The organism is Microcoleus sp. CAWBG58, assembly GCF_020883045.1.
Classification (GTDB): domain Bacteria; phylum Cyanobacteriota; class Cyanobacteriia; order Cyanobacteriales; family Microcoleaceae; genus Microcoleus.
This window is the reverse complement of sequence record NZ_JAHRFA010000026.1, coordinates 16,315-73,985: the sequence shown is the minus strand read 5'-3', so window position 1 is coordinate 73,985 and position 57,671 is coordinate 16,315. Positions and strand designations below refer to the sequence as shown.

At 45.8% G+C, this 57,671-nt stretch carries 57 protein-coding genes, 1 tRNA gene and 2 pseudogenes; 32 read left to right on the top strand and 28 right to left on the bottom strand.

Annotation, left to right across the window (positions count from 1 at the left end; genetic code table 11):
• Window positions 1–36 precede the first annotated feature (36 nt).
• The 5 genes from QZ918_RS14035 to QZ918_RS14015 form a co-directional block, all read right to left on the bottom strand.
• Window positions 37–2,238: a hypothetical protein gene (locus QZ918_RS14035; RefSeq protein ID WP_293336010.1), complete on the bottom strand. Its 2,202-nt coding sequence runs from the start codon at window positions 2,236–2,238 to the stop codon at window positions 37–39.
• Window positions 2,239–2,926: 688 nt separating this feature from the next.
• A complete protein-coding gene (locus QZ918_RS14030; protein WP_293336009.1) occupies window positions 2,927–3,391 on the bottom strand; it encodes a Fur family transcriptional regulator in 465 nt (154 codons plus the stop codon).
• Window positions 3,392–3,714: 323 nt separating this feature from the next.
• Window positions 3,715–4,806 carry an RNA-guided endonuclease InsQ/TnpB family protein gene (locus tag QZ918_RS14025; RefSeq protein WP_293336008.1) on the bottom strand — a complete coding sequence of 364 codons (1,092 nt, stop codon included), beginning with the start codon at window positions 4,804–4,806 and terminating at the stop codon, window positions 3,715–3,717.
• Window positions 4,807–4,872: 66 nt separating this feature from the next.
• Window positions 4,873–5,844: an Hpt domain-containing protein gene (locus QZ918_RS14020; protein ID WP_293336007.1), complete on the bottom strand. Its 972-nt coding sequence runs from the start codon at window positions 5,842–5,844 to the stop codon at window positions 4,873–4,875.
• A 182-nt stretch (window positions 5,845–6,026) separates the two neighbouring features.
• Complete coding sequence (locus tag QZ918_RS14015) at window positions 6,027–6,281, bottom strand: hypothetical protein (RefSeq protein ID WP_293157697.1); 255 nt, start codon at window positions 6,279–6,281, stop codon at window positions 6,027–6,029.
• A 194-nt stretch (window positions 6,282–6,475) separates the two neighbouring features.
• On the opposite strand from QZ918_RS14015, the gene QZ918_RS14010 reads away from it, so the two are divergent.
• Window positions 6,476–7,159, top strand: coding sequence for a DUF1345 domain-containing protein (locus QZ918_RS14010; RefSeq protein WP_293336006.1), 684 nt, complete (start codon window positions 6,476–6,478; stop codon window positions 7,157–7,159).
• Window positions 7,160–7,322: 163 nt separating this feature from the next.
• Complete coding sequence (locus QZ918_RS14005) at window positions 7,323–9,668, top strand: hypothetical protein (RefSeq protein ID WP_293336005.1); 2,346 nt, start codon at window positions 7,323–7,325, stop codon at window positions 9,666–9,668.
• 68 nt (window positions 9,669–9,736) lie between these two features.
• Here the strand turns inward: QZ918_RS14005 and QZ918_RS14000 are convergent, their stop codons facing one another.
• Window positions 9,737–9,970, bottom strand: coding sequence for a DUF433 domain-containing protein (locus tag QZ918_RS14000; RefSeq protein ID WP_006632006.1), 234 nt, complete (start codon window positions 9,968–9,970; stop codon window positions 9,737–9,739).
• A gap of 140 nt (window positions 9,971–10,110) precedes the next feature.
• Here QZ918_RS14000 and QZ918_RS13995 point away from each other — a divergent pair.
• The 6 genes and pseudogenes from QZ918_RS13995 to iscB all read left to right on the top strand — a co-directional run.
• Window positions 10,111–10,377, top strand: a pseudogene (locus QZ918_RS13995) (sulfiredoxin); the annotation flags it as partial.
• A gap of 111 nt (window positions 10,378–10,488) precedes the next feature.
• Window positions 10,489–11,037 (top strand): DNA starvation/stationary phase protection protein Dps, encoded by a 549-nt coding sequence (dps, locus tag QZ918_RS13990; RefSeq protein ID WP_293148357.1) that lies wholly within the window; start codon window positions 10,489–10,491, stop codon window positions 11,035–11,037.
• 43 nt (window positions 11,038–11,080) lie between these two features.
• Window positions 11,081–11,212, top strand: a complete 132-nt coding sequence (locus QZ918_RS13985; RefSeq protein ID WP_293148355.1) for a hypothetical protein — start codon at window positions 11,081–11,083, stop codon at window positions 11,210–11,212.
• Window positions 11,202–11,858, top strand: a complete 657-nt coding sequence (locus tag QZ918_RS13980; RefSeq protein ID WP_293336004.1) for a helix-turn-helix domain-containing protein — start codon at window positions 11,202–11,204, stop codon at window positions 11,856–11,858. The genes QZ918_RS13985 and QZ918_RS13980 overlap by 11 nt, the downstream gene beginning before the upstream one ends.
• A 231-nt stretch (window positions 11,859–12,089) precedes the next feature.
• Window positions 12,090–12,416: an STAS domain-containing protein gene (locus QZ918_RS13975; protein ID WP_293148351.1), complete on the top strand. Its 327-nt coding sequence runs from the start codon at window positions 12,090–12,092 to the stop codon at window positions 12,414–12,416.
• Between the two features lie 247 nt (window positions 12,417–12,663).
• A pseudogene (iscB, locus tag QZ918_RS13970) lies at window positions 12,664–13,953 on the top strand (RNA-guided endonuclease IscB).
• A 134-nt stretch (window positions 13,954–14,087) separates the two neighbouring features.
• Here iscB and QZ918_RS13965 read toward each other — a convergent pair.
• Window positions 14,088–15,224, bottom strand: coding sequence for a PP2C family protein-serine/threonine phosphatase (locus tag QZ918_RS13965; protein ID WP_293148344.1), 1,137 nt, complete (start codon window positions 15,222–15,224; stop codon window positions 14,088–14,090).
• Between the two features lie 291 nt (window positions 15,225–15,515).
• Between QZ918_RS13965 and QZ918_RS13960 the strand changes: the two genes are divergently transcribed.
• A complete protein-coding gene (locus QZ918_RS13960) occupies window positions 15,516–15,647 on the top strand; it encodes a hypothetical protein (RefSeq protein WP_293336003.1) in 132 nt (43 codons plus the stop codon).
• A 111-nt stretch (window positions 15,648–15,758) separates the two neighbouring features.
• On the top strand, window positions 15,759–16,268 hold the full coding sequence (locus QZ918_RS13955) for an ATP-binding protein (RefSeq protein ID WP_293148340.1): 510 nt from the start codon (window positions 15,759–15,761) through the stop codon (window positions 16,266–16,268).
• 15 nt (window positions 16,269–16,283) lie between these two features.
• Here QZ918_RS13955 and QZ918_RS13950 read toward each other — a convergent pair whose 3' ends face one another.
• Both QZ918_RS13950 and QZ918_RS13945 read right to left on the bottom strand, forming a co-directional pair.
• Window positions 16,284–17,057 (bottom strand): DUF1350 family protein, encoded by a 774-nt coding sequence (locus tag QZ918_RS13950; RefSeq protein ID WP_293336002.1) that lies wholly within the window; start codon window positions 17,055–17,057, stop codon window positions 16,284–16,286.
• A gap of 361 nt (window positions 17,058–17,418) precedes the next feature.
• Window positions 17,419–18,450, bottom strand: coding sequence for a glycosyltransferase (locus QZ918_RS13945; protein WP_293336000.1), 1,032 nt, complete (start codon window positions 18,448–18,450; stop codon window positions 17,419–17,421).
• 1,898 nt (window positions 18,451–20,348) lie between these two features.
• Here QZ918_RS13945 and ggt point away from each other — a divergent pair.
• The 4 genes from ggt (at window position 20,349) to QZ918_RS13925 (ending at window position 26,399) form a co-directional block, all read left to right on the top strand.
• Window positions 20,349–22,076 (top strand): gamma-glutamyltransferase, encoded by a 1,728-nt coding sequence (gene ggt / locus QZ918_RS13940; RefSeq protein WP_293335998.1) that lies wholly within the window; start codon window positions 20,349–20,351, stop codon window positions 22,074–22,076.
• 413 nt (window positions 22,077–22,489) lie between these two features.
• The gene (locus tag QZ918_RS13935) at window positions 22,490–23,419 is read left to right on the top strand and encodes a choice-of-anchor L family PEP-CTERM protein (RefSeq protein WP_293335996.1); all 930 of its coding nucleotides are present in this window, start codon (window positions 22,490–22,492) and stop codon (window positions 23,417–23,419) included.
• Between the two features lie 851 nt (window positions 23,420–24,270).
• Window positions 24,271–24,714, top strand: a complete 444-nt coding sequence (gene panD / locus QZ918_RS13930; protein ID WP_293335994.1) for an aspartate 1-decarboxylase — start codon at window positions 24,271–24,273, stop codon at window positions 24,712–24,714.
• Between the two features lie 677 nt (window positions 24,715–25,391).
• Entirely contained in the window at window positions 25,392–26,399 is a 1,008-nt protein-coding gene (locus QZ918_RS13925) for a hypothetical protein (protein ID WP_293335992.1), read from the top strand.
• 307 nt (window positions 26,400–26,706) lie between these two features.
• Here the strand turns inward: QZ918_RS13925 and QZ918_RS13920 are convergent, their stop codons facing one another.
• On the bottom strand, window positions 26,707–27,789 hold the full coding sequence (locus QZ918_RS13920; protein ID WP_293335990.1) for a pentapeptide repeat-containing protein: 1,083 nt from the start codon (window positions 27,787–27,789) through the stop codon (window positions 26,707–26,709).
• A gap of 108 nt (window positions 27,790–27,897) precedes the next feature.
• Window positions 27,898–28,746 carry an alpha/beta fold hydrolase gene (locus tag QZ918_RS13915; protein WP_293335988.1) on the bottom strand — a complete coding sequence of 283 codons (849 nt, stop codon included), beginning with the start codon at window positions 28,744–28,746 and terminating at the stop codon, window positions 27,898–27,900.
• 159 nt (window positions 28,747–28,905) lie between these two features.
• Here QZ918_RS13915 and QZ918_RS13910 point away from each other — a divergent pair, with 159 nt between their 5' ends.
• A complete protein-coding gene (locus QZ918_RS13910; protein ID WP_293335986.1) occupies window positions 28,906–29,373 on the top strand; it encodes a retroviral-like aspartic protease family protein in 468 nt (155 codons plus the stop codon).
• 170 nt (window positions 29,374–29,543) lie between these two features.
• On the opposite strand, the gene QZ918_RS13905 is transcribed toward QZ918_RS13910, so the two are convergent.
• Window positions 29,544–30,266, bottom strand: a complete 723-nt coding sequence (locus tag QZ918_RS13905; RefSeq protein ID WP_293335984.1) for a DUF3120 domain-containing protein — start codon at window positions 30,264–30,266, stop codon at window positions 29,544–29,546.
• Entirely contained in the window at window positions 30,259–30,843 is a 585-nt protein-coding gene (locus QZ918_RS13900; RefSeq protein ID WP_293335982.1) for a hypothetical protein, read from the bottom strand. The genes QZ918_RS13905 and QZ918_RS13900 overlap by 8 nt, the downstream gene beginning before the upstream one ends.
• 464 nt (window positions 30,844–31,307) lie before the next feature.
• Between QZ918_RS13900 and QZ918_RS13895 the strand changes: the two genes are divergently transcribed.
• Window positions 31,308–32,552 (top strand): ferrochelatase, encoded by a 1,245-nt coding sequence (locus QZ918_RS13895; RefSeq protein WP_293335980.1) that lies wholly within the window; start codon window positions 31,308–31,310, stop codon window positions 32,550–32,552.
• Window positions 32,553–32,730: 178 nt separating this feature from the next.
• Here QZ918_RS13895 and QZ918_RS13890 read toward each other — a convergent pair whose 3' ends face one another.
• Window positions 32,731–33,099, bottom strand: a complete 369-nt coding sequence (locus tag QZ918_RS13890) for a hypothetical protein (protein WP_293335978.1) — start codon at window positions 33,097–33,099, stop codon at window positions 32,731–32,733.
• A 4-nt stretch (window positions 33,100–33,103) separates the two neighbouring features.
• Entirely contained in the window at window positions 33,104–33,592 is a 489-nt protein-coding gene (locus QZ918_RS13885; RefSeq protein WP_293335976.1) for a hypothetical protein, read from the bottom strand.
• A 377-nt stretch (window positions 33,593–33,969) separates the two neighbouring features.
• Between QZ918_RS13885 and QZ918_RS13880 the strand changes: the two genes are divergently transcribed.
• Complete coding sequence (locus QZ918_RS13880; RefSeq protein ID WP_293335974.1) at window positions 33,970–34,401, top strand: hypothetical protein; 432 nt, start codon at window positions 33,970–33,972, stop codon at window positions 34,399–34,401.
• Window positions 34,402–34,416: 15 nt separating this feature from the next.
• Here QZ918_RS13880 and QZ918_RS13875 read toward each other — a convergent pair whose 3' ends face one another.
• Complete coding sequence (locus QZ918_RS13875) at window positions 34,417–35,772, bottom strand: helix-turn-helix domain-containing protein (protein ID WP_293335972.1); 1,356 nt, start codon at window positions 35,770–35,772, stop codon at window positions 34,417–34,419.
• A 216-nt stretch (window positions 35,773–35,988) separates the two neighbouring features.
• Here QZ918_RS13875 and QZ918_RS13870 point away from each other — a divergent pair, with 216 nt between their 5' ends.
• The 3 genes from QZ918_RS13870 to QZ918_RS13860 are packed head-to-tail and all read left to right on the top strand — an operon-like array spanning window position 35,989 to window position 37,485.
• Entirely contained in the window at window positions 35,989–36,438 is a 450-nt protein-coding gene (locus tag QZ918_RS13870) for a hypothetical protein (protein WP_293335970.1), read from the top strand.
• A gap of 45 nt (window positions 36,439–36,483) precedes the next feature.
• Entirely contained in the window at window positions 36,484–37,035 is a 552-nt protein-coding gene (locus QZ918_RS13865; RefSeq protein WP_293335968.1) for a hypothetical protein, read from the top strand.
• A 51-nt stretch (window positions 37,036–37,086) separates the two neighbouring features.
• On the top strand, window positions 37,087–37,485 hold the full coding sequence (locus QZ918_RS13860) for a DUF433 domain-containing protein (protein ID WP_293335966.1): 399 nt from the start codon (window positions 37,087–37,089) through the stop codon (window positions 37,483–37,485).
• Between the two features lie 147 nt (window positions 37,486–37,632).
• On the opposite strand, the gene QZ918_RS13855 is transcribed toward QZ918_RS13860, so the two are convergent.
• Window positions 37,633–38,856, bottom strand: coding sequence for an aminotransferase class V-fold PLP-dependent enzyme (locus QZ918_RS13855; RefSeq protein ID WP_293335964.1), 1,224 nt, complete (start codon window positions 38,854–38,856; stop codon window positions 37,633–37,635).
• Window positions 38,857–39,165: 309 nt separating this feature from the next.
• Here QZ918_RS13855 and QZ918_RS13850 point away from each other — a divergent pair, with 309 nt between their 5' ends.
• From QZ918_RS13850 to QZ918_RS13835, 4 genes are all read left to right on the top strand, one after another.
• Window positions 39,166–40,971, top strand: coding sequence for a TM0106 family RecB-like putative nuclease (locus QZ918_RS13850; RefSeq protein ID WP_293335962.1), 1,806 nt, complete (start codon window positions 39,166–39,168; stop codon window positions 40,969–40,971).
• Between the two features lie 223 nt (window positions 40,972–41,194).
• On the top strand, window positions 41,195–42,322 hold the full coding sequence (locus tag QZ918_RS13845; RefSeq protein ID WP_293335960.1) for an esterase-like activity of phytase family protein: 1,128 nt from the start codon (window positions 41,195–41,197) through the stop codon (window positions 42,320–42,322).
• A 57-nt stretch (window positions 42,323–42,379) separates the two neighbouring features.
• A tRNA-Asp gene (locus QZ918_RS13840) sits at window positions 42,380–42,453 on the top strand.
• 83 nt (window positions 42,454–42,536) lie between these two features.
• Window positions 42,537–43,655, top strand: coding sequence for a site-specific integrase (locus tag QZ918_RS13835; protein ID WP_293335958.1), 1,119 nt, complete (start codon window positions 42,537–42,539; stop codon window positions 43,653–43,655).
• Here QZ918_RS13835 and QZ918_RS13830 read toward each other — a convergent pair.
• The 8 genes from QZ918_RS13830 to QZ918_RS13795 all read right to left on the bottom strand — a co-directional run bounded on the left by QZ918_RS13830 (window position 43,652) and on the right by QZ918_RS13795 (window position 47,935).
• Entirely contained in the window at window positions 43,652–44,092 is a 441-nt protein-coding gene (locus tag QZ918_RS13830; RefSeq protein ID WP_293335956.1) for a tlde1 domain-containing protein, read from the bottom strand. The genes QZ918_RS13835 and QZ918_RS13830 overlap by 4 nt on opposite strands.
• Window positions 44,093–44,284: 192 nt before the next feature.
• The gene (locus QZ918_RS13825; RefSeq protein ID WP_293335954.1) at window positions 44,285–44,587 is read right to left on the bottom strand and encodes a hypothetical protein; all 303 of its coding nucleotides are present in this window, start codon (window positions 44,585–44,587) and stop codon (window positions 44,285–44,287) included.
• Between the two features lie 6 nt (window positions 44,588–44,593).
• Window positions 44,594–44,962, bottom strand: a complete 369-nt coding sequence (locus QZ918_RS13820) for a hypothetical protein (protein WP_293335952.1) — start codon at window positions 44,960–44,962, stop codon at window positions 44,594–44,596.
• A gap of 4 nt (window positions 44,963–44,966) precedes the next feature.
• Window positions 44,967–45,296 (bottom strand): hypothetical protein, encoded by a 330-nt coding sequence (locus tag QZ918_RS13815; protein ID WP_293335950.1) that lies wholly within the window; start codon window positions 45,294–45,296, stop codon window positions 44,967–44,969.
• A complete protein-coding gene (locus tag QZ918_RS13810; protein WP_293335948.1) occupies window positions 45,296–45,712 on the bottom strand; it encodes a hypothetical protein in 417 nt (138 codons plus the stop codon). The genes QZ918_RS13815 and QZ918_RS13810 overlap by 1 nt, the downstream gene beginning before the upstream one ends.
• A complete protein-coding gene (locus tag QZ918_RS13805; protein WP_293335946.1) occupies window positions 45,702–45,959 on the bottom strand; it encodes a hypothetical protein in 258 nt (85 codons plus the stop codon). Before QZ918_RS13805 ends, QZ918_RS13810 begins: the two co-directional genes overlap by 11 nt.
• A gap of 1,235 nt (window positions 45,960–47,194) precedes the next feature.
• Entirely contained in the window at window positions 47,195–47,530 is a 336-nt protein-coding gene (locus QZ918_RS13800; protein WP_293335944.1) for a hypothetical protein, read from the bottom strand.
• 63 nt (window positions 47,531–47,593) lie between these two features.
• On the bottom strand, window positions 47,594–47,935 hold the full coding sequence (locus QZ918_RS13795) for a hypothetical protein (RefSeq protein WP_293335942.1): 342 nt from the start codon (window positions 47,933–47,935) through the stop codon (window positions 47,594–47,596).
• A gap of 626 nt (window positions 47,936–48,561) precedes the next feature.
• Between QZ918_RS13795 and QZ918_RS13790 the strand changes: the two genes are divergently transcribed.
• The 6 genes from QZ918_RS13790 to QZ918_RS13765 are packed head-to-tail and all read left to right on the top strand — an operon-like array spanning window position 48,562 to window position 51,639.
• Entirely contained in the window at window positions 48,562–48,903 is a 342-nt protein-coding gene (locus QZ918_RS13790) for a hypothetical protein (RefSeq protein ID WP_293335941.1), read from the top strand.
• Between the two features lie 17 nt (window positions 48,904–48,920).
• Complete coding sequence (locus tag QZ918_RS13785; protein WP_293335939.1) at window positions 48,921–49,622, top strand: hypothetical protein; 702 nt, start codon at window positions 48,921–48,923, stop codon at window positions 49,620–49,622.
• 40 nt (window positions 49,623–49,662) lie between these two features.
• Complete coding sequence (locus QZ918_RS13780) at window positions 49,663–50,004, top strand: hypothetical protein (RefSeq protein ID WP_293335937.1); 342 nt, start codon at window positions 49,663–49,665, stop codon at window positions 50,002–50,004.
• Window positions 50,004–50,354, top strand: coding sequence for a hypothetical protein (locus QZ918_RS13775; RefSeq protein ID WP_293335935.1), 351 nt, complete (start codon window positions 50,004–50,006; stop codon window positions 50,352–50,354). The genes QZ918_RS13780 and QZ918_RS13775 overlap by 1 nt, the downstream gene beginning before the upstream one ends.
• 25 nt (window positions 50,355–50,379) lie before the next feature.
• Window positions 50,380–51,072, top strand: coding sequence for a hypothetical protein (locus QZ918_RS13770; protein ID WP_293335933.1), 693 nt, complete (start codon window positions 50,380–50,382; stop codon window positions 51,070–51,072).
• A gap of 12 nt (window positions 51,073–51,084) precedes the next feature.
• The gene (locus QZ918_RS13765) at window positions 51,085–51,639 is read left to right on the top strand and encodes a hypothetical protein (protein WP_293335931.1); all 555 of its coding nucleotides are present in this window, start codon (window positions 51,085–51,087) and stop codon (window positions 51,637–51,639) included.
• Window positions 51,640–52,190: 551 nt separating this feature from the next.
• On the opposite strand, the gene QZ918_RS13760 is transcribed toward QZ918_RS13765, so the two are convergent.
• Window positions 52,191–52,379: a hypothetical protein gene (locus QZ918_RS13760; RefSeq protein WP_293335929.1), complete on the bottom strand. Its 189-nt coding sequence runs from the start codon at window positions 52,377–52,379 to the stop codon at window positions 52,191–52,193.
• Between the two features lie 47 nt (window positions 52,380–52,426).
• Between QZ918_RS13760 and QZ918_RS13755 the strand changes: the two genes are divergently transcribed.
• Complete coding sequence (locus QZ918_RS13755; protein ID WP_293335927.1) at window positions 52,427–53,077, top strand: hypothetical protein; 651 nt, start codon at window positions 52,427–52,429, stop codon at window positions 53,075–53,077.
• Window positions 53,078–55,465, top strand: a complete 2,388-nt coding sequence (locus QZ918_RS13750; protein ID WP_293335925.1) for a phage tail family protein — start codon at window positions 53,078–53,080, stop codon at window positions 55,463–55,465.
• 50 nt (window positions 55,466–55,515) lie between these two features.
• Here the strand turns inward: QZ918_RS13750 and QZ918_RS13745 are convergent, their stop codons facing one another.
• The gene (locus QZ918_RS13745; protein WP_293335923.1) at window positions 55,516–57,162 is read right to left on the bottom strand and encodes a bifunctional DNA primase/polymerase; all 1,647 of its coding nucleotides are present in this window, start codon (window positions 57,160–57,162) and stop codon (window positions 55,516–55,518) included.
• Between the two features lie 4 nt (window positions 57,163–57,166).
• Window positions 57,167–57,671, bottom strand: a 505-nt coding sequence (locus QZ918_RS13740) for a hypothetical protein (protein ID WP_293335921.1), incomplete at its 5' end; no start/stop codon positions are given.

Below are 57,671 nucleotides of genomic sequence, written 5' to 3'. Positions count from 1 at the left end.
ATACGAGATATTAGACGCGCCTCCCCTAAAACCGAATTACTCGGGGATCAAATTAGCATCAGGAGGTCCAGTCGGCTGAGGAATCGAAGGCGGCGGTTCCGGAGCCGGAGCCGGAGCAGGTTCCGGAGCCGGGGCTTGTTGTCTGGCGGGCGGATAGTAAGGTTCCGGCTCCCTCGCGGGCGGGTAGTAAGGTTCCGGCTCCCTCGCGGGCGGATAGTAAGGTTCCGGAGCCGGAGCCGGAGCCTCTTGTCTGGCAGGCGGATAGTAAGGTTCCGGAGCCGGAGCCGGAGCTTCTTCTCTGGCGGGCGGATAGTAAGGCTCCGGAGCCGGGGCGTACTCTTCCTGTCGCGGAGCCGGGGCGTACTCTTCCTGTCGCGGAGCCGGGGCGTACTCTTCCTGTCGCGGAGCCGGGGCGTACTCGCGAGCGGGCTCCGGCGGCGGCGCAGTGTTGGCTCTGAGTTCGGCACTCCAGCGCCCGATCGCACCTGCGGCCTCAGAGTGCAGCGCCCTACCGTAACCGACTTGGGAAGCCATATTAATCGCCGCCGACAGACTACCTTGAGATGCTAATTCCGCAGCTCGATCGAGAATCGGACGATCTTGAGCAACTTGCAGTTCGCTCACCCACTGATAGACATTATCCTGAGCTTTAGCGTAAAGAGTTCTACCGCTCTTAATTTCCGAAGCTTTGTCAATAGCCGCGCTCAGTTTTCCTTGCTTGGCCAGGGCGATCGCCTCATCTAAAAAAGGCTGATCTTGAATAACTTCTATGCGTTTCGTCCACTGAGCCAGGAGAGTTTGCGCCTCTACTCTGCGGGGACGGTTTTGAGAGATCAGAAGTACCTGAGCAATGCCGCCCTTAAGTCCTTCAACCGTTCCCGGTGCTGCCAACTGCTTCGCCAGATTCACAAAAGCTTGGTCTTCGATCCGCTGAATTTCGCGCCGCCAAGTAGCCACCAAAGTTTGAGCGTGAACCCGCCGAGGCTGACGCGGCCCGATGGTTTGCGCCTGCTCGATCGCCATCTGAAGCGCCCCGATTTGACCGAAACTGGCGATCGAGCTTGCCACTTGCAGCCGCAGCAAATCTTGAAACTGCACCTGTAAACTTTCAACTTGCACTTGAGCCTGCTTGTACAGCGGTCGGCCCGGAGCAATTTGGCTGGCAGCTCCCTGCCCTTCCAGCAAAGTAAAAATATGTTGTGCCAGTGGCGTCGATACCGACTGGTTCCACATCACCGCCTGAGCCCTACCCAACTGCATCAAATCTTGAGCTTCCGCAAACAGCGGGGAATCTTGGGGCACCACAGAAGCAGCCTCGATCGCCCCTGGGAGGTCTTTCCCCTTCAACCGCTTAGTCGCCATTGCCAGCAAAGTCCGGCTCCAGCCCTCAATTTCCTTTTCTGCTTTACCGCGGGCAAAAAGCTGCGGGTCTATTTTGCGAGCCAGGACGATCGCCTCAGCGAACTTTTGGGGAGTTCCCTCCTGCGCCAAATTTCTAGCCTCTTGCAAGCGCTGCCAGCCGTTTCTTTCCAGAGAAATTTGCTGGATCAGCTCGTTGTAGCGCTTCTGACTCCAGAAAATATTTTCCAGCTTAAACAGAGCTTGAGCGTAATCCCATGCCTTCCTCAAATCCTCACTTTTCAAAGCTGCTAGCGCTGTATCGTAGAGTTTTTGCCCCTCCTGCCAATTTTTTTCCCAAGCAGTCACAGCATCCTGTACCTCTGGGTAAGACGGACTGGTTTTCGGAATTTTCGCCACAATTCCCAGAGCGCCCTTCAAATCGCCCAGCTCAATTTTTGCCCTGGCAAATGCGAGCATGGCTTTCGACCATTCCCCGATCAAATGTTGGCCCTGCGAGTATAGCGGGTGTTCTTTCGGCCAAGCCTGCACCAGTCCTATTGCCGCTTCTAGCTGTTCTAGCTTGCCCGATTTAGCAGCTTGCTGAGCGCAGTAAAGTCGCTCTCCGTCCGCCGCCAATGGCGACAGTTGCTGGCAATTCGGTGGCGGAGGCATCGTCAGCAGCCACAGAAATGCAGCGGCACCCGTTACTCCAAATCCCACCAGGAGACTCAGCCAGATCAGTTGCCACTGCCAAAAAGTTCTTTTCCCCTCCCTCGGCGACGCCGTGAGGGAGGAACTCGCATCGCCTGTCGCCTCTGCACTCAACTGTGCCGTCGGTTTGGGGGATGGGTTGTATTTGGGTGGTGTGTGGAATTGGTCAGATTGTCGTCTCGCCATTACTTCAGCCTGTCCTGTAATGCGCTCTCTGCGTGACACTCCCACATCAAATCATCGATTGCGATGTGGGTTTCAGACTCCTGTTAAGGAGATCTAGAATTTCCTTCAAGGTACTTGCAATTTTTCCCTTTACGGCGTTTTGTAGTGAGGTTCGTGTCTAGCCCCACTGCTTGCTTCCAAGTATTTTAGGCTCAAGAAGCACGTAAATCATACCAGGTATCCAACAATTATTCACTGCTTCCGGTGCTGTTTAGCTGAAAAAACACTAGAAAGCCCTGTCAGTCTAGCGATTTTCGATTTTCTTTTCTTCGATTGTCGATTTGACTCCACAGATAAATTTGGCAGGGTTCTGAAAATGTTGCTACACAAAATTTCGATCGATTCGGGCCAACTAAAAAACCAAGTGGCTACCCAACCCGGATTTTGTCTCAACTTGTACCTGTGGCGGGTAGAACTATTTTTTTTGCTGAGTGCTAAATTTGATTTCTCGCCCAACGTGCCAATCGAGTTTCACTCTTAAGGTACGTTGTTGGGCTTTAGCCCTCTTTACACATATCTATAAAGAGGGCTAAAGCCCAACAACGTACCTCGGCCCGATCGACCCACTATCAATACTTGAATCATTTTATACCTTAAACAGCCACAGCAAAAATATCCCTTTTGCTTCTACCAGTGGCTGCCTCATCATTTACGAAGCTTTTGGCGTATCGCTAGGAGTTGATGCTGGCGTAGCTGACTCTGCCGATCTATATCCGTAGAAATCTATCCGGTAGTCTACAATTTTGACACCTGTTTGCTGTTGGATTTGTTCGATCAAGTCGATCGGCAATTCCACATGAACGTCGAGAATCTGAGCCGTATCCAGACAATTGACATGAGAGTGAGAGTCGCTGACATTCCCGTACAAGCGTCCTTCCGAGCGTTCGATGCACTCAATAATCCCTTCTCTCGACAAAGCTTCCAGATTTTGATAAACAGAAGTATGACCGATCCCCTTTGCTTGTTGGTTCAGGCGATCGTAAATTTCGCGAGCCGAGAGGTGTTCTTTTGCATCCCACAAAAGCTCTAGAATAAATCGACGCTGGCGGCTCAAGCGCATTCCCATCGCCTGACAGCGGTTTAAAGCATCTTCTAATGAACGAATTGGTTTCACAGCTACCGCCTTCTAAAGCCTGCTCGATTTTTATTTTGGTACAATACATTGCACGCCGGTCTATATATAGCTTAATTCTAACGCAGGGTTTCCCAAGACTAGAAGCTAGAGGGCAAAAATCTCCAAGATAGCGAATTCTCGATCGTTGCCGGATTAGCCCGCTGCCAGCACGCATCAAAAAATTCTCCTTCTCAAAAATATTGCCTTAACTGCTTCGTAAAACTTACCCAAACTTAACTAAAGCCATCTTTAGCTACAATGAAAGAGTTCACTTCCTGCGCTATTGGGTGGTCGGCCATCCCAAGGTAAGCAAGCTATCCCCCTCAAGCCGAGGGTTCCCAATTCAAAATATTTAAACTAGCATTCAAATCGCGATCGAGCGACAGGCCGCAAGCAGGACAATCGTAAGTCAGAACGCTGAGTGGCATATCTTTTTTATGCCCGCAATTGGCACAAATCTTAGAACTGGAAAACCATCGATCTACCAGCACTAATTGGGAGCCATACATTTGGCATTTATACTCTAACTGTCGCCTGAATTCGTAAAAACCCAAGTCGGATATCGCTCCGGCTAGCTTGTGATTTGCCAGCATTCCGCTGACATTTAAGTCTTCAATCTTAATTCGCCAGAAAGTCTGGGCTAAGTAAGTTGTCAACTTGTGAAGGAAGTCTTTACGAATGCAGGCAATTTTTGCGTGAATTTGGCGGATTTTGTCGTAGATTTTGCGTTGGTTGTTAGAACCTTTCACCTGCCTTGATGCTTGGCGCTGTAACCGTACCAGCTTGGTTTTCGCTTGTTTTAGCGGTTTTGGCGCATCAAACACTTGATTGTTTGGCAGGGTGGCGAAGGATTTGACACCTATGTCAATTCCTACAGAACTTTCTCTTTGTAGAATCGGTAAACGTTGGGCATCTACACAGAAAGATACGAACCAGCGATTTCCTTCTTTTGAGAGTGTGAAAGTCTGAGAAACAAAACTGCATGAGAGTGGCTCGTGCAATCGGAATGTTCCCAGTGTGGGAATTTTAATAGTCCTGCCTGCACTTAACAAAACTTTGCCGTTTGACGAATCAACCGTGAATGATTGACCGTCACGGCGACTGGCAAATTTTGGATGACCGGCTTTCCCCAAACGATATCTCCCAAACGCTTCTTTTAAATCAATCAAAGCGTTTTGGTAAACACGAGAAGACAACTGATTCATCCAAGCACATTCAGGTTGTTTCTTGACGTAGTTAGTGAGAACTTTCTTGATTTCGTTGATGACCTTTGAGTCAGAAAACTCACCTGCACCGTACATTTGGACTCGCAGGCCGGGACCCATGTTAAATACCACGCGCCTCCATCCTTTGTGTTTTGCCATCAAGGTCGCTTCTTGATTATTCAATTTGAGCGTTCGCTTGACGGCAAACATGGAACTGACTCTCAGCAATCAACTTTAGATAAGTTTAGCAAACTATTTGCCACTTAACTCTTGCTCCTAGGAAGAGGATTTAATGGCGTGAACCAGTAACTTGGCAATTTCTGAGAGTTGCTTTTTGTTGAAGGTTTTGAGCAAAAGCTTGACTACCGCCTTCGGTTCGGCGGGAAGTGCTACTTCCTTCGACGCGGCTGCTGGGGCTGCGGTCGCGCTTACCTCTGCTGGTTTTGGGGCTGCTACCAAAAGTAGCAAATTTTTACTCGGAGCGATCGTCTTGACTTTCCCAGTTTGCACCAAATCTCCCGCATCCTTGAGCTCTTTGATAATCAGCGGAGCTAAGACTTTATAAGAGTTTTTGGGATTAACAATCGCCCCTCTAGCAGTTTTAACTAAATTTTGCCAAGGCTCAAATTTAGCTCCCAACTTATAGAGTCGAGCGCACACAGCCGCCAACTCCTGACGGCTAGCAGCAGATTCTTTCTGCTTGAACACCTGCAACATCTCTTTCAGTAAAACCATCACTTGAACAGCAAAATTCGCCGGCGCGGCGCCCGCTGTTGGAGCCGCAACGGGTGCACGAGTTCCAGCAGTAACAACCGCCACAACTTTGCCCGCCGCCAAGTTGTTGAGATGAGTTTCCAGTTGAGCAAAAACTGGCATCACCTGCTGGACGAGTTTTTCTCCCTCTTCATTCCTCAAGCCAAAAGGCCCTTCCAGTCGCGCCAGCAAGTCTTTAAGCGTATCAACTCCCTTTAAAAATAGAGATTCTGCCGTTTGGTCAACCTGCTTGACTGGCCCATCCTTGAGTACCTTAAAACAATCTTCCAAGCGGTGAGCGGTTGTTTTAATACTATCCAAGCTGAGCATAGCCGCCCCTCCTTTCACAGAGTGGGCGGCTCGAAACATCTCCTGGACCATTTCGGGGTCTTTCATTGTGGACTTCAAATCCACCAAACCATTTTCTAGAGTATCGAGGTGCTCCTTAGCCTCCTCTATAAACAAACGCATTATTCGATCTTGCTGATCTGACACGACAGTCCTCCTAACAATCTCAGCCCCCTCCAGAAAGCACCCTCTTCGCGGGAGGAAACGCGACTCCCGCCCAGAGTCGGAAGCTCCCATGCAAAATATTCTAGCCTGCCTCAGCTTGCAGGCTGACAATACTCTTGTCGGCGCGGTTTTAGCTCTCTTTCCTGGTGGGCTGGAGGTTGAGGCTAGAGTTCTGAGGGAGTGTCTGGAGCGATTTCAATGCCCATTCCTTGTTTGATCCTCTGCTGATCCGTAATCAAGTCGTTCAATTCCTTGACTTCGACGCCGATGTTTTGGCAAGCTTCTTTGAGTTCCCGCTCGAAGGTGTTGAGGTCGCTTCCGTAGCCGCAAAGCTCGGCGGCTGTGGTGATTCCTTGTTGGGCGTTGGCTTTGGCGCAGTCGATCAATTCAAGACCTTTGAGGGGTTGGGAGGATGCCATAATATCAAACCACTATTTATCTTTTGTCCCACTGTACCTAGAAAGTTGAGGTCGATCGATCTATCGAAAGGCATGAAAAATCCTGCCTGTAGTGCGTGTTGCCAATTCATAGCTATTTTTGGCGAATTGCCTGCCAAGATAGCAGTAGTTGGGATTTTCTAACCCTTACAGTGCCTAACTTACAGTAGATATTTGTGAAAAATGTTTCTCAATCTAAAATGCACTGGGTGTGGAGCCTCCGTCACCGCCTGTTTGTATCTGTTCTGTTTGCTATGGCAGTTGCTGTTTTCCTGCCGCCTGACTATATCCCCCTGACTCGGACGCTGTGCATTTGGAACGCGGGCGCTGTCAGTTTCCTGATTTTAACTTGGATGCTGATGCTGCAAGGCACTCCCGAATTGATGCGCCACCACGCTCAGCAGTTGGACGCCGGCCGCTTGACAATCTTAAGTACCATCCTCGCAGCCGCTTGTGCTAGCTTATTGGCGATCGTCTTCCTGCTGCGGGATACCAAAGGCCTGCCCCCAAATTTGCTATTGCTGCACTTGGGGCTTTCTGTGCTGACAATTGTTGGCTCTTGGATGCAGGTACACACTATCTTCACCATGCACTATGCCCGCAACTTTTACAAAAACCGCAGCAAGCAGCACGGCAGCTACTTGCAGGCGGGGGGTTTGGATTTTCCAGGCGACGAGGAACCAGATTACAAAGATTTTTTATATTTCTCCTTTGGGATTGGCATGACTTGCCAAGTTGCAGATGTGCAGATAACTTCTCGTTCGACTAGGTATCTCGTGCTTTTTCACAGCGTGCTATCGTTCTTTTTTAACACCGCGATTCTGGCTATGAGTGTCAATATTATTGCGGGATTGAGTTGACATTATTCTGTCCCAGTGGAAAGTTTCAGCCTAATAATAGTTCGACTGCTTAGGTTATATCGGGGCGGTCTATCCAAGTTATCTGTCCGAGTTGAGTATTTTAATAAAGTCCTGCTATCATTGGGATGGAGAACTAAGTATCATGGTTTAGGTGAGTTTTACAGTGAGTAAGAAGAAACGGAAGAAAGAGAAAACCTCTGCCCAAGCCAATAATAAAAACCAGTCTAAAGGTTTTGCCACTCGTCGCGTCGAAAAAGAATTTACTGGATTCACTTATGACAAGACGTCATCACAGTTTGAGGGAATGGTTGAAGACGCAAGAGTTGAATTAATTAAGAAATTAGGTGAAAACTTCTGTCAACAATTTGAGACCTCTTTTGAAACATTGCAAAAACAAATTTTTCAGGTTGAGCCTTGTTCTTTACTATCGCTTTTTGCATACTACGGTTTAACTACTTCACCCGGCATAAATCGTGAGTGGACTGAAAAAAATCCAATCCTTCAACATCATGTAGAATTTCTACAAGGTCTTCTTCTTCAGCATTCACAAAATTCATTTGATTTCCGACCAGCTCTACCACAAGACTTTGTTGAGTTTCGCCAACTGGTTCAGGATGTCACACGTGGATTTCAAATGAAGCCTTTATTGATAGCCGATCCATCTACAACTATAGAGCATCAGAAGTTTATCACAGTAGAAACGATCAGGACACATACTCAAGCTGTACGTAACTGGGGATATCCACAACAAGTTAAGCGGATTGTTTCGGATTTATTCTCAAGTCTGGATGATACGATTGAGCAAAAAATTGGAGTTCGAGTTGTTTGTTTAGTTGAAATGTGGTTCAAAATAGTCGAGGTTGTTGAAAGCAGAATCAATCAGCATTGGAATTTGGTTATGCCTGCAATCCGAGCCAAAAACATCGAAACAGCTATCAAAGAATATTATCAAGCTTTTCCCGATCTTACTTCATCTCCAGAAGACCTCTCAGCCTATGTTCAAAAGGAAGGTTTAACTCTTGACGGCTTAAGAGGTATTATTTTCAGTCAAAGTGATCTACGACTAAAACATATTTACACATTAACACTCGATACGTTTGTAGATGCTTACCCAAAAGCTGTTGCTCCAGAAGCATTAAAAAATGTGCTCGATGCCTGGTCGCTATCTTTCGGAGATTTATCAGACTGCAATCCAGAACATTTATTTCTTGGCAATCGTGTTTGGCAGAAACCTCTCATCAAGCTTGAGGTTGGAACTTATTTCTGCCCAGTCCTAACACTCTTCTTAAATTATTTCATAGATATTATGGAAGCTATTATTAAACCTCATGCTGAAATTTATAAAAAATATGAAGAGCGTAGGGGAAAATTTTTGGAGCAAGAGATTTATCAGCTTTTCCAGAAAGCTTTTCCATCTGCCAAGCTCTATCAAGGTAGCGAATGGTTCGACCCTACAACCAAGCAGACTTTTGAAAATGACCTTCTGGTTTTACTCGACTCCTATCTGCTAGTTGTGGAGGCTAAATCAGGTAGAGTGACTGAAGCAACAAGGCGTGGAGCATTTAAGAGCCTGAAGACGATAGTCAAAAAATTACTGGTGGAACCATCAATTCAATCCAAGAGATTTTCAGAATACCTAAAAAATAATTCTGGTTTGCATCAGTTTAAGAATCGCAAAGGCGAATTAAATGAAGTTGACTGTTCAAAAGTAGGTGAGGTGGTTCGCTTGAGTATCACTTTAGAATCATTGGGTACTCTTTTTTGTCGAACCACCGATTTGAAACAAGCGGGTTTAATTGCATCTGATCTTGAAATGTCTCCAACTATGTCTCTTGCTAATCTCGAAATTATCTTTGAAATTTTGGAGGGAAGTTGTGAGAAACTACACTACTTAGTGCGGCGAGCAGAATTTGAGAAAAATGCTGATTATAATGGCGATGAGATTGATTTGCTTGCGTTCTATCTTGATACAGGGTTTAACATTGGGAATGCTGAGTTTACTAAACAGGGTCTTTCCTTACTTGGTCTGTCCAACATTTTTGATCCATTTTTTATGAAGCAATTACCTAAAAGTGAAACTCCTAAACCGAAGCGTAAATTAACACGTTGGTGGAGAAGCATTATCCAGCATATTGAATCACGGCAGCCTGAGCGTTGGACTGAAGTGGGTTGTGTACTTCTCAATTTTACTCATGATGATCAAACAAAGTTTGAAGAAGGGTTCAAACGAATAAAAAAAATTGTCAATAAGTTTTGGGAACTACCCGAGCACAATAATACTTGTAGATTAATTAATAAAACAGTTCCAGAGCGCGGAGCAGTCGCTGGCTTCGCCTATAAGCGTATTGATAGAGAAAAAAGAAATCGAACAATGAAAAATGCTGTGGATGAAATTATGAGCATTTCTCCTGTCAGCCGAGTTGTGGTTATTGGGGTAGATGTTGAGCAAAATGATTATCCATACAGTGTAGTTGCCTGTCATCTCAGTGAAGATGAGAATGCTTTTTAGTAAATGGACAATTGACAAGGGAAAATATAGTTTGAAACCTCGAAACTTGAAAAGTGTAGACCCCATCTTCATGCCGTCAGTCTTGGGAAATCGGTACGTCGTGCAGCAAACAGTAAGCAAGCTTGAATATCTGCAAGCTCCAAGTCAGGGAAATCTTCTAAAATCTCAGTAACGCTGACGTTCTCAGCCAGCATTTCTAAGATGTCGGTGACTCGAATTCGCATTCCTCGAATGCAGGGACGACCACCACACTGACCGGGGGTTTGGGTAATGCGAGTTAACAAGCCAGTCGTTGAGTTCATCAGGGGTTGCCTGCAAGTTGCTTGGTTTGTCTCTATTTTACCGAGCAATCATGTCCAAACCTTATTTTTGCCTCAGTGCTGATTTTGCTTGCCAAGTCGAAGTCATTACGAGTATGATTTAACAAGAAGCAAAAAAGAGAGCCGCCATGAGGATCGAAGCCATACCCCTCAACCAGATTCGCCGTCCCCTGCCCCGAGTCAACGACCAAACTAAAGTAGCCGCCCTCATGGAATCCATCCGCGAGGTAGGTTTAAACGAACCCATCGACGTGCTAGAAGTAGATGGCCAGTATTACGGATTTTCTGGCTGCCACCGGTATGAAGCTTGCCAGCGTCTCGGTTTAGAAACTATCCCGTGCAAAATCCGCCGAGCTCCCCGTGCTGTGTTGCAGATGCACCTAGCCTGACCAATTCACGAGAAGCAAATATTCGATCGCCCAAAACTGTCAAAACTGCCAAAACTGTCAAAACAGTCTCAGAAATTCGATCGACAATCACTACCCACAACCTAAAAACCTATGACAACCAACAACCACAAACAACACCTTTACCCGACGCGCATCGATATGTCAGCCGCCACCCGCTCTCAAATAGTCGCGCTGCTCAACGCCACGCTAGCAACTACTCTGGACTTAAAAACTCAAGTCAAGCAAGCTCACTGGAACGTCAAAGGCATGGATTTCTACCAGTTGCACTTACTGTTTGACGAAATGGCGGGAGAACTGGAAGAATACGTCGATACGGTTGCCGAACGAGTCACTGCTTTGGGCGGTTTAGCTGTCGGAACAGCCCGCACAGCAGCCGCAGATTCGATCCTGCCAGAATTTCCTTTCGACATTCTAGATGGTAAGGAATACGTCACTGCTTTAGCCGATCGCTACGCACCCTACGCCCAACATCTACGAGTTGCGATCGATAAAGCATCAGAACTCGGCGACGCCGATACAGCCGACTTGTACACCGAAATCTCCCGGGCAATTGACAAGCGTTTGTGGTTCCTAGAAGCACATTTGCAAGGTTCTGCGACAACTGCAACAGCCGTCGCCCAGAAAGTTGCCGTCAAATAGCCACTTCTGTTGTGGGGTGGGCATCTTGCCCGCCACAGGCTCCATGCCTGTGCCACTTCTGTTGTGGGCAGTTGCTGCTCACCCGCCCCAAAGATGTATTTCCTTAAGGCTCGTGACAGTTTACGATCGAGAATATGTCCATTTATTGATTTGGATGAATTTTCGTGGCAGCTAATATTCCAGATTATGCTCCTCAACTGCAACGGCTGATGCAACAGGCCGGGATTTCGAGCGATCGAGAACTCAGCCAAAAAGCAGGAGTTCCCGAAATTCAGGTCATCCGCCTGCGTCGCGGCTTAGCTTTGAAAACCCGAGCCGACATCCTGCTCAAAATCAGTCAAGCTTTGCAAATTTCCTTAACTGAACTGCTCGCAACCTTGGCGCCAGACTTTGTAGAGTTAGAAAAAGCACCACCCACAGCCCTAGAAAAGGCACCACCCACAGCCTTAGAACAAGAATATCAGCGCCTCCAAGTTGCGATCGCACAGCAGCGAGAATCTTTGATGCAGGAATTCCAGCTTGCTAGCGTGCAAATTTTGGAATCTTGGATGTTGCAATGGCCGACTGCTGCGAGCAAAGCTCAGGAAAATCATAATTTGCGGGCCCAGAAACTGCTGCCGTTGCTGCGTCCCGTCGAGCAGTTATTGCAGCATTGGGGCATAGAGGCGATCGCCCCTGTCGGAGCAGAGATTCCCTACAACCCGCAACAGCACCAGCTCATCGAAGGAACAGCCCAGGCCGGAGAACCCGTCAAAGTCCGCTACACAGGCTATACACAAGGCGATAAACTCCTCTACCGTGCCAAAGTTAGCTTAGTTTGATGCCATTCTGCATTCAGCAGAACAAAAATTTTCCCCATCTCACAATTCGCTCGCGGTGGTACAGCGCTGCGAGTCCCATCAGCGTTCCCATCCGCAAAGAGCGCCATCTCTTGCACTCAACAATATTCTCCCGTTCTCTGATTTTCCCTTTCTCTTATTTGGATCGGAGTCCATCTCGCAGCTATACTTAGCCTAGTCTGGCTAGCAATTCTGACATTCCCATCGCAAAATATGAGTCCTGTAGTTAAAATTATTCAGCCCTCTGGCATTTTAGACGGCACCAAAGCAAGTCAATTCCGCCAAGAGATTAGCGACCTAGTGGAAGCGGGAGCCGATGTGGTATTGATAGACTTCCAAGATGTGACTTTTATGGATAGTTCTGGTTTGGGCGCTTTAGTATTGGCGCTCAAAACAGTCCGGGCCGCTGGGAGTCAATTAGTCGTCTGTTCTATCAACGAGCAAATCCGCATTTTATTTGAACTCACCAGCATGGATCGAGTTTTCGAGATCTTTCCTACCCGGGATGCTTTTAATAGCAAAATTCTCTCCACTAACTAACTCTTGTCAAGAACTCACCGTCAACCCGTTCCGGGTATGACGGGAGCTTATAAGAAGCTCTAACTTGACCAGACTCAGTTCGGAAGAACTACGTTATTGGGTTCATGAAACCTACAGATACGTGCCAGTTTGTAGCTCTTTCGTACAGCTTTAAACAGGTGTAATGAGTTAAGCCAGTGAGCTGTACCTAACAAGACTGAATAACATTGTCGAGGCAAACTTAACCAGTAATGAGAGGCTCAAAGTAATGCGAGTTTTTGTACTAGATCGAAACCTAAAACCTCTCGACCCCTGCCATCAAGCGCGGGCGAGAGAACTGTTAAACAAAGGGAGGGCTCAAGTATTTAAACGTTGCCCTTTCACCATCGTGCTACCAGACAGAACCCTTGAAGAATCAACAACTCACCCGCACCGCATCAAAATAGACCCCGGCAGCAAAACGACTGGTTTTGCTGTCGTTCAAGAGCCAACAGGGCGCGTTACAAATGCTCTTGAAATAACTCACAGAGGGCAGCAGATTAAAGACTCCATCGAGTCTCGCAGGTCTTTAAGAAGGGGTCGCCGCAACCGCAAAACTCGTTACCGCAAACCTCGTTGCTTAAACCGAACCCGCAAACATGGCTGGCTGCCACCGTCTCTTGAAAGTCGAATTGCTAACATTGAAACCTGGGTGAAGCGCATCAGAAAAATCTGCCCAATTACCGCAATTTCCCAAGAGCTAGTTTGATTTGACCTACAACAAATGCAAAACCCCGAAATTAGTGGGATCGAGTACCAACGGGGTGAGCTATTTGGGTTTGAGGTTAAAGAGTATTTGCTCCAAAAGTGGAACAGGAAATGTGCTTACTGTGGCGTTGAGAATGTCCCATTTGAAATTGAGCATATCCTGGCTCGAAGTAAAGGAGGCTCTAACAGAGTCAGTAACCTTTGTCTTAGCTGTCATTCCTGTAACCAAGCCAAGGGCAACAAATCTATCGAAGAGTTCCTGAAGAAAAAACCATTACTTCTCAAGCGGGTTTTAGCTCAAGCTTCATCACCACTTAAAGATGCGGCTGCTGTTAATACTACTCGTTGGGAACTTTATAGAAGGCTTCAATCTACAGACTTGCCTGTAGAAATAGGTTCTGGTGGTCGGACAAAGTTTAATCGTCAAACCAGAGGGATTGAGAAGCAGCACTGGACAGATGCCACTTGTGTAGGGGATTCTACTCCAGAATAGCTATTAGTTCGGGGAATCAAGCCTCTCAAGGTAACTGCAAAAGGACACGGAACTAGACAGAGATGCCGACCCGATAAATACGGTTTTCCTGCACGTCATGCACCAAAAGCTAAATTTTATATGGGGTTTACCACTGGGGACATTGTTAAAGCCGATATTCCCTCTGGTAAATATGCAGGAAAATACACGGGACGAATTGCTATCAGGTTTAGACCAAGTTTTATGTTGCTGTTGCCTGACAGACGATTTGATGTTCATCCCAAGTATTTGACGACCGTTCACTCTTCTGATGGCTATGAGTACAATTTTTCAACATAATGTTGCTTCGCTTTTATTTCCTAGTAGCAATTCCCCACCCGTTAACCCTACGGGTATAACGGGCGACCCCTTGCCAAATTGAGTTGGCTGCTGCCTTCTTGCCATTTGGTTGCAAATGCGATCCAAGATGTCAGCTAGCCAAAGTTGATCTTCAGCAAAGACCAATCATCATCAAAAACTGCTTTAGCGTTCAACTTTTGAATGTAGTTCAAAACGAGTTCTAACTGGTCGGCAGTTGCACCGTTGTAAGATGCTAGCAAGTCGATGAAAGGGTCTAGCCCCCAGATATTGCCGTCAGGTTGGTGAATCTCGTATACCCCGTCGCTAAAGATGTAGAGAGTGCTTAAATCCTCGACATCGCAGCAATTATCGACATAGGGGGCGTCGGGGAACATCCCAACTGGCATTCCGGGGGTTTTTAATTGCTTGATTTTAGCAGTGCTCGCAGGGGACTGGGAAATCAACACGGCCGGGGGATGGCCGGCGCTGGCGTAAGTTAGCTGGCGAGTAATGCGGTTGTAAACGCCGTACCAGATGGTGAAATATTTGTCATTTTGGTAGCTCATCTGGAAGGTGGTATTGAGGGCCCGCAAAACATCGCTCGGTTTGTAGTAGTCAATGTTGGGCAGTGCACGCGATCGCAGCAAATTCAGCACCGCCACAGAAGGCAGTGCCGCCCGCAAACCGTGACCGGCTACGTCGAGCAAGTAAATCGCCAAATAATCGGCATCCAGCCAGTTGTAGTCGAAGCAATCTCCGCCTAACTGCCGGGACGGAATGAATTTTGCCTCGATGCTGACAGGTTCCGTCATCGGATCGGGTAGCAGCGATTGCACGTACTCCGCTGCTTCGGCTAACTCTGCTTCCAGGCTTTGCTTGGCAATTTTCAAATCTCGGCTGAGTTGGTGCAGCCGCAATCCTGCGCGTACTCTCGCCTGCAATTCGTTGAGTTCGATCGGCTTGGAGATAAAATCGTCGGCACCGGCGTCAAGCCCTTTGACTCGATCGGCGATCGAACCCAAAGAAGTCAACAAAAAGAATTGTGTAGTTGACAGTTCCGGATCTGCCTTAACTCGACGGCAAACATCAATGCCCGTCAAACGCGGCATGATCCAATCGCAAATTATCAGCGCCGGACGCAATTTTTGCGCCTGGGCCACGCCGTCTTCGCCATTGCTTGCTACTGTCACTTCGTAACCCTGTTTTTTCAGGGTTCTTCTCAGCAGTTCTTGAACAGCCGTATCATCGTCAATAACCAGAATTTGAAACATGGCACTCGGGTACTACAAGTCTTTCAAAGGTCTGGGGGTCATTTAAAATGTATCCTGTGAGGGCGATTGTCTGAGATTGAGTATAGTCTAATAACATCGCTTTTCAGGTAAATGCTTTTGCCGGCCAGCCATCGAGTTCAATTTACCTTTAAATTTGATGCAAATTTTGGTTGGGTCGAACTTCACCCAGTTTATACTCAGAACATAAATTTTGATGGACTTTTTTGGGCAGCAGGCGCGAATTGACATCGGGGCGCGACTTCTGGTATCGTAAACAGCTAATTACTCGATTTGACATTTATTTTTTTAGCAGTACAAGCCAGTACAGTCGAACTCCCATTCAATTTTGCTTGGTTTTACACGGTCAGCAGCCGATCGAGCAAGTGGAAAATGACGCTGCGGTTGAATAACTGGGATGGGTGATGTTGGCGCTAGCAGTTGCCCGCATTTTGGCAAAAAAAGTTAACAACGTAAAGTACAGGCAGTATAATATTTGCCTCTATTTTAAGGAACGATCATTATTAGTGGCAGAGCGTGATTGAATTAAAAGGTTCCCAAAAGTTGCAAGTCCTAAAGAAAGCGGATCTTCAAGTCAATACTGGCCAGAGTGCTTTAGAGCCAGTTTTGTCCTGGTTTGCAAAATTGTACGAGCAGCGAATTCCTACAAGTGTGTGGATACGCTGTCAGTTGGCTTTGGCTGAGGGCTTTACAAATGCGGTGCGTCACGCCCACGAGGGCAAACGGCCGGATTTGCCGGTGGAGATTAACGTGGTGGTGTCTGCTGAATCTGTAGAGATTCAAATTTGGGATTCGGGCCCTCCCTTTGATTTAGAGCAAAAAATTCAAGATATGTCGAAAACGATCGATCCTGAAGCTTCGGGCGGGCGGGGCCTCAAGTTGATGAAAGACATCGCAGACAGTCTCAGTTATACGAGAACGGCTGAGGGTCGTAACTGTCTGTCGATCGTCAAAAACTATACTCCTATCCCCGAGACGGACGACGAAGATGATATTTTGCAGTTGCCGGACGAACTTTTGGGTTGATCGGCTCATCGGCTTTTAAACGCGCGACAGAGGGTTTAGCCACAGCAGAATTGTCCGTTTTAATTGATTTAATTCTCGATATACTTCTTGTTTGACCCATTGGCCAAGAGCGTCGAAGGGTGTAAAAATTTGACCGACAGGCCAGCTAACATCTTGACCTAAGGGCGTTTGATGGTTGCCTGTCAGTGTCTGGACTGTAATCATGTCGGGAAATCTCTGTTTTAGCAGACCTGTTAAAAGCAGAGTTTGGTCGATGTTGTCGCCGTTAAATTTGACTAAAAGATTGCGCCGGATTTGATAGCTATCTTGCACGAGGCGGTTGGTGTCTTCCGGGGAAGGGGTAAACTCTACGTTAAAAACGGGGGAAATTTGCTCGACGATCGGGATTGCTTCGGATGCTGCATAATTGTTGAAAGAGATCAGAATATTGCCGGCTCTTTCTATGTCAAACACCGAGCCGATCAGCAAGTGCAGTTTGCATCCCATGCTGTGCCCCATGCCGTAGACAGGCAGATAGGAAGATTTGAGCAATTTCTTGGCGCGCAACCTATCGAGGGCATTTTCAAACTTGTTGAGGACATCCCGGGCGATCGCAATATGATCCAAAGTATTGACAAAAGGCGTTGCTACTACTACATATCCTTGATTCCCCAAAGCCTCTAACAGCCACCGATAGGTCAGTTGCGGTGCTGTCGCGACAAATGCGCCGCCGAGAAAATGTACGATCGCGATCGGTTTTGAGTTTGAGGGAATTAATACCCAGTTGCCAGAAATTTCTTGCCAGTCCATAAATTTAGTTTAGGTAAAAAGGTAGAAAATATAATTTTTGTTACTTTTTTGCTTTTACTTTCTGCATGACAAATAGGTTTCCTAGCCATTTTTTAATTCAAAAAACTTGGCTTTTTACTTACATATTATTTATTTTAATTGTTTTGGCAGCAAATAGCACGGCGGGCACAGGCTGCTATTTCCGGCTCGCTCGGGTTGAGGCTGGCGGCTGAATATAACACTATAGGCGATGGTTAACGCTTTGTTGCGATCGCCCGACGCCAGAGCGATCGAGCGTATCTATTTTTCAGAGGCTTTTATCTCCAAGACGGTTCAGATCGAACCGTCTTGGATTAAAACCTGCATACAAATACAAGAGCCTTTAGGAAAAACCGCTGACTTCCGACGATCGCTGGGGATTAAATTCTGCTGCATGACGGGTGCTTTCTGTCGTTTGACGGCTCAACTTCTCGTGAGATTTCATCCATTTCCACTTGTTCAGAGTAGCTTGAGGATTGAGGGCTGTCGTAGCGATGCCATAAATCAGAGTCAGTACAATCTCCCGATTCAACCAACTTTGTCCCACCTTTCTCATGTAGTGCAGTGCCAAAACTTCTCGAAATTTGTTGAGCCTTGGCAAAAGGGGCAAATTGTTAAAGCACAACTGTTCGTACTCGTTGAGCGATAACTCTTTTTCTCCCCGCAAGCGCCGCAGTTGGTTTTCCTTGACACATTCAGAAGCTATGCGCTTTTTCAGCCAGTGCTTGTCTGTGAGAGAGTTTCCTCTAATTCGATAATTTCCCAAAGGTGCTGTCGCGGCTAGCAAGCCGTGCTTTTGAGCAATTTTGGTAAATAACTCTGTATCTTCTCCTACCTCCCAATCTTCTGCAAAGCCACCTTCTTTGAGCAAAATGAAGCGATCGACTACCACAGAAGACGGGAAAACCCAAGGACTTTCGCCTGTCTGCTTAATCGCCTGCATTTCTGCTTTAGTTGTAGGATAGGTAGGAACGTAACTCAACTTGTTGCCATGCTTGTCTAAATACCGCAAAGCGTGAGCAACTGCTTTGACTTCGGGATTGTCTGCGAGCATCTTCAAACAAACTTCTAGCTTGTTGGGTTCCCAGGTATCGTCACTGTCTAGAAACGCTACATACTTGCCGGTTGCCCGCTTGATCATTAAATTTCTTGACTTGGAAACCCCATAATTGTGGGGATTTCTATAGAACTTAATTCTCGAATCTTGCTTGGCTAGCCTAGCACCAACTTTGCTAGTATCGTCCGTCGAGCAGTCATCAACAATTAAAATTTCTAGATGCTTGTGGCTGCCATTAACTACGGAGGCAACGGCCTCGGCCAGGGTTTCGGCTGCATTGAATGCAGGAATGATTACACTGACTTTTGGGCTGTTCATAACTTAAATTAGTTTTGGTTTAGTAGTTGTTCGCTGAAGTATAGTCTTCGCCACATATGACCCCTGAAATTAGAATACGAAGAAAGTAAGGATTTTCCGCTGAAACTGAAAATTGCTGGCTGTCAAACGCACTGACTGGGATCTCGTGCGATGAAAGCTCGATCGCATTTGAGCTGTTAAGTTGTAAAGCATAATGTCCAGATCGCTTTGATGATTCCAGCTTCCACCCCCTGACGTGTATGCCAGCAAGGGCAAAAATAGGATGCTGTTTCCGAGCGTTCGTCTATCTACATAGAATCAACAGTGCTTTACGCAAAAGATTATACAGCTTTATTAAGTTTTATTACAGGAAATTAAGCAAATTAACTTCCTATATCAAACTCCTTGCCTTGGTGGGTAAAAACAGCTTCAAAAAACCTATCTATTTTTACTTAAACATACTCATCTTTGAAGAGATTGACTTGCATTGACATGGTGTAATAGAATGTAATTACGCTCGATCGATGCGGGTTGTTAAGGCTTAAATGGTGTGAAAACCATAAAACACCTGACACAAATCGATCGTTAATTACAACTTAATAGCTGATACCTCAAGGTCGCAAACTTTAACTGGGGAAAAGTGGTCAGGGCTGATGAGCGAGCGCAAGCGGAGTCATTAGCAAGCAGCAATGCGCTTCTTTTTATCTTGAGGAAGTTACCCCGCAGACTTGGACTTGCAGTAATTCTGTTCGGCATGAGTAGATTTAGGTAGGTTTTTAGAAGCGGTAGGGAATAGTGGGAAAATTTGGGTTTTAGTCGTGTTTTCCGCTACTTACTTGCTTGGGCTCTTGATTAATACAGTTGTACTGCGCTTATTTACCTATAGCCAATATAACAGGCTGGAAGCCTGAGTGGGATCAGCCTAGCGGGGGGAAAACCCTCAATATGGGTATCGCAGCCGATTTGACAGCTAATTTTTTTGGCGAATTCCCCTCTGTTCAATCCTTTGAGGGCTTTTGTCAGGGCGATCGCATTTTAGAGGGCCTATGCAAAGAACCAATTTTTATTATTAACAAATCGACTGGTACATAATCTCTGCACCAGTCGATTTGTCAATAAACAGGCGGGAATTACCTACTGTAGAAGTCGAATCTCTAGCTGAGTCCAGTTAACTGTTCACCTACTGCGAGAAAGTGGCAGAGTTCGGTAGGCTATATGTAGCAGGCCAATAGCTATAGCCTTTATCAAAAGGATGAGGTATAACTGACAGCTTATATAACTGCTTAAACGTATAGGGTTCTCTTGGCAACAACGTCCGCGAATCTTTATGAGAACCGCTATAATTAGTGAAATTCGACGTTGCTTAATCAGGGCATGAAAAAAATAAGTTTAAAATCCAAAAGCTTTGTGGATAATGGTTTCTATGACAAAACTATTTAGCTTTTCATACCGTAAATCAGCAATAAAAAAAAACCAGCCTATTATGTAGATAGGACATTGAGCCTTGAAAATAGCCATATTTTCGATCGGAATGTTTATTAAAAAAATAATTAATGTAGCTCTGCTAGCATCTTTACCGCTCATCTGCAACACTTTTGGCTATTAGTGTTTTTGATAATCCTTAATATTTCTGATAATTTAAATTAGAACATAGTGCAATACGGTTTACTTAAGATAGTCCGAAGAGAGGAACCAAGCAATCTCCATATCTATTTTTCATAGGGTTTGACCCCCCAGGGCGGTATACCAGTAAACGGTATTGGAATATAGTGTGTTTAACAATTACCCTACTGAACATATTTGAATTTGGGTAAACTTGTGGGTGTTAATGATTCTGATCTGAAGTGAAATTAAATCTATGTCTTTAGGATGATGTTATTTAATTTTCACTGTAATATTCACCGACAAAGCGGGGGGAAATGTTGTCAAAGTCAAGGGGAAAAGTGCGTATTTATACTTGTTTCATAACAGTAATACTGTTAGGTGGGTGCCACCAGCAGCTACAGCCAAACTTGCAGCAGCAGCGCAGCAAACAGGTAATGGCAGTTTCGGCTCACCCCCTGGCGAGCGCTGCGGGGCACAGCTTGTTGCAACAGGGAGGCAATGCGGTGGATGCGGCGGCTGCTACGGCTTTGGCGATTTCGGTGGTGGAGCCTTTTTCGGCGGGTATGGGCGGCGGAGGTTTTTTGCTGCTGCGGCGGGCGGAAACGGGAACTGTGCAAGCGCTGGATTTCCGGGAACGATCGCCCAAACGAGCAACGCGCGATATGTATTTGGACAAGCAAGGCAAGGTGCGGGCAAGGGCAAGTCTGGACGGGCATTTGGCGGCGGGCATTCCGGGTACTGTGGCTGGGCTTTATACCGTGCACCGCGAGTACGGTAAGTTACCTTGGGCGGCGGTGGTGGCTCCGGCGATCGCCCTTGCGGAAAACGGTTTTCCTGTAAGTTCCCGCTTCACAAAGGCTACTCTGCAACGAAAGGATGCGATTAACAAGAATCCGGCAGCTCGGGAGATTTTTACACGCGGTGACTTTTTATACCAACCGGGGGAGGTTTTGGTACAGCGAGATTTGGCGCGGACATTGCGACAAATTGCACAAAATCCCCAAAGTTTTTATCGGGGAGATATTGCGCGGGCGATCGCCACCGACATGGCTAAAAATGGTGGCATTATCACTCTCGAAGACCTGAAAAACTATACGCCGATTTGGCGAAATCCGGTTTGTGGCAAGTTTCGCACTTACGAAATTTGCGGGATGTCGCCTCCTTCTTCCGGTGGCGTTCATTTGTTGCAAATCCTCAATATTCTAGGCGATACCGATCTCAAAACTTTGGGGAGAAAAAGCCCGGATTCACTACATTTGCTGGCGGAATCGATGAGGATTGCCTACGCTGACAGGGCCGAATATTTGGGCGATCCAGATTTTGTCAGCGTACCTGTCAAAGCTCTGACTAGCAGGAATTATGGGAAATTTCGCCGATCGCAAATCGAAATTTCCAAAGCCAAACCTTCGAGCGAAGTAAAAGCTGTTGATGCTAAAACTTTGAGCCGCTTTGCCTACGAGTCGCCGGAAACTACGCACCTGACGGTAGTTGACAAAGAGCGCAATGTTGTTAGTTTGACGTTTACGGTAAATGGCGGTTTTGGGGCTGGGGTTGTGGCGGCGGGTACGGGAATTTTGCTCAACAATGAGATGGATGATTTTGCTGCTGCGCCGGGAGTGCCAAATTTGTTTGGTTTGGTGGGCGGTGAGGCAAATGCGATCGCCCCCGGGAAGACTCCTTTATCCAGCATGACACCGGTTATCGTGACGGAAAATGGCAAATTTCGCCTTGCTGCGGGGGCTCCTGGAGGCAGCACGATTATTACCACAGTTTTGCAAATTGTCCTCAACGTGTTGGTTTACGACATGAATGTGGGCGAAGCTGTGTCTGCGCCTCGGGTGCACCATCAGTGGCAGCCCGATCGCCTGATGGTGGAAAGCAGAGGTTTTGAGGCTGCGACGCTTGACGAGTTGCGGAGGCGGGGACACCAGATTGTCGAACGATCCGGCTGGGGAAACGCGAATGCGATCGTCTTGACTGATGACGGTTGGTTGGAAGGGGCTGCCGATCCGCGCGGGGAAGGAGAAGCAAGGGGGTTTTAGCGATCGGTCATTAGTCAAGAAGTCATCAGTCATTTGTCATCAGTCATTAGTTTTGATATCAGGTGAGGTCGATCGACCCCACTTGATATCAATTGCGGATTTACCCAAAAACCCCGGTTGTTCAGCAAAATCTTTGGTCAAGGGCGATCGTAAACCTCATAAAAACCAGGTTTCTTTAGTATCCTGTGCCTACTTCCTCAAATTATTAGTCTGTGTACGTATATTTTGGTATTAGTATTTTATCCTGAAGTTTATTGATTGAATAATTGCTAAGAAATACCCAAAATATTAACCATCCAAGCCGTAAAATTACGTATATGTAAAGTCATTGTAAAGGCACTAGACATTGATGCTTATCTAATGTAAAAATAAATTTAGACATTAAACAATCTTAGTCTTTTAAACAAAAATATATGATAAGTTATCACAAAATTGCTGCCTTAACAGCTACCTTGACTGCTGCTCTGAGCTTTTTGGCATCACCAGTAATGGCATTTTCGGTAGGAGCAACTAATAACACTGAGACCTTGAAAAATAATTTGTTAGGAAATAACATAGCGGGATTGAGTGATTTCTCTGTTTTAATTACCGGAAATCAGGCTGCTTTTGGTACTTTTATTAATGACCCTTTTGGTTTGCAGTCAGGCGTTGTTCTCAGCACTGGCAAAGTCACCGATATACCGGGCCAGAATCGGAAAGATAACCTAATGACCAACGGCAGCGATCTAAACACCGACTTTGGAGTAAAGGGCGAAGCTGGGGATTTAACTCAGCTAGACCTCAGTTTTTTTGCTGACGACACTGCTGAAAAATTGTTTTTTGAATATGTATTTGGTTCAGAGGAGTTTCCTGAGTTCGGCGGTTCTGAATACAATGACGATTTTGAACTGTTGCTGAATGGTCGTAACTTAGCAAAATTGAGCGACGGCAAAACAGTTACAATTAATAATCTCGTTCCAGAACCAAATAATCGCTCTACAGATCACTCCGACTATATTAACAACCCAAGTTTGACAGGTATTGCTGCTAACATCATTAAGCTAGACGGTTTTACTAAAGTTTTAGGGTTTGAGGGTTTGCTCAAGCAAAATCAGACAAATGTTCTCAGCATCCGCATGAAAGATGTGGGCGACGGTAATTTTGATTCGGCTGTATTTATTAAAGGCGGTTCTGTGGGAACGATAAAAGCTGATACAATTCCCGAATCGGTAGCTGTATTGATTAAAGACAGTTCTGTGGAGAGGGTAGAAGCTGAGCCAGTTCCAGAACCGATGACGGTCGGAGGTTTGATGGCGGGAGGTGCTATGCTGGCTGCTGGACGAAAGTTGCGCCGCCGGAAATAATCAATCACCGAAGCGTTCAATCAAAAAAAAATCAAGCTCGTTAAGTATAGCTTTTCTCAAAAAGATGAGGTATGACTGACAGCTTATATAACCACTTAAACCAAGAAGGGCTCTCTTCCCAACAACGTCCGCGAATCTTTATGAGAACCGCTATATGTAAAATTATTAGTTTGCAAACCCAATCAATTTTCCAAGTTTTGACATAATAATTGTGAGAAAAGCCTCCCCCAAAAGCCTAAAAAGGTGAAAAGTCAGATCCAACTTGCTGTACATTTCTTGGGGTAGATTTTGGGAGTGGAAAATTCGCAGCCGGCTATAGATATTCTTAATTCAGCGTGGCAACCACTAACCCCAATCAAAACAGTTACAATTGAGCGAGAATTCCCAGCAGGTAATTACCTCAAGCGTGTGAAAATCCAAGGATTGGACAATGACATGGAAGTATTCTAGGTAGTACACTGAAGGAAAGGATGCAGTAAGCTACTCTTAGAGAAAATTGTTTGCTATAGCAATCGTAAATGAGTCATAGATTTTTTACCCCACCCCAACCCTCCCCGAACTCGCGGGGAGGGAGCAAGAAGAAGTTCACAAATGATTTACGATCGCTATAGCCTTTCTCAAAAAGATGAGGTATGACTGGCAGGTTGTATAACCGCTGAAACCAAGAGGGATCTCTTCCCAACAACGTCCGCGAATCTTTGTGAGAACCGCTATATATTGGTTATATGACAGTAGAAATTCTTCAATTTTAGATTCGAGACTCAAGTTCAAGCTCCCAAATTTAATGCTGCAAGTAAATCTAAAATATAAAATACAAAATCGACTGACATATACAGTACAGGAAAAAAACAATGGCTAGAATTAGATTGATGCACGCTAAGCTACATGGAGTGCGCGTAACCGATGCAAATGTTAATTATGTAGGCAGTGTCACCATTGACAATGAATTGATCGATAAGGTGGGAATTCTGCCTTTACAGGAGGTGGAAATTTGGAATGTTAGCAATGGGAACCGCTTGTCAACCTATGTGTTGCCAGGAGAGCCGGGAAGTGGTATCATTTGTCTCAACGGTGCAGCATCTCATTTGTGCGATCCTGGAGATTTTGTGATTATTGCTGCCTATGAAGAATGCGATCGCGCTGAGGTATATCGCATCGGACACGAGGCGCGAGTAGTAATTGCCGATGAACACAATCGTTGTAAAAAGTTTTTCTATCAGACTTTAGTTCCCTGCGAGGGGAAACTCCTGTTTCAATCTGAAACAACCGAATTACCACCAACAATGAATTCCTAACATTTGATCGCAAAAAAAATTAGGACTTACGCATGGGAATCCAGAAGCCGGGTTTGTTACCGATATTCAAGACTCCCAGCGAATATTTGTGTGAAAAAACGCAGTTTATTCCATCGCAGGGATTCAACAGTTGGAGTTAACAGTTGTAGGGGCAGTGCCCCCGTGCCTGCCCTCTTAGTTGACAGTTTGATAGCGAACTCTACCCTTAAGTCCGAGGATTGGAGTAATGAATAGTCTGATGTTAATTTCTCCCTCAAAGACTTGGGGTTTTCAACCAATTCTTTCTGGTAAGTCCCGAAGAGGATTTTTGGCATCAGCTATGAAATTCCTGGTGTACGTAGTGTAAAAACGAGGCTACACAGCTTAAAAAATAGGAGGTTTATTGCTTTCTCAAATTTATCCAGAAACTAGCAACGAAAGTGCAAGAATTTTGAGCATCTATAATCCTATAACTTGCACTCTTAGTAGAGCCAAGAAATCTGGAACCCCCGATCTGGTAAACTTTCTAGTTTTATTCAGCAATCCCTAATTAAGATTTGTGACGATCGATGAGTTTTAGCTGTCCTCAAGATTGACAGTGCGGGCGATCGAAGTTATTCTTTCCGTGAAGCGTTTCCAAAGGGAATCGCTCTTTCCTCTGTTTTAGTTCGACAGCCGACTACATTAAGTAACAGTTTATGACAATGAAGATTGCAATTATCCCAGATGGTTGGAGCACCCCAAAAGGTTGGATAGGCGGTTTTGCCGATTCAAATCCCAAGTTTGCCTATCCAACTCCAGACCTTAGTTCGTTGCCAATGTTGGATAACATGGCCAACATTGAGAGAATCAAACGTCAGCAGCGTGTACATTGGCCAGAGTTCAGTTGGGAAACCGTTAAAGGAAAACCGGATTCCAGATGTTTTCAGGAGTTTGCCCCCAACATTTCCAGCATCGGTTACGACGATGCTGGGAGAATATGGTCGATTATATGTCCCCAGCAAGGTGCTTGTATTGATGGCATGTTTTGTCTGAATTTAGAAGTTACCGTTACCGGACAGAGGGGTTGGGTTGACGAGAAAAATCGGGAGTTAGGAATAGCGGCTGATATGACCGTCGAAGGTAAGATTTGGTTTAGTCCAGATTCGCAGAAAAATTGGTTTGTTAAAAAAGCATGGGACATGTTTGAAAAAAAATCTCTTCCCTTTCCCTCATCCAAAGCCCACGCGATTCAGGTCTCTACACATAAGGCCGGCAACCCCGATCAAGCTACCTTTTCAATTCTGGCTGGTGAAAGTAGCCGATTTAAGGCTCCTGGCTTCGCTAGACACTCAGGCATGGCATGGTCTGTTGCGCATATAGATGTGGAAATCGGCGATATCGTCCCGACAAATCATCCCACTGTCGATAACTTTAATCGGGGCATCGTGGATCTTTTCAACATTATTTCTGGCAACATGCTGCAAGCTGGCAACATACTGACTTGGAATCTCTGGTTCCATCCTCCTGAACTAGTCGACACGGAAGAGTGGAAAACCCACGCAGAGAGGTGGCGACAAAGCATTGATGTGGAGCACGGACATGAGTCAGAGCCAGCCAAACACGCCGATGGCAATCTTTTTAAACCTAGTAAAAACTTATTGCAGTTATTGCAGGAGATTCATGACCTTGAGCAAATTATAGAATCACTCATTTGGTCTGACTGATTCACGAATCTACTGGGTCGATCCTCTTGCGATAAATATACGAGGATCGACCTTTTTCGACTTCAAAGCCTTCAGAAGATAACCTTAATCGAAAGAATGAATCCCATATCAATGGGAAAAAGGATAGGTACGGACTAAGCCACCGCGATATCCTACTGTCAAGAAACGAGTTTCAAGGGCGCAAAAAGTATTCAAGATTTGTTGTTTAATCTCCTCTATGCGTGAGTTGTTGAACAATAATTTGCCTTCTGTTGAAAGGCAGCCACTTTTAGATCCGATCGTTTTAAGGCTATACTGACTAAATTGTTTAACTGTGTACGGTACCGTCGGGCAAGATTGTACCTGTTAATCTAGCTCCTGTGAGTTTTACCATAACCCGATCGCCATAACCGATTTTAGCACCCGTCAAATCTGCACCGCTCAAGTCTGCACCGCTCAAATCCGCTCCAATTAAGTTGGTTTCTCTCAAGTTGGCATTAATCAAACAAGCTCCCAATAGGTTAGCCCTGAACAAGTTAGCTTTCTGCAAATTCGCCGCTGTGAGGTTGATGTTGTGCAGAAAAGTATCGCTTAAGTCAGCTTCACTCAGGTTGGCATTGCTCAAGTTTCTCCCAGAAAAATCCTTTTCTTTTAAAGAAGCTCCTTTGAAGTTGGAACCGCTCAAATCGGGAGCTTGCGGCGCAGCTTGGCGGTAAGACTGAGATGGCTGCGGTTGCTGCGATTGGTAGCGCGACGCATCTGAATAAGGCCCGGTGGGATTTGCAGCATAATTTCCACCATAATTTCCCGCATAATTTCCCGCATAATTTCCTGAAGAGGGCTCGGGAGAGTAGCGCGGTTCTTTTGGAGTTGTTGGTGGTGGCTGGGTGTTTCTGTACTGAGTGTTTTGTTGCTGGGTATTTTGTTGCTGGGTATTTTGTTGTTGGGTGTTTCTATACTGAGTGTTTTGTTGCTGGGTGTTTTGTTGTTGGGTGTTTCTATATTGAGTGTTTTGTTGCTGAGTGTTTTGATACTGAGTATTTTGATACTGAGTATTTCTGTACTGGGTGTTTTGTTGCTGGGTGTTTTGTTGCTGGGTGTGTTTGTGCTGGGTGTTTTGTTGCTGGGTGTTTTGTTGCTGGGTGTTTTGTTGCTGGGTGTGTTTGTGCTGAGTATTTTTGTGCTGAGTGTTCTGATTTTGACCTCTTGGCTGAATCGATCGCAACTGTTCGCGAGCTTGATTAATTTCCTTAATCTTTTCTTCAGCTTTTTGGAGCAATCTAGGATTATCTTTAGGGATGCGATCGGGGTGCCAAATGAACGCTAAATCCTTGTAGGCTTGAGTAATTTCTTCTCGGGAAGCTCCCGGTAATAGTCCCAGCACTCTATAGTATTGGTCGAGGTCGTTCATGATACCACCTTTCGCTTTAAGAAATTAGGAATTAAAAATTAAGATCGGAGCAAAAGCTGCTGTAAAAGCTTGCTTCCCCGATCGTACATTGGATGAACAATAACTCAGCTATGCCGCTGCTGGCAAAAAGTCTCGGATTCGCTGCAAATATGTTGTGGCATCCTCCAGCATTGGAAAGTGAGCTGTATTTGGGATTATAACAAATTCTACTTTTTTGCTGAGGGAGGCTGCTTGCTCTCCCATGGCGGCGGGGATAATTCGATCGAATTCTCCAGCTACCAGCAGTGTCGGCACGCTCAACCGTGCAAATTCCTGGGGCATTTCCTCGGCTGCTCTTTTGCTGACTGCTGTTACCATTGTACCGATCGCAGCTTCCTCGTCTGCCATTAAGAAATCCTTGAGAAATGCTAAACTGACGGCTGTTGGTAAGGAACGGCGCAAAAACCGAGCCATAAAGATGCGATCGACAAACGGGATAGAAGCCAGCCAAGACGGGCGAAATTTGACCACATAGCCGCCGAATTTGTGAAAAGTTGTAAAGGCTTTCTCATCGTATTCAAAAATGCCGCTGCAAGTGAGAATGGCTTTTTCTACTTTTTCGGGGTAAAGGTTGAGAAATAAAGTAGCAACGGATGCACCTGTAGAGTGAGCATTCAGAAAGACTCGGCTTAAATTGAGGGTTTGTAATAATTCGGCTAAGTCGTGGGCGTAGGTTTCGAGCTCGTAACTGGACTCAGGAGGTGATGGCGGTAAGGGCGATCGACCAAAACCTCTCATATCATACAGCAAACAATCAAAGTCATTGGCGATCGCCCGTGCAGTGCTTTCCCAGTAGCGGGCTGAGCCAGCCCAGCCGTGGAGAAATACCATAACTGGTTTGCCGCTGGGTTGGGCGCTATTGCCTGCTGTTATCCACTCGTAATAATGTTCTACACCGCGAACTGAAATGAAAGCCATGATATCAATTTTGGATTTTAGATTTTAGATTTTAGATTGTAACTCACGATCGCTAACTAAATACTCATCTCACAAAAATGTCGGTTAATCGCGGGCGATCGCGTCTGGTTCCCAGAAATCGTATAATGTCAGTATGGAAAGATTCAAAGCTAATTTACTATGAAACAATTAAATAAATTAGAATTGGGTGGAATTAAGAATATCGGAGAAGTTAAGACTCAGGTCAAGCTGACAAATGCCATAGATGAAGCTCTAGTTAGTCGTGGATTGCTCGCACCTCGGTTGTTGCGCGAGTGCGAAACAGAAGCTATAGTAGATACAGGATCGGTTTACCTAGTAATTTCAGCAGAAATGGTACAGCAGCTAGGTTTACGGATTATCGGACAACAAAGTGTTAAGTATGCTGATGGCCGTCAAGAAACAGTAGGAGTAACTGAAGCTATCTTAATTGAAATTGAGGGACGCAGGACTACCGAAGACGCTCTAGTGACAGGTGATGAGGTGTTGATTGGTCAAGTGGTTTTGGAGAAGTTAGATTTGCTGGTAGATTGCAAGAATCAGCGGTTAATCGGCAATCCGAGCAATCCTGGTTATCCTGTGACTTATATCAAGCGAACAGAGGGATAATAAAAATTAGAATGCCCAGCCACAACAAGTAAGGTGCGTCATTGGAGAAACCAAAATTTTTTGTATTAAACCGAAAACTGACGCACCCTACAACTACAAATGATTTATCAAAAAATCTGCGTCCAGCCACGTCAATCTTCCCACCTCTGCGATCGAAATTTCCCAAAATCTCAAGCAGCAGAAGCAGCCAGCCAAAACAAACCATCCACCAAAAGCGTGCTAAAAACTGCTCCGCTGAAGGCGCGCCAGTGCAGGCTAGGGCGCAAACTAATCAAACCGACTGTTAGCAACACAGCGATTAAAACTAAAGCGCAGCCAATACCCCAAGGAGTGTCAATTTGCCCGATCGCACTTTGGAAAATTGGCATTGCGAATTCCGGTTCCGCGTGCATGACTTTGCGCCAGTAGGGCATCAAGCCTGTCAAATAAAAATATAAGTCAGTAATTGCAGTGCCAAATAGCGAACCCAAATAAAAATAGGCTCCAACTTTTCCCCAGGATTTGTTCAAGCACCAAATTGCAAATGGTAAACCAATTGATTCTATAGGTAAGTGCAAAATTGGTTCCCATCTAAACCAGCCCCAATAGATAGAACCTGCCAGCCAACATCCGGCAAATCCTAATAATAAGTCTCCCCAAACTTGGGTTTTGGGACGGAAAATTAGGAGCAAACTGAGGACGAACCAGGGAATTGTCGAGAGCAAGCTGATGGTTGGATACAAGCGAACTAATGGTGCTTGCACGAAGACGGGAATTGAGACTAAAAATGCTGAGGCGCTAAATATCAGCCACTGCTTGATGCTGTTTGTTTTGACTGAAGAAACAGAATTTTCTAAGCGGGCGAGGGTAGCAATAGGTGCGATCGCTGATGATACTAAATTAAAATTAAACAACTGATTGGACTCCGTACTGTTTCAATAAGTGAACTAAAAATGTTGCTGCGGTGGCGGGTTTTGCCCTCTCAATCCCGTCGGGTGCGTGAGTGATTTGCCAACCTTGGGCGGTTTGGGGTTGCCGCCACAACTCCAAATGTGGAACGGGCGGATCGGCATAAAAACTGTCTTCACCGCTGCCGATAATGGCTGAGCTCCAGTGCGTAAAGCGATCGTGGCTGATGCGGTGGATCGGGAAATTGCCCCCCAGGGGTACTCCCCAGCCGTCTAAAGCAAAAAATGCTCCAACTTTGCCGCCGATTTGCTGCCACATCCAAGCTGCCCCGATCGCCCCAACCACCCCAGCCGAAAAACTAACGAATACTAGACTTTCTCCTGTCAACTCTTGACTGCACAAAAAGTGGAATATGTCAAGTGCTGAAAAAGGTGGATGTTTATGAGCGGGGAAAATCTTAACGCTATTGAGTATTTGCTGGTTTTGGCGATCGGCAGCCACTGCCCAAATCCCCGAAAGTCCCGCCAGGAAACAGTCGGTTAGCTTTGGTTCGTGAACTCCGGGGCAAATTACCAGTCTCATAGTGCGTCAAGAAAGTTAATATAGTTCGCAACATAACTTTATCATATATCTATTATATCAGATACCATCCCGGGGGATAGGGTATTAAAGTTATAATAGAGTCAAGTTGACAGAGTATCCCCCCAAGTATAGCGCGGGGAAGGCTCGAAACGACTGGCATCTGAGGCAAGGTAAGGGAGTCTTAAGAAAACATAAAACTTAACCCCCCCGGCCGGATTCCCTGTCAGGCTTAGCAAAGCCCGATCCTAGTTCTAGCCACCCTGTTGGTTTCGGGTTGAAGTTACAAACCTGATTTAGGACTGATGCTCATCCACCCGGTGTTCTTGGATAAATAAAAGATTTGACCGGGCAGTATGGGTGCAGAAGCCGGGAATCAGCGGTGCGATCGCCAAAAATGAAAAATCTCAGATGCACCCTTCATCCTGTCTGGATCTCTTAGAATAAATAAAATTGAGGAATACAAAGTGGTTGCTTCTCCTGAAAAAATAGAGTTCAAAACATCTGCTGAACCCGCAAGTAATGACCGGGTTGCTGTCTTGCTGATGGGTTACGGCGAAGTCGAAAGCTACGACGATTTTGCCAACTACAACGAACAAGCTTTAAACTTGCTGACAGCTAAGTTTGCCCCAGTACCGAATTGGATTTATCCGCCACTGGCGAAGATTTTGGCGATTTTTGACTTGCACGAATGGAGCCACCAACACGGTAAATTCGTGTCACCGCACAATGCAATTTTTGAACAGCAGCGCGCTGGGATTGAAAAGAATTTGCAGGAAAAATGGGGCGACAAAGTAAAAGTGTTCAAAGCTTTTAACTTTTGCGCGCCGTTTTTGCCGGAACAAGTAATTCCGCAAATTAAAGCAGAAGGCTTTGATAAGATTCTGATTTATCCGCTGTTGGTTGTGGATTCTGTTTTCACCAGTGGCATTGCTGTGGAACAGGTAAACAACGCTTTAGCACAAACCTTTGATGGTAAAGAACATTGGGTAACGGGACAGCGCTACATTCCTTCTTTTTACGATGAACCTGCTTACATCCAGCTAATGGCTGATTTAGTTGAAGAAGAAATTAAGAACGATTTAGCAGTAGCGCATTTGCCTTCTCAAATTGGGATTGTGCTGATGAATCACGGTTGTCCGCACAAGGCGAAGGGCTTTACTTCGGGTATTGTGGAAAGTCAAGCTTTGTACGATCGCGTGCGGGAACGTTTGATGTATCGCTATCCTTTGATTTCGGTGGGCTGGCTGAATCACGACACACCGCTGATTGAATGGACGCAGCCGGATGCGACGTTGGCTGCGAAGAATTTGATTGATTTGGGTGCAACTGCGATCGTGTTTATGCCGATCGGATTTGCGACAGAAAACCACGAAACTTTGTTAGATGTAGACCACATTATTGAGGGTTTGCAGAAGCAGCGTCAAGGAGTTACTTACCGCAAATTGCCTTGCGTAAACGACCATCCAGAGTTCCTGAAAATGGCCGCAGAGTGGGCAAATCCGCAGATTGAAGCGCTGTTGAGTGAGATGGCAGTTGCTGTTAATCCGAATTTGGTTGTTCGGGATCACGTACATTCTCATGGCGATCGCGGGCATTCTCATGGGGAACACGGGCATTCTCATGGGGAACACGGGCATTCTCATGGCGGGCACGGGCATTCTCATGGGGAGCACGGGCATTCTCATGGGGAGCACGGGCACAGTCATTAATTAGAATCTTAGAAACCGGGTTTTTGCGACAATACTGCGTTGAAGACGACAGATTGAGTAAAAACCCGGTTTTTTTGTGGGAGTGGGTAAGTTGAGATTTGGGAGAAAAGGGCGATCGGCCTTTGGTGTTTTTGGTGGGAAGGGCGATCGGCTTTTTTATCAGCAGGTATGAATTCTGCTATCGGCTCTCTTTAAGCTGGTTGTAATTTTGGCGCACTGGTGCATTCAAACCAGGTTGTTCAAAGCGGACAGCTTGCCCAAGTACCAGGATAACGATCGTCAAGACAACAAAGAAAGACTGCGAACCTTGGAAGGGTTCGACTAATTCATCGATTTTGTAGAAATTGCCGCAGTCGCACAGCCGGATGTTCGAGTTTTCAGGGTGGGAATGCCAATTGCAGGGCAATTTTTTGAGGCTGGAATTGTCTTTGTAAGGGCAAGTAGTCATCTGATTTTTCCTCGTCAAGTAAAGAGTGTTGGTGTATTGAAGATTGGCAAAATTTAGCTGTGGCGAGGCGATCGCATTTGATAGTGATGCGATCGCCAATCGTTTAAGATTCAGTCCGGTTCGGGAAATGAATGTTAAGCGTCATAGTTGGGCAGATCGCAGAACCCGGACAACAGAGATTGTGAGGGCGATAGCGCATCAATTGAGAGAATTGCCCTTTGCTGAGTTTCTGTTCTCGAACCAGTTTCGGCTTACCGCCGCGAATTTTGTATTTGCTGTCAATTGCTGCTTCGCCAGCAATCAGGATGTTGATGTTGTACCAAGAATCGTGACAGTGAATCCCAGTGTCTGTCGCCGGTGGCAGGTGGATCAGAAGGATCTCAAACAAGCAGCAGGAAAACAGCCGGATATAGCTGTAGCCGCGCCAGTGAGTCTCGATTAGTTCTGGACAAAGTTGTTGAAGTTGTGACCACTTCTGGCTGGAAGTGTTGGCTTGGCAGAGAATGAGGAGAATTTCGCACAGCAGGATGATGCCGTTGGCCTGTCGGGGGTTTGGCGACGGGCGATCGTCATGTAGAGATAAGTTGTCCATGATATCTTGGAGGTATGTTTATTTGACTAGCGGCGGTTCCTCTGTGGAACGCCGTTTTTTGTTTTTTTTGAGATAAAACTGCCATTTTGCTGTGTGTCAGCATCTGGCGTTGCGTTCCAAGTGAACTTAATATCAAAATAAACGACACCTCAAACATTAATGCCGATCATCAGCGCCGATGTAAAAAAAAATATGTTAAAGTTATCCAAATTCAATCACAGTAAGCTTCTCAGCAAATTGTGCTAGGACAAAGCCCCATATCCTGCCGATGATCGGCAGTTTAGAGCTAAGTAGGTAAAATGCCTAACCCCAGATTCGGGGTTTTTAATACGGAAAGCAAAGTCGATGGTTAGGACTAAAACACCAAAAATTCTGTTATGTCTAAAAATTGTTATTTGACTGGCAAAGGGCTGCAAAAAGTACAAACTGCTTTCAGAAAATTGTCTCAGGGTTATAGTCAGGAAAATTGTTTAAAATCAGTGAACAAGCCATTTCCTGAGAATGTCAACCTTTCAAAATTAGAATCTATGGTTAGACAGCAGCGTGAAACACTCAAAAAAATTCTCTACAGGACACATCCTGTTAATAAAAAAAGTCTGGATGATCTGTTTACTGCTCTTTCTATAGACCTAGAAGAAAGTGATTATGAAAACCGTGGTCGTGACCCTAGAAATGCAACCTCTACTAACCAAAGGACAAGCACAAACACCCACAAAGCTCCAGGAGAGCAAGTCACGCAGGTGATTGCATCAGAGAATGGCATCCCTAAAGTTATTAGAAGGAGCAGTCAGAACAAGAGAAATTTATAGATTGATTATCTAGCGTTAAGGCTCTACCACATCGGTTGTATTGCCAGATTTGATATATTTGGTAATGTACTTTTGCACCACAGGTTGTATAGCAAAAAGTAATTCACTGCCTTTTGTAATTTTTTCTATTAAAAAGCGCCATACTAAAGATTCTAAAGCTTGTATAAGATCTGCTATATCTGCTTTTGACTGAAACTCTTCTTGCAATTGTTTGAATGAAATTGGATAGTGATAATTCGCTATATAGCATATAAGTTTATTTTCTAAAATTGATAATGCTTGGAACTGCTCATCCAATATTTTTTGAAACCCTGGCATGATTGTTATTGTGCCGAGTTGTAAATACTCAGATACTTTACCATTAAATAGGCTTTTAATTGTCTTAGCAACTAGCTTTAATCCCAAGGGATTGCCTCGATATAGTTGAATGAGTTCACTCCATTTTTCCTGGTCAGATAAAGATTCTTCTTTGAAGATTTCCGATGTTGTTTCTACCGTTAACCCATCCAATTTTAATGAACGAACAGGTCTTATGGGACCTTCTAATAATGCAATCTCTCTAAATCGTTGCCGACTGATTAAAACTAAGCAACTTTGATGAGATACTTCTCCTACGCGTCTGATCAGATCGCCATACCCTTCGTAGCCCTCTTTATATTGTCCATATAGATGCCCAGGTTCTAGAATCAACTCAGCATTATCGAGTACCAACAGACACCGATGCGATCGCAAATACTGGATCAGGATCGACAGGAGATTAGGTGCGTCTTTGGGTAAATTAGTGAGTTCCTGATTGGAAAAAAATTTGATCGAGTCTGCTAAAAACTCTGTGACAGGTGGGGCATAATGAAGACTTCGCCAGATGACGTACTGAAACTCACCTTCAATCTGTTTTGCCACTTCCACAGACAGAGCAGTTTTGCCAATCCCACCCATACCCAATATTGCCACCAGTCGGCAGCGATCCTTCACGATCCATTGGTGTAAGGTTGCCAGATCCTCAGTGCGTCCATATAAAATCGGTACATCTGGTGCTTCACCCCAGTCTTGGGCCGGGATGGCGATTACCCCTTTATCCTCCACTTTCGTTTGGGAAAGTGGGATTGATTGCAAGTGCGAGCGTCGCTCCAGCACAGTTCGCAGATTAGTTTTTGCGACTGGTTCCCCTAATACTGATGAGAGTTGGTTCCACAACTGAGCAGCAACGCTCTTGACGTAAATTTCATTATATGAGTGTTGTTCAGCAATGTGGTGATACCTTTTACCTTTCCAAGTGTTCAGAACTATAGCCTCTTGTAAATCCGTCAGGTGTTTTCCTGTTGTGGTCCAGATTAACTCATCAGTGATTCTTAAGGCTTCCTCAATGTTCATTGCTTAAAGGGGAGTCTAGTTATCACAGTAATCTTACCATAATCTTACCACGATCTTACCTTTTTCCTAAAATATTACTTTTTAACACTTTTTAACCAACTGTATCTTGCTGACAAGTTTGGATATCCGCAGTAGAGTAACAAGTATGTATTCACTTGCATAAAATTATAAAAACTCCCCGATATACAAATAGGAAGCCAAAAGAGGAAGCCAAAAGTGTATAACACATCCACTAGAGTTCGTGATCGGCATTCTTACAAACCAGTTTTGGGAACGCTCAAAAAGGCGCTCAATCCGAATTTGTCTGAAAAAGTCTATCTTCAAGGCACTTACTGGCACCTAAGGGTCGTTTCATCTGCTGATATTAATGGAGCAAATGCGGCTTTTGATTACACTACAGATACTATTTATTTATCAAGGGAATTTCTAGCCCAAAATTCCCATAACCTACAGGCAAAACTAAGTGTTCTCTTGGAAGAAATTCGCTTACCTGATGTCAGCAAGCGTCATCGCTATAGATTCACTGCTAGCGAAATAGAAGATTTCGGGTCGGATTGCCAACAGCCTTTACCTAAAGTCGTTCTGTCAGCGATGGGAATCAAAAGACATCGCTATCAATTCACGGCTAGTGAAATAGAAGAGTTTGAGCCTGGTTTGAAGCTATAATACTCCAATTGGTCAGGTAAAGTGGTTGGAGTTTAGTATTGAATTATGCGTATTATTCCAAGTTCAGCCATGCCTGAGCCACTACGCCAGATTTTGGCTGAACTAGAAAGCAAGGGATATAAGTTTACCTGCTATCAAAAGAAAAATGGTGAAACCTTCATTCAATTTTGGGATGAAGTAGAAATCATAGATACTGATGAAGTAGAGCTTTGTGATACCGTTATTTATATTAAAAGAGTTGTAAGTTTAAAACCGCCTGATTCAGATTACGCAATTTTTGCTACCTTCATCTGTCACGGGATAGAGGGAAACAAAGCTGAATCTTTCAATAAAGCTGTTGATACTCTCAACTACAAAGACTTACTAGGAAAGTTTGTGCGTGACTGCGATGATGGGGTTCGCTATGTTCTGTGCTTTACCAATGAGGGTGAGAGTTTCCTGACTTCAGAAGATCAATCTGAATCTCAGGATATTTTGTATGTTACTAATCATTGTGTGACTCACCTGAATTCAGAAGTGGTAGAAGCCCGTCTTGAATATCATAATAAGATGAAAAGAAAAGTTTTTAAAATGTTGGAAATACTGAAACACTGTTAAACTAAACTACCGCCCCATCTGCAATCCTATTAGCAAACGGAAGTTATATAAATGACACCCTACCCCTTAAACTTACCCGTTAAACTACAGCAAGAAGCCGAAAAAATTGCCGCACTCCAAGGCATTTCCCTCGATCAGTTTATTCTATTGGCTGTAACCGAAAAAGTTGCTACTCTCAAGCAGCGGAATGACGATCGCGCTTTCCCTGAAATCACCTATGTGCACGGTGCTAGTGGCGAACTCGTGCCCGTTTTGGGCGGCACTCGGTTGCGGGTGCAAACAGTAGTCATTGCAGCCGAAAAATGGGGTTTATCTCCAAAGGAAATTGCGACTGAGTATGACATCAGTGAAGCTCAAGTCAACGAAGTTCTCGCTTTTTATGGGGTTCATCATCAGGAAATAGACGCATCTATTGCGGCTGAGCAAATTATCGAAGCTGCCAATGTCTAAACCGTTCATCTACTTACATCGGGAATTACGCACCCCGACAAAAGAAACCGGGTTTTTCACAGTTTGTGCGACTGTAACCGAGTATTTTCGCAAAAACCCAGTTTCTGATTACCCGCGAGTCCAAGACTATAGATAAACCCGCCACAGCTATACTAATTGAATGGCTATTTCCCCAACCAACTTATCGATCTCCGCCTCAGTGGTAAAATAGTGAACGCAAGCCCGCACGCAGTCAGGATTCAGAATTGTCCGCACCATAATTCCCTGCTTTTCCAGCAAACCAACTAACTCCTTGTGCGGCATCCCGTTAGTCAATCGAAACGAAACTAAACCAGCTTCCGGTGCTGATTTCCGCAAACATTCTACACCGGGAAGTTCCGACAAACGCTCCCAGAGATACTTGCTCAAACGGCAGATTTCTGCATACCTTTCCTCGATCGTACCCCACTCGTTTTGCAGGGCGATCGCACTTCGCAAACCAGAATACAAAGGATAAGCCGAAGTCGCAATCTCGTAACGTTGAGATCCAGGCTTCCATCCAAGCACTTTAGCACTAGAATCCGTCACAATTCCCCGCCAACCGATAAACACCGGATGCAAATCTGCCAAAGCTGAAGCGCTGACATAAAGTCCGCCCAAACCTTCCGGGCCACACCACCATTTGTGACCAGTAAAAGCATAAAAGTCAACCCCAGACTCAATCAAATTCAAAGGTAAAACCCCCACAGATTGAGCCGCATCAACTAACACCATTACTTTGCGATTCTGCACAGATAAAGCCTCTTGTCCCCCCCCTTGGCAAGGGGGGGTTAGGGGGGGTTCATAGAATTCATGACACACCTTAACAATCTCAGCCAAAGGCAAAACTTGACCAGTATTCCACAAGATGTGACTGATTACCAACAGACGAGTATTCGGTTGCAAATAATCGGCAATTACCGCAACCGGATCGCCCCCATTCAAAGTAGCCGCCAGCGGACAAACCGAAACCTCAATGTTGAAACGGCGCTGTAATTCCATTACACTAGCTACAATGCCTGGGTGTTCGCAGTCAGAGAGCAATAAATGGTCGCCCGATCGCCAATCAATGCCCCACAGAGCAATATTGCAGCCGACGGTGACATCCTCAGTCAGGGCGATCGTTTCAGCAGGTACAGCTAACTCGCGGGCGATCGCCCGTCGCGTCAGCATCGCCTCCTGAACCACCCAAGCACCGATTTCCCCCGAAAACGGCCCCCCAAGCTGCACGCGCTTATAGGCCTCATAAATCGCCTCTAAAGCAGGCTCAGGCAGCGGCCCTTGTCCGCCGTAGTTAAAATAAGCTTTATTGGCCAAAGCTGGGAATTGTTGCCGGTGATTGTCCTTTGTCATATTTTTGGGGAATTATTGATAGCGTTAATATTGCATAAATGTCGATCGTCAAACTCCTCTCTAAAAAAGGTTTATTTTTCTTTCTTCCTCCTTCCTCCGACAGCATTTATTTTGGGCATTTTTAGCTTTTTAAGGACAGTAATTCGTTGTAAAACCTACTTTTTGGATCCCGGATAAATTCTCCTAACTAATAACCAATGCCAATGCCCCATTCCCCATTCCCAATGCCCCATTCCCCATTCCCAATGCCCCATTCCCCATTCCCAATGCCCAATAACTTCTAATTATTCTATATTTTGTGAATACTAAATGTTAATAACTGACAAACTCTTACTTTCCTATCAACGATGCCATCTTCGAGCATTTTTAGACACCTGCGGAGACTGGAAAAAATTAGATCCTCCTAGCGATTTTTTGTTGAAACTGATGCGCGACAGCGGGACGTATCAGCAGCAGGTTCTAGAACACGAGACTTACCAACAACCATCATATCCTAGAGGGGATTGGCAAGCTGGGGCGGCCGCTACCTTAAGTTTAATGCAGCAAGGAGTCGATCGCATTTATCGAGGAGTGCTCATCCGGGGCGAATTCGGCAAAGCCAGCGGTGCAATAGATTCTCTGCTGGGAATTGACAGTCAATACTTCCCGGAATTTGGCGAAGAAATTCACGAAACTCCGGTGCATCTTTCATCCTCAACCCTGCACTCGTCAAACATTACCCTCATCAGCCGCCCGCATTTATTAATCAAGCAGCCGGGACAATCTAAATTTGGCGATTGGAGTTATGCTACTGCGGATATTTGGCTTAGCAAGCGACCAAAACTAGACTATCAAATTATTGCAGCTTTTCACGCCCAAATCTTAGCTTCCGTGCAAGAAAGAATGCCTGATAATGCGTGGCTGCTGCTGCGAAAAAAAGGGCTGTGGGAAGTTAATCTCGATCGGCGAACTCCTGAGATGTTCGAGCTTTTAGACGACTGCATCCAGATGATTGAAAATCGAGATAAGCCGGAGGTTTTCATTTCTCGTCAAAAGTGCAATCTTTGCGGTTGGTATACTGTCTGTCACGCGGAAGCCGAATCTATTAAACATCTTTCGTTATTGCCCGGAGTTACTGCCGGCCGCTATGCTAGACTAAAAACTCTGGAAATTACTGATGTCAGATCTCTGGCAAATGCTAGTTGCGAATTGCTTGCCGATTATCCAGAATTTCCTGACAGAGTTGCTTTTGATGTGGTGCGACAAGCTCAATCTCACTTGTTAAATCAACCGTTGTTGCGAGAAGAAGGAAGTTCGGCAGCGGATTTTGTAACGGATGTAACGGATGTAGGTTCGGCAACGGGCAATCTACGGGATTTAACGGATGTAACGGATGTAAGTTCGGAAGTGGGAGCAGTTAGTCAGTTTATAAGAATACTAGAAAAGGCAAATAATAATTTAGTAATTCCTAAAATTGAGCTGGTAAAGAATACAGAAAACAAGCCTGCTTCACCTGCCAAGCCTGCGCCAATTCTCCGCAGCAAGCCAATTCCTTATTCTCAATCTGTCTTTTTGCCGATCGCCCCAATCGAACTCTACTTTGACATCGAAGCCGAACCGGAGTTAAATTTAGATTATCTCCACGGAGTATTAGTTGTCGATAGGTACAATAAAACCGAACAATTCCACGGTTTCCTAGCCGAATCACCTGCTGAGGAAGGTGCAATCTGGGAGCAATTTTTAGAACTAATGTGGGCTTATCCTATTGCTCCAATTTTCCACTTTTGCGACTACGAAGTCAAGACTTTTAAACGGCTAGCTAAACTTTACAACACTCCAGCTTACTTGTGGAAACCCGTTCTGAAACGGTTTGTCGATATTCACAAGCAAGTGACGCAACAAGCGATTATGCCGGTGGAAAGTTACGCACTCAAACCGATTGCGCGCTGGTTGGGTTTTGACTGGCGCGATGCTAAGGCTAATGGTGCTCAGTGTGTCTGTTGGTACGATGATTGGCTCAAAACTGGCGATCGATCGATCTTGGAGGCGATCGTCCGCTACAATGAGGACGACTGTCGCGCTACTTACATCGTTAAAGATTGGTTGACTAATTTTTTGTTGAGTCAGAAACAGTGATTTTATGATTGAACGAACCGCGAAGACGCAAAGGCCGCGAAGTAAGAAAGAGAAGAAGATAGGTATGCTAAAAAATATTTGGTTGGCATTTTGACAAATATTTTGACAAATATTACACTTCTTGTATTCGGCATTTAGTAAAAATATTGTGGGGTGGGCATCTTGCCTGCCCCAAATATGCAGGCTCAAAGTGAAAGTTTTTAATCAACTACTTATTCATACAATGCGAAATCTAATAAAAGCAACTATATTTATTGCCTGTTTTTTGATAGCAGCAACTGTTGCTCTTTTGGTAAACTTGTCAGCCCAATCTTTCGCTGTTACCAAAATAGATTTTATCGGCAGGGCTATATTTCCCACAGGTTCTCCGTTTGGGGGGACAGAAATTGGCGGACTTTCGGGAATTACCTATGATGCCGAGAAACAAGTTTATTATGCCATCTCTGACGATCGCAGCAGCAAGGCTCCGGCGCGCTTCTATTCTCTAAAAATTAACTTGGCATCTGGTAAGCTGGAAAAAGAAAAGATTGAATTTACTGGTGTGACAACTTTATTGGATGAAAACGGTAAAAGTTTTCCCGAATTAAGTTTAGATCCAGAAGGGATAACTTTTACTGGCAACAGCGTGTTTGTTTCTTCCGAGGGAGATGTCGATCGCCAAATCAATCCCTTCATCAAAGAATTCTCCTTGGATGGTAAACTGCTCAAAACGCTACCAATTCCCAATCTATTTTTGCCCGACGCCAAAGGCACAAAAGGCATCCGCAACAATCTCGCCTTTGAAAGCTTGACTCTCACGGACGATCGCAAATACCTATTCACCGCCACCGAAAACGCTACAGTTCAAGATGGCGCAGTAGCTTCCCTGGAAAAAGGCAGCCCGTGCCGAATTTTGCGGTACGATGCTGCGAGTGGCAATCCAGACGCCTCCTTTGCCTACATTACCGAACCGCTACCCCCTGGTGCGAATCCTGTGGGAAAATTAACTAGCAACGGTTTAGTGGATTTATTGGCGATCGACGACAAGCGCTTGCTGAGTTTAGAGCGCGCATTCTCCCTGGAAACCGGCACGACGATCAGAATTTTTGAGATTTCTTTGGAAAAAGCCGATCGCATTGAAGCACTTCCCAGCCTCAAAACCCGTTTCAGCGAGGTTTCCCCCGCCCAAAAACGGCTGCTGCTGGATTTGGAAACTCTGAAAATTCCCCTAGACAACATTGAGGGCTTGACATTTGGCCCCGCGCTAGCCGATAGTACCGTAGGACTGATTTTGGTGAGTGACAACAACTTCAGCGGCTTGCAGGAGACTCAGATTTTGGGCTTCAAAATAAAAGTTCAAAAAAACTCTTGACAAAGAGTGAGGTCATAGGCATAATAGAGATTGTGCTTGAAAAACAAGCAAAAACGAGGGACAGTAGTTCAATTGGTTAGAGCACCGCCCTGTCACGGCGGAAGTTGCGGGTTCGAGCCCCGTCTGTCCCGTTCATAGCTGGTAAGAATTCCAGCAGTTTGATAAATTAGTAGGATCTACCGCAAGTTAAATCTGCGCTGGAATCCCGCTAAAAATGAATATTAAGCCATCGAAAGATAGAAAAGCCATTCGCCTACAATTTACTGTTGAGGGTGCTTCTTTCTCGTTTGCCCCTCTAAAAGGGGGGAAGTGGGAAAATAAGCGCGATCGGCAATTAGTTGCGGCGATCGCTACGAAAATTGAAAATGATATCCTCGCAGGACATTTCGATCCGTCACTGGAGAAATACCGACACAAAAGTAGCAGCGCTGAAATTCCGCTGGTCGCAAAAACGCAGAAGGTGAAATGGCTCGACATTTGGGATAAATGGGTTTTGTCTCTTGGATTGCCAACTGCCACCGCGTCCGATCATTATGCTTGCGTGCGAGCCATGCTTGCTAAGGCAAAAAATCCCTTGCTGGATGATATCGAATGGCTTCAATCTAGCGAGTTGGCTGCCAGCACTTTCAACCGTCGGCTGTCAATGCTGCGATCGTGTTTTTCGTGGGCGGTAGAGGAAGGCTTTGTTAAGCCGGTTGACAACCCTTTAAAAAAAATTCGCTCCCGTATTGCAACAGAAGATGAGCGACAACAGTCAGCCAGCAAAAAAGCGCCATTGTCAGACGCTGAAATTGAAAAAATATTAGATTATGTCGATCGCGTTTACATTACCTACGCACCTTTTGTCCGATTTCTGCTTTTCTCGGGAGTAAGAACAGGGGAAGCTGTTGGGTTAACCTGGGACAATGTTAATTTGGAAAAGCGCTTGATTTTTATTAGACAGTCGGTGTCTCGCGAACGGGGGAAGTATCAGAAGATTTGTAAATCCCCTAAGACTAAAGAATCTATTCGCACCTTGAAAATGTCCGATCGCGTTTTCGCTCTTTTCAGTTCACTGATTGCAGAAAATGCTTGTGGTCTAATTTTCAAAAGCCCCAAAGGGCAAATTATAGATCACGGTAACTTTCGTTCTCAGTGTTGGAAGCCTGTTTTATTGGCTTTGGGCATTCCTTATAGAAAACCTTATGCTACCAGACACACGCTTCTTAGTCAGGCTCTTGAAAGCGGGTTGTCTGTACCACAAGTTGCCCAAATCGCTGGACACCGCGACGGCAAAATGATTCTGCAACATTATGGTCATGTTATCAACCAACCACAATTGCCTGAGTTTTAAGTGTACTCGACTAAGAGCGGGATTGACCTGATGCCGGATTTTGCGATCTTATTCATGCGATCGCAAAACATTTGCCATCCTGGGAAATTGCGGAGCACAATGCACCCTGCACTGCCCGGAGCATTTGCATCAAAATGGACGCCAAACTCTCCACGGGTAACGCCATTGATAACGACTGGATCTGGTGTTATGTGAAAAAACCAGCCTTCTATTCCACGAGTGTCAAGCCAGTAAGGTTTGGTGGGAATTTGATATTCTCCTGCTGGTATTGGGCCCCGTGCTCTTGCCGATTGGTCTTCGGGCTGCTGCCATTGCTGACAGCCCGAAGTTGCCAAGTAATCAATAGGCTTTTTGTCAGGGTAAATCAATTGCAAATTGCCATCAATTAATTCGTTTGACGGCTTTAGTTCCATTGTAAAAATGAGTGAATGATTCATGAGAATTCTTCTATTTCTGTAGTGGTGACGGGGCCAAAAAAGCTCCAATTACGGCAATTATTCCAAGTGTCAATTCAATTAAGTTGTCGGGGATTGGCTGTGACTCCAGTATTATTATCAACACCCCCAAGCACGAAACAAAAGCGCAAAGGCATATGCAAACCAATGCAATGCGTAGTGATGTTTTGTCCATTAGTTGTTTTTACTGTTGAATGTGATTTTGGAAATCCAGTCAAGAACTTGAGTCATTTGTTCCCCTTGAAACTTTATTTGTTGACCTTGCAATTTCAACTGTTGCTCCATTTGTTGCCTTTGCTTAACAGCCTCCTTGATTTCTATTTCTCTTAGGCGAATTTCCTCTAGGTGCTCTTTCCTTTGCTGTCTTCTAAGTTGCCAAAAACTTATTGCTAATCCGAGGAACGCAATTATTAATCCGAGGAAGGCTATTACAGTTGTAGCAATGTCTGCCTTGACTAGGTCGATAAGCTTTTCCATTGCTGTTTATCTCACGTTAGCAATCGTCAAATATTCTGCTTGGATTACTGTAGTCTCGGTAAAAAATAGCACGGCTGTAGGTACCGATTTCACCAATTCTTCATCTATTTGCAGGAATTTTGGAGACGTTGAACAGACGGCGCCATTCCACGAGAATGGATAGTATTTGTCTTTCCCTGCATCGTAAACCCCCCATCTCCTTAGTCCAAAGGGCTTAGCTTGCCAGTGAACTAGACAAAAGTTGCCGACGAGATGAAATCTCTCAATTATTGGGTTGAAGTCCATTTTCAACTCAAATTCAGGCAAGTGAGGATAGGTTAGGCGTACTTTTGCCCGATCGGTCATCTCTATGGTTGGAAAAGTTTCGGAAATCATTTGATTAGCTAACTGCAATTATGCGACAGTGGAAACCTGTCGAAGGATTGACAAGAAGTCGCATTGGAAATAAGTCGTTTCGGTAGAGTCCTGGGATGGGAATTAAGTCGATCGTATTAATTGAGCCTTGGAAGAGTGCACACAGGCGCTCTATCAGCGGAGAGTCCTGAATGCGAGAAAAAAGTGCACAGGCAGCCTCTACGAATTCCCCTGATTGTGTATACTCCCCGGTGTCATCACTCTGGAAAACTATGAATAAAGTGTTTGGCGGGAACCATTCGGTGTAAGTTGGTGTTGCCGATTGAATGACAGTGTCTAAAACTGTAGTTAGCATTAGCCTTGATTTTCGCCGTGATATGTCAATTGTAGAGGCAGTCGAGGCTCTACCGACGGGCTAAAAGAGGTATATTCACCCACCTCTTTTATTTGCTCGGCTTGACGGTTGTCCCCTGGCGCATAGGGGACGATCACTTTGAAATTGCTCTCGCCTGATTTGTTTTGGGGTGAGCCGAAGCACGCGGAAATATAGCGCGGTTCGGCATTGCCAAGACGGTCGATAGTTGGGTTGTTTGTCGCTACTTGTCGAGCCAAAAGCAGGGGCGTCACGGGAGTTAATTGGTTCCCACCCTCATCATAGTATTGCCTTTGGCTGACCAAGCTGTCCTCCAAGTTATCTTGCGTGTATCGGATTTTTAAATCCCTGCCTCTGACCGTTTTAAAAGCCTTAATTTTTTGGGCGCTAGTCGGCATCTACCCCCATGATGGCGGTGCTTTCTGTATCATTTTCCCCTACGTCTTCCAGGAGTTCTTCTGCTTCGCTCATCTCGTCGAAGGATAGAAGGTCACACGCATCGGGGTCTATTGTGTTCGTTGTGGCAGACTTTAGGTCGATCCATTCAATCGAGCTTTTGCTACCCTTTCGTGTGGCTTTGTGTGCCCCAAGGAAACTGATTGTCCCGTTGGAGTTCGGTTCGGTTTTGATGATAATGTATCTCATTTTATTCCTTTGACGATCTCGCCATTTCCGCTGCTGGTAATTATCAAGGGGTTGCTTCGTATGCTTCCCCAGAATTGTATCCATTCAGGAGTTCCCGGCCTGAATGGATACTCGACCTGGTAGTTCAGCCCTTCCGTATCTGTCAGAACTGCTGTTCTTGGCTTGACATTGCGGGGTAATGTGCAAAATCCCCTGCCCTTGACTGCCGAGTTTTTGTATACCTCGGGCAACAAGTCGCCTTCTCCCAGCAGGGTGATTTGATAGTACGTTTTGCCGAGATCCGTAGTGTAATCGGCGCGCCAAAACATTAGGGCTAGGGTGTCGGTGCGGGTAACGCCCCTGGATTCTTCAAGCTGAATCGCTTATCCCATTCACCTCGGTAGCCCAGACACATTGTGTGGGGGACTGCCCGCAGCGCTAACCCACAAGCCCGGATTAGCTCAGGGGTTCGGGCGCTCATAGGAACAAGCATCGCTGATCTGGCGGTCGTTACCTCCGAGATTGCTTGACTGGGAGTGGCGTCGCTTGGCGCTACCACTCTGCGATTTTGGAGCATCACGACACGAAACCGCCGATGATGGAATGTCAGCTGGCGAAAGCCAGGGCATCTTGTTCTCGACGTATTCAGGGGACCTCCTGATATTAAGCACTCGTTAATAGCGGTTGCATATGCCGCATAAGGCGCATTGCCGGGAAGGTTCGTTGCCATTTTAAAGGCCTTGGAACTCATCTCAAGCACGCCATCTGTTTCATACGCCATGCTCCCCACATAAGAAGGTTCCTTTGTCCCAGCAGGAGTGTCTGTAATAGCCATCGGGACTGGCGGAAGCAGTGATGAAGTTGGATCTATTATGTCGATGATGTTGCTCCATGTTTCCCCTTCCAGGGAAACACAGATAACCCTAGCAATCCGATTTAATTGGGTTGCGATTGTGTTTGCTGTCGCAACTAAATTTGTTTTGCTTGGGACAGGAATTGACATTGTTTTTCCAGCCTCAAACCAAAATTTGAGCTTGCGTGGAGTCCACGGGTGACCTTCCGCGTCCTCGCATGGCACTCCTCTTGTGTTGACGATCGATCCACCCACTGCGGCAACGATTGCGTCTATCATTGCGTTGCTCATCCCGTCAGGGACTTTAAAGGTGTACTTGTAATTAAAAGGGTTGGCTGGCAACCCCCAATCTGGGAGATAATTATTTCCCCTGAATGTGATTCCTTCTGGTCTAGCCATTTATTTATATGGTAGGCTCGGATGCGAGCTCTAATGAGGTGGGCTGCAAGTCAAAATTGAGTGTGTAACTTTGGCGCAGAGTCCCTGGTGCGACATTTGTACCGGAGGCGATCGACGGATTGGGTTTTGCAACCGTCGCTTTGGTTGGTCGGGCCGCGGGAACTAGGGCGGCGAGTGCGAAATGACTGCGATCGACAATTTGCCGGAGAATTTCCATTCCGTTGCCAGTGGTTGCATTCGCTTCGGCCGCTGTTAGACCTGTTAGCGCGGCAATTGGGATTCTGATTTCATTGGATTCAAATGTGTATCCTGGGAAAAGTTCGGCGGGAGAAATTCTCATTCTTTATTTCCTGTTTGGTGTTTTGTTCTGGGCGATCTATCTGCGATCGAGGCGATCTACTATTTAAGGAATTGGGGCCGGTTCTGGCACAAGCTCAAGGAGTATTGGCTGCAAGTCAAAGCTCACTATGTAAGTTTGTCGCAAGGTTCCGGGCGGTAAATCAAATCCGATCGCGATCGTTGGATCTGGTTTGGCAATAATGCTTCTCGTCAGTTGCTCGGTAGGTTCCAACCTTGCAATGAAAATTGCCATCTTGTCGAGCATTTGGCGAACGATTTCCATCGCATTACCAGTGGTTGCATTCGCTTCGGCCGACGACAATGCCAGTGCTGCAATCGGGATTGTTATTTTTCCTGTCAATTCATCAAATTCATATCCGGGGATAACTTCTGTCGGCGGAATCATCGCTGTTGATTTGCTGATTGGCTGTTTTTAACTTAAACGCATCGGCCATTTTCTTGCAAGGTTTATGTACGAAAAATCACTCGTCGTGTTTAAAGGTAAAAGCACTCGACGAGTCTCACAGAATAAGGGGTCTGGCGGTTGTCGTAAGGCAAGGAAATGTGCGACAATTATATTTGAATATTTATTTATTTTTGGAACTATGCAGTCAACTCTTATGACGGTAAAAGTAACTACCGACCTCCTTATTAAAGTTAAGCAGCGGGCGCTAGACGAGCGAAAAAAGATGTGGGAAGTCGTTGCGGAGGCACTAAATAAACATTTAAATACATAAATATTTTTTTTAATGTCAATTTATGTTACCCGTCGGTCACCCATGCGGGTATTTTTCTTATTGTGTATAAATGCAAAGGAAATATAAGGTGCGATCGAAAACTTACCCCAGCACTTTTTACAGAAGCGCTGGAACGCAGGTTGACCCGCCCCCTTGTATTCCGCTTCGTAGTTATTGCGCTAAGTATTTTTTGAGCAAATCTCAGGTTTTGCGACTGCTCGGAAGAAAACAACTTTGCGCTGTGAGTTTCAAGAAAAAACTGTTTATTTCTGACAATCCACCGGAGTGAGAAACAATGGGAGCTATTTATAATTTAAATCCAGCGTCAGTACCAACGCCCCCGCAGCCATTAGCCAGAAATGCGGGAACGCCTGTTTCTACAGCTATTACTACCACTTCAAGTGTGGCGCTGGCCGCAAATGCGAACAGGGCAAATTACTCTTTTTATAATGCAGGCCCGGCAACGATTCTTTTACGAGAAGGAACAACCGTTGCTGCCAATTCATACGAAAGACCACTCCCGCCTGGATTTCATTTCCACAGTGAGCCGAGTTCCTATCGGTATACGGGGCCTGTGTCCATGATAGCAACTTCTGGAACAGCAACAGTGATGGTGACTGAATCCACGTTGATTTAATAAAAAATTGAGTTAGCATGGCAACTTTAACTAATTTAAACACTGGATTTCCACCGGAACTCGCGACAGATGCTGAAGTGGTAAGTGCGATCGCAAATCACATGGCCGCCACCGATCCACATCCCGCTTATCTGACGCAAGCGGAGGGCGATGGGCGTTACAGGCGATCTGCGATAGCTCTTACGGACACGGATATTCCGGCGGCAATCGCTCGTGATGCTGAAGTGGCAAGTGCGATCGCAGATCACGTAGCTGCCACCGATCCACATCCCACTTATCTCACAGTAGCCGAGGCGGACAGGCGGTATCAATTGATTTTGCCTATTTCGATTGCGCAGGTGCAAGTAGCGCCGCCCGCACAGATTAGCTATCCAGGAGGGGGGCAGCTTTTTGATTTGGGCTTTTTGGGCAACCTAAATCCTGGCTCGGCTGAAAGCTTGTTTGCCGTAGCAGTTTATATCCAGTTTATCTCCAATGGTCAGACATTTCCTCACTCGCAAGCAAGTGGGGCGACAATTCTCGCCCCAATCCAGTGGCAGAATACGGGGCGGGCTCAGCCTATATTTAATTTCCCAATGGAAAGCCATGACACTGATACGTTCACGGGCGGGATTCGGCTAGCTGCTACCGGACAACTGAGTACCAGAATGGTTCAAGTCTTCTTTACTCGAGCTTTTACCGCTTCCCTTATACGAGCGACATTCGTTCGCCTGCGCTAGTTCTTGCATCAATTATCCAATTAAATGCCTAGCGAACCTAATGCCTAGCGAACCTTTATTTACTAATTTCTTCGGTGCCGGCGCAACCCAAACGGCAACCCAACTCATTATCTTGAAAAATGATTTGGTTGCACCAGTCGGGCTGACCCCTAGCTATGATTTTACTCCTGCTGCGAACAACCGCAGCGAACAGTTATCTCTCGCCTTGATTCTGCGGTGGTTGCGAAATCAGGACCAAAGTACAGATTCTCAATTCATTATCAAACCGTTTGAGCAAACCCTAGAATTTCGATTCAACAAGTGGCAGCGAAGGTATTTTAGTGAGATTGAGATATTTCAGGATGATACGGTTTCTACGTTCCCTAATCCCAACTTAATTTAATGGCGATCGACAAACCTCTAACCGCTTTTTTTGGTGCCGGCGCAACCCAAACGGCAACAGCAGTCACCTTTAGTAAGGCTGATTTAAGAAGCTTGAGAACGCCCCCAGCTTTTACGGCTTTAGCACCTGCGGCAGTAAATAACGCTGAGTCTGTGGTGCTTGCATTGTTAATGAAAACATGGGAGGAACAGGATACTAGCCAGGATTCTCAACTGAGTATTTTTGGCCCAGAAGTTTCTTTGGTTGAGGTGATTTCAGATGGGGTTGCAAAACCTTTTGAGCAATATGTTTTTCAAGTTAGGGTGTTAGTGCCACGAGGCATTGCTATGCCCAACCCGAATTCTATTTAGTTTAAGTGAATAACAGGTAAAAATTATGGCAGCAGCAGAGCAACCGGTTTACGGGCAATACGATCCTAGTAGTGGTGGTTATACGGCAGTCAGTGGATCGCAAATTCAATCTTTGCAGGTAATTGCGAATGTTGTCGCAGGCCCCCCAATAATTATTGATCCGAAAACGGGGAAACCCTATCCCCCGAATTACATACCTGATGAACAAGCGCCGGGAACTCACGAAATGTGGACACCTGGATCTGCTATGGCTGATGATCGGAAGCTAAAAGCAGCTCGCGTCCAGGAAATTAATAGGAGTAATGTCGAAACAGCGACAAGGCCTCATCTAGAGAAGTTAATGAAAAAGGGAGACGAGTACATAGACGCTTATGAAACAGCTTCTGGTAAGTTTTCTGCTGAATTTGGGAAAGATCCAGGGAAGGCTATTAGTAACGCTTTGGGAGTTGGCGGGCAAGTTGTAGGGCAGGCTGTCAAAAGCGGACAACAACTTACCGGACAAGCTGTAAAAACCGGTCAGCAACTTGCGGGACAGGCTGTAAGGACAGGACAACAACTTGCCGGACAAGCTTCTGCATCTTTTGGCGGGGCGCCCCAGCCTCAGGCAAAGTTTAGTAATGGCAGTGGCGGGATGACCTCGGCACTTGTTTCCAAGGCTCCTGAACGGGCACTTACTGGCGGGGCTAGACCAGTATTTAGCGGCACTAGGAGGAATTAAATGGCGATCGATATGCCCGATCGAATTGCTCAGGTTGCAGCCAGAATTGCCCCGGCAACTAGCAATCAGGAAGCGATTTTATATACTTCAAGCAACGCATCTGTACTCGGAACAAACATCAACTACCAAGGGCACATGGCGGTGATTCGAGTCGCCTGCTACCTCGATTCAGTGCCTCCAACTTTTGCCCCTGTTATCCTCCCTACCGATACGCTCGCGCAGAAGGAGCAGAAGAATCAGATGTTTCGCGCGAATCCTAAAAAAGGGCTGCTTGTTTCTTTGCAGAATCCAAGCGGGCAAAATTTTGAAGTGGGAATGATTGACTTGTATAACGTAAAGCCAATTTTTTTCACAGGGATTAACGAGTTCTTCACTGACTTGGAATTCTACGGGGTTAGATTTGGATGGAAAATCCATGCAAAAATAATTGACCGAGGGCATGGATTGCTCCAGAATAATACTGGCGCTGGGCAACAGAATGATTGGGTATCTATTACTGGGTATGTGGTTGAGAAATCAAGTTTCTTGCAAGACCACAACAATATTGTTTACAACTATGTTGTATGAATTGTTGCAATAATCTTAATCGAGGCATTGCTGGTCAGCTAGCGGAACGCTTGACAGAGGATTCCTCTACGACAATTACTGTGTCTACATCCTCGACAACTCTTTTTGCTGCAAACCCGAATAGGAAGATAGTCAAAATTTATTGCTTATCTTTGATTATCCCTTCGGCGGAAATCTGGATTAGGTATGGTTCTGGCGCAACACTTTTCAATTCGGCGCATCCTTTGCTTTTGAGGAATTTGCTAATCATTGATTCCGCCCAAGCCGCAAATGCAATTTCTGCTGTTTGCTCTGCTGGTACGGCGCAGTTGAGGATAAGCTCTGCGAATATAATTCTATGAGAAGAGAGGGGCGGAAGGAATTTGGGGTTTATGCGCCTCCTTCTGGAGCCGATAGTATCCGGCGCTCTGAGCAGATTGGGCTTGACCTGACAAGCAGAATTAATAATATTGGATTAAAAAAATCGCCTGAAATTCGAGACTTAAACGAGAGGAGTATTGAGCGATCCAATCAATTAGGGATTGATTACAGGAATAAAATCAATAATATAATTAGACCATTTGATGAGAACATCCGCCAGGGATGGGGAGGCAATGCACCAGCACCAGCGCCAGCACCAGCACCAGCGCCAGCACCAGCACCAGCACCAGCATCAGCACCAGCACCAGCACCAGCACCTTACAATCCCAATAATTTAAGGATTGAGTCTGAGTGTCCGGACGGTACTCGCTGGACTGCAATGATAATGGCATGGAGATGGACAGTAGCCCTTCCTGTCTCCGAGGGCATGACGAAAATAAATGAAAGTTTTGAGGATAACGTTAAAAATTTTAACGGCGATCTTCGTGTCGGCTACAAGCCAAATTACCCAGCAGATGCGGATAAAGTGTTTGGCGCTGGTCAGTGGGGGTTTTTTAAAGGAAAATTCGACGTTACTGTTAATATTGGTTCCCACTGGCTATCAAACACAGGTTCTTCTTTCGATTCTTATATAATCTTCATTCGACAGCAATACGATTATATTGAATATTTCCACAAAGATTACCCAGGGTTTGGTCGAATCCGTGGGGAGGTTTCTAACTTTAAATCTACTTTGGTTTCTATTAGACCTCCGCCTAAATGCCGAGGGGGAACTCGCCCCCCTCCGACGCCGATACCCTTCTTTTTTCCTGGCAATGCTTCGCCCCCTCCCCCCCCTCATAGAAAAATGTGCGGATGTGACTGTAATACTATTGCCTCTATAATTGCTGAGCAGATGGCTGAAAAACAGCGGTTGCTTGACGCTATTAAACAACATATTGATAGCCGTGCTGTCGAACAATTGGAACTTGTTAATAAAATGCTTCAGGACATGGAAATGAATGTGGATTTGCAACCCGTCATTGACGAGTTGAAACGGGTTGAGCAAACTCTTTGGAATGGAATTAGTGGAGGGTAAATGCCGGCACCACTTGCATTTGTTCCGCTGGCTATTAAGATAGGTGTCGGCGCCGCAAAGGCTGCCACCGCTACAAAAGTGGCGGCTGCTGCTGGCGTGGGAGCGAAGGTCGGGATTGGTGCGCTTCCACTGACGGCGGCGCCGATCGTCCCTGTCGCAAAAGTCGTCGCAACAGGAGCCGCTGCTGCCAAGGTATCTGTTGTTACTGGCGCTGTCCCGCTTGGGCTAAAAAGTGCTGCTGTAACCGGGGCTGTCGCCAAAGGATCTACTGGGCTTGGGCTTGGTAAAATCGGCCAGGCAGTCGGCATCGCGGCCGTCAAGGGAATTGCGGCTGTTCAGGCAGACCAAGCTTTGAAGGGAGACCAGAAACCTAAGGTTGCTACGAGTCCGCCGATCGGCGACCCCCGGCAAGCAAACCAGACACAATCGCAAGCCCAGCCTCAAACGCGATCGCCCATTGGCGACCCCCGGCAAGCAAACCGAACACAAACCCAGCCTCAGACTGTCGGCAGAGCCGATCCTTTTGCGCCGATCGCACCTGAATTCGATGAGCCGGTGCGTGGTTCGCGATCGCCTAAAATGACTCCCATTCCTGGGCTCGACACAACCCCCAGCGGAGCGTTAGGTTTCCCCGCGCGACCAGGAACCGGCCGCATCAAGCTCGATCCGATTGACTCTTCCCGCCAAGGACTTTCCACACCCACTTCTCTCGATCAGGCTGGTCAGGGCGGGGTTAATTTGCTAACCCCTATTGTCGATTTTTTGAAAGATTTAGATCTGGATATTCAAGAGCTAAAAAATCCAGATTTTAGTCCGCTATTGGAACAAATTCAGAAAATAATCGATCCTGTGTCAGAGCAAATACAGGAGCTACCTAAGGCTATTTTGTCGGGCATTACTGAATTGCTTAATCCCATTGTTGGGCTGATTACTACCACGTTGCAAGGGGTAATCAAAATTCCTCAGTTAAATGCTGATGCGATGATTGAGACTATAGCCCCTCTGCTCTTAGGGCTTTTGATTATAGAATCTCTTTTTGATAGTTTGACTGATGCTATCAAAGGCATAAACCTAAAGATGCAGGTAGAGATTCCGCAGGGCTTGGCAATGCAGATGGAAGTTCCTCAGGGCTTGGCAATGCAGATGGAAGTTCCTCAGGGCTTGGCAATGCAGATGGAAGTTCCTCAGGGCTTGGCAATGCAGATGGAGGTTCCTCAGGGCTTGGCAATGCAGATGGAAGTTCCTCAGGGCTTGGCAATGCAGATGGAAGTTCCTCAGGGCTTGGCAATGCAGATGGAAGTTCCACAAACTTTAACTGTCGTCGCCGACCTGCCTACCCCCGACATTGAGGCTAAATTAAAGAAGCTTCAAAAAACGGCGGAGGAAACTAAAAAAGAGTTAGAACAATGCTGTAAAGATATCAATGACAAGCTGAAGAAAAAGAAGAAGGAGGACGACGACAGATTCCCCGACTTCAAAAATTCAGGGCTGATTGAATGCGATGGCGCGACGATTCCCTACAGCTATTCTGGACCCGGCTTGATCGGGATTCAGAAGCAGCTAGATGTCATCTTAGGTGTCAACAAAATGGCACTCAAGAAAATTTGTGATGTGGAGTATTCGGCATCATTCCCAGATATCTTTGGTGCCGGAACTTACGTTTGTGGTAGCACAGTTTTTACTTATGATTATTCCGGTGCTGGCTTACTTGGGTTGAGTGACCAAGTTGGGGAGTTGACGGTGCTAAATAAGAAAATACTGGCAGAAGTTTGCGATCGAGACGATGTTGATATTGCTGGCCAAATTGATTTTGTGGATTGCGATGGAGGCACGCAGGTGCTGCTCTACAATGGCGATGGGATTGCTGGCTTGTCGAGCCAAATTTCAGCGTTTACCGAGTTGCAAAAATTGTCTTATGCCAAGGCTTGTGAAACTCCTGTCTGCGTCCCCGTTCAACCAGGCGATGAATTTGCAGAGTTTGATGTACCAAGGCAACTGGTGTTAACTTGGGGCGAAAACTATCCCAAGCAAACAGGCAGTTTGTGGCACACTCACATCCCGAATCCCCGCGAGGATTTAGAATGGTGTCGCGATTTCGATAACTTGATTTATACCAAGGGAAATGTCTATGGTCGCTTGCTTTGGGGTGGATCTAAAATCAAATCCGGTGTGCGTGCCGAGACGGAGGACGAGGCGGAAAGGATTTTAGATTTGATTGATAATTTGTCGGTCTCTGAAGGCAAGCTGCGAATTACAAAAGGCGGCGCGGTAAAACTAAATCCGGCGGTTCGGTCGGTACGTTGTGTTCGCGCTGCGATCGCTCAACTCGGCCCGAATGGAGTTCCTGAAACAGTGAAATGCTTCGTTCCGCCGATCGAGGGGTGCTAACCCGGTTGAAAAATGTCCCAAAAATGGGACGTTTTTCATTTACTGCTGAGTCATGATCCTTTTTGGTTTTCTTTTTCCCGGTTGGTTTTATTTTCCATGGCGGGGAGAATCTTTTCTAAAAGATCTTTTAATTCTTTAGAAGGATCCAATTTTTCTTCATAAGGAACAACACATAAGAAATTATTATTGTTTAAAAATCTTGGCGAGGTTTTTTCAAACAATAAGTCATCCTTATCTATTTGCCCTTGGATTCGGGCCCGTCGCCGTCTGGCTGATACCAGGCGATGATCTAATAGATAAACATTGCAGTGAGGCTTCCACCAGTCGCCGTGCATGGAAAATAAGCCATCTTCCACGCACAATCCTGACGGCATCCCTTTGAGATGTGGGAGTTTCTCTACCAGTTGCTTTTTGATTATTGGCGGCAACTCTTGGCGATATCCTCGCACCGGTGCCGCTACCAATCGGTAGCTGTTTGAAAGGTGGCGACTAACAGTCGATTGACTAATCCCCCGGCTGTTAGCGATCGCACTTTGACTTCCGCCATAGAAGCGGAATTCCGAATCACAATAAATAAACCGATCGCCCTTTCCCAGTACCCGCGCCGGATAGTCGCAGGTGTGCAGGTCGATCGGCTTAACTATTTGCGTCGGAGTTTTCCCAGGGTCGTCGCCCTGGGATTTTACTTGCTGGATCTCTTCCTGCCTTACTCGGTGGAGAGATGCGCGTTGCAAGCTCTGGGCTTCCACTTCTGTAGCGAGTATGTGGATGTTAGCCAAATCATCAATATTTATGGCGGCGATCGGGCCGAGCTTCTCAATGCCGGTGAGAGCGATCGCTTTTTCTAAGCTGCTGTAAAAAACTGTAATCCAATTCTTGGACTGTGAATAGTCGCGAATTAATCCCGACTTTTTGGCAGCGCACAATAACTTTCTGACGTGGCCTTCGCTGCGATTTAAAATTATACTTGCTGCTGCCAGTGTGAATTTTCCAATTCCCGATCCTTTGCACTTACCGCCATGGCTCCAGCGCGAAATATCGAAGCGGCGCGCGAGCAGCCAGACACTCATCTGACGGCCAAAATGCGGGAACAATCGTACCGGGAAGCGCACTAAATCTGGTTCCTTATCGCTGACATACTCGCTATGCCAGTTTTCGCAGAGTTCAATTAGCCATTCTGGGGCTGGAGCGGGCGGATGTTGTAGCGGGCTGTTGATCCATTCATAGGGTTTGCCGGTGTCTGGGTGGATGCTTGGTGGCAATACGCTTTGACTATCGAGCCAGCGAAATTCCAAGCACTCCTCTTTCCCGTCATCGCCTGATATTCCCGTGCCGATTCTGCGCGTGCGAAGGCGATGCCAGTCAGCTTCCGGCACCGAAAATAAACACTGTTTTCTGCCAGCTCGGCCGCTTGTCCAGGCAGTTGTTGCCGAGAAATCTGCGAGGCTGTTTTCGCCTGCTAATTTGACTAGGAGCTTGGCGGCCGAGTCGCCATCAATGTCGATTGCTAGCAGCCCATTTCCCAACTTCAGCCCTATGCCGGTTGCCTTGCCGTTTTCTAGTTCGGTGAGGATTTCTAGGCGATTGAACTGCCTAGAATTCCAATTTTTCTGATAGGGCCGTTTTCCCGATACTGGCACGAGCGGCCAATTCTCGGGAATCTCTAGCAGGGTTGGTAGTGTCTGGGTGGCTTGCATTTTGCTACACGTCCACCAAGAAAATCATGGGAACCAGTTCTGAAGTTGGAGTTTTTTGTAAGTTGCCTTCTTCGTAATACTTGACCCAAACAATTGGCATTTCTCCTTGGGAGAAACCAAGCCCGGTTATTTTCCCCAACAGTACCGGCTGACGCGAATGACAGATGGTGTGTCCGATTCTAAGTGCTTCAAATTTTTGCAGGTTTTCAAGCTTTTTGTTTAGCGTCTTTATATTCCCGTTGAGATTTTCTATGTCCTTTTTCCTAGATGTATTAATCTTAGTTTTCTCGTATTTATCTATCAGCTCGATGAATTTATTGCGGATGCTAGCTATTTGAATTGGGATTTCTGGGGGAACCCATAAATCTTTTACGACTGTGTCTACGACTGTGTCTACGACTGTGTCTACGACTGTGTCTACGACTGTGTCTACGACTGTGTCTACGACTGTGTCTACGACTGTGTCTACGACTGTGTCTACGACTGTGTCTACGACTGTGTCTACGACT

Coding starts and splice junctions, on each gene's coding strand:
- QZ918_RS14035 (WP_293336010.1), bottom strand. CDS start 2,238: ATGGCGAGACGACAATCTGACCAATTCCACACACCACCCAAATACAAC.
- QZ918_RS14025 (WP_293336008.1), bottom strand. CDS start 4,806: ATGTTTGCCGTCAAGCGAACGCTCAAATTGAATAATCAAGAAGCGACC.
- QZ918_RS14015 (WP_293157697.1), bottom strand. CDS start 6,281: ATGGCATCCTCCCAACCCCTCAAAGGTCTTGAATTGATCGACTGCGCC.
- QZ918_RS14000 (WP_006632006.1), bottom strand. CDS start 9,970: ATGAACTCAACGACTGGCTTGTTAACTCGCATTACCCAAACCCCCGGT.
- dps (WP_293148357.1), top strand. CDS start 10,489: ATGACAACCAACAACCACAAACAACACCTTTACCCGACGCGCATCGAT.
- QZ918_RS13985 (WP_293148355.1), top strand. CDS start 11,081: ATGCCTGTGCCACTTCTGTTGTGGGCAGTTGCTGCTCACCCGCCCCAA.
- QZ918_RS13975 (WP_293148351.1), top strand. CDS start 12,090: ATGAGTCCTGTAGTTAAAATTATTCAGCCCTCTGGCATTTTAGACGGC.
- QZ918_RS13965 (WP_293148344.1), bottom strand. CDS start 15,224: ATGTTTCAAATTCTGGTTATTGACGATGATACGGCTGTTCAAGAACTG.
- QZ918_RS13950 (WP_293336002.1), bottom strand. CDS start 17,057: ATGGACTGGCAAGAAATTTCTGGCAACTGGGTATTAATTCCCTCAAAC.
- QZ918_RS13945 (WP_293336000.1), bottom strand. CDS start 18,450: ATGAACAGCCCAAAAGTCAGTGTAATCATTCCTGCATTCAATGCAGCC.
- ggt (WP_293335998.1), top strand. CDS start 20,349: ATGTTGTCAAAGTCAAGGGGAAAAGTGCGTATTTATACTTGTTTCATA.
- QZ918_RS13935 (WP_293335996.1), top strand. CDS start 22,490: ATGATAAGTTATCACAAAATTGCTGCCTTAACAGCTACCTTGACTGCT.
- panD (WP_293335994.1), top strand. CDS start 24,271: ATGGCTAGAATTAGATTGATGCACGCTAAGCTACATGGAGTGCGCGTA.
- QZ918_RS13925 (WP_293335992.1), top strand. CDS start 25,392: ATGACAATGAAGATTGCAATTATCCCAGATGGTTGGAGCACCCCAAAA.
- QZ918_RS13920 (WP_293335990.1), bottom strand. CDS start 27,789: ATGAACGACCTCGACCAATACTATAGAGTGCTGGGACTATTACCGGGA.
- QZ918_RS13915 (WP_293335988.1), bottom strand. CDS start 28,746: ATGGCTTTCATTTCAGTTCGCGGTGTAGAACATTATTACGAGTGGATA.
- QZ918_RS13910 (WP_293335986.1), top strand. CDS start 28,906: ATGAAACAATTAAATAAATTAGAATTGGGTGGAATTAAGAATATCGGA.
- QZ918_RS13900 (WP_293335982.1), bottom strand. CDS start 30,843: ATGAGACTGGTAATTTGCCCCGGAGTTCACGAACCAAAGCTAACCGAC.
- QZ918_RS13885 (WP_293335976.1), bottom strand. CDS start 33,592: ATGGACAACTTATCTCTACATGACGATCGCCCGTCGCCAAACCCCCGA.
- QZ918_RS13880 (WP_293335974.1), top strand. CDS start 33,970: ATGTCTAAAAATTGTTATTTGACTGGCAAAGGGCTGCAAAAAGTACAA.
- QZ918_RS13875 (WP_293335972.1), bottom strand. CDS start 35,772: ATGAACATTGAGGAAGCCTTAAGAATCACTGATGAGTTAATCTGGACC.
- QZ918_RS13865 (WP_293335968.1), top strand. CDS start 36,484: ATGCGTATTATTCCAAGTTCAGCCATGCCTGAGCCACTACGCCAGATT.
- QZ918_RS13860 (WP_293335966.1), top strand. CDS start 37,087: ATGACACCCTACCCCTTAAACTTACCCGTTAAACTACAGCAAGAAGCC.
- QZ918_RS13855 (WP_293335964.1), bottom strand. CDS start 38,856: ATGACAAAGGACAATCACCGGCAACAATTCCCAGCTTTGGCCAATAAA.
- QZ918_RS13850 (WP_293335962.1), top strand. CDS start 39,166: ATGTTAATAACTGACAAACTCTTACTTTCCTATCAACGATGCCATCTT.
- QZ918_RS13845 (WP_293335960.1), top strand. CDS start 41,195: ATGCGAAATCTAATAAAAGCAACTATATTTATTGCCTGTTTTTTGATA.
- QZ918_RS13835 (WP_293335958.1), top strand. CDS start 42,537: ATGAATATTAAGCCATCGAAAGATAGAAAAGCCATTCGCCTACAATTT.
- QZ918_RS13830 (WP_293335956.1), bottom strand. CDS start 44,092: ATGAATCATTCACTCATTTTTACAATGGAACTAAAGCCGTCAAACGAA.
- QZ918_RS13825 (WP_293335954.1), bottom strand. CDS start 44,587: ATGGAAAAGCTTATCGACCTAGTCAAGGCAGACATTGCTACAACTGTA.
- QZ918_RS13820 (WP_293335952.1), bottom strand. CDS start 44,962: ATGATTTCCGAAACTTTTCCAACCATAGAGATGACCGATCGGGCAAAA.
- QZ918_RS13815 (WP_293335950.1), bottom strand. CDS start 45,296: ATGCTAACTACAGTTTTAGACACTGTCATTCAATCGGCAACACCAACT.
- QZ918_RS13810 (WP_293335948.1), bottom strand. CDS start 45,712: ATGCCGACTAGCGCCCAAAAAATTAAGGCTTTTAAAACGGTCAGAGGC.
- QZ918_RS13805 (WP_293335946.1), bottom strand. CDS start 45,959: ATGAGATACATTATCATCAAAACCGAACCGAACTCCAACGGGACAATC.
- QZ918_RS13800 (WP_293335944.1), bottom strand. CDS start 47,530: ATGAGAATTTCTCCCGCCGAACTTTTCCCAGGATACACATTTGAATCC.
- QZ918_RS13795 (WP_293335942.1), bottom strand. CDS start 47,935: ATGATTCCGCCGACAGAAGTTATCCCCGGATATGAATTTGATGAATTG.
- QZ918_RS13790 (WP_293335941.1), top strand. CDS start 48,562: ATGGGAGCTATTTATAATTTAAATCCAGCGTCAGTACCAACGCCCCCG.
- QZ918_RS13785 (WP_293335939.1), top strand. CDS start 48,921: ATGGCAACTTTAACTAATTTAAACACTGGATTTCCACCGGAACTCGCG.
- QZ918_RS13780 (WP_293335937.1), top strand. CDS start 49,663: ATGCCTAGCGAACCTTTATTTACTAATTTCTTCGGTGCCGGCGCAACC.
- QZ918_RS13775 (WP_293335935.1), top strand. CDS start 50,004: ATGGCGATCGACAAACCTCTAACCGCTTTTTTTGGTGCCGGCGCAACC.
- QZ918_RS13770 (WP_293335933.1), top strand. CDS start 50,380: ATGGCAGCAGCAGAGCAACCGGTTTACGGGCAATACGATCCTAGTAGT.
- QZ918_RS13765 (WP_293335931.1), top strand. CDS start 51,085: ATGCCCGATCGAATTGCTCAGGTTGCAGCCAGAATTGCCCCGGCAACT.
- QZ918_RS13755 (WP_293335927.1), top strand. CDS start 52,427: ATGACGAAAATAAATGAAAGTTTTGAGGATAACGTTAAAAATTTTAAC.
- QZ918_RS13750 (WP_293335925.1), top strand. CDS start 53,078: ATGCCGGCACCACTTGCATTTGTTCCGCTGGCTATTAAGATAGGTGTC.
- QZ918_RS13745 (WP_293335923.1), bottom strand. CDS start 57,162: ATGCAAGCCACCCAGACACTACCAACCCTGCTAGAGATTCCCGAGAAT.